Genomic DNA, 57671 nt, shown 5'->3' with positions numbered 1-57671 from the left:
TGGCTAACTGCAAACCAATTGGGTAACCATTTTGATTAATGTGGCCCAAAAAGCTATCGTAGTGGTTACTTGTTAATGAATCAACAGAGTTGTATTTACCATCAAATGATTTTAGGGTAAACACGTATTTCACCGTATCTGAATAGGCGAAAGGCGCGCCTGCGGTAGAACCTTGCGAAAGGATCTGGTAATAAATGCCGCTTGTATCACCACCGGTGGTATCACGCACCATTCCGGTAAGGTTATTGGCTTTAATATAGGCCTGGATGTTGTTATTATCGTATTGGGTGATGTTTGGATCGTTTGCCGTTTTGCGACATGATAGTAAACCTACCGAAATAAGAACTAAGAGCGTAAAAGTAATTTGTTTCATTTAAGTTATTTGCTTTTTCAACTGTCAAATGGAGCTCGCCCTTAGGCTCGGTTCATTTATATTATTCATTACCGGCATCTGCGCATAAAATTGCTTTGCCACTTTTTATCGTTAGTTAGTTACATTATATAACTGTATATTAAAATCAAGCACCGAATTTGCCGGCAAATGTATTGAATCCTGCGCATATGGCCCATATGCATATCGCGATGGCATCAACAGCCTTATTTTGCCACCTTTTTTAATCTGCGGTATCCCTATCTGCCATCCCCTGATAACACTTCCTAATGTATAGGAAGGATGAAAATTATTAGTTTGCGCAAACGTATAACCAGTGGTGAGTATTTGTCCGGTAAACCCTACCGTTATAGTTGTTGAACTGGTAAATAAATCGTTACCAGATCCCTCCTCGCCATTTTTCACAATGTAATAAACACCGGTAGTATCAATTCGCTTGGCACTATCTTCCGGGTGGGCGGCTACGTAATCACTGATGATCTTATCATCAATACCAGCCTGTATATTGTACTGCAACTGCGCGTCGGCCGATTTTTTACATGCGCCGCAGCAAACCAACATTAGCAATAACAAAACCGGTAACCTGTTCATTTTTTCAAAAGGCAAATTTATTCTTTTATAATAGAAAAACGGCAGCTTAACATTTTTTAACACATTGATATTAAAAAAGCGGGGCTAAAACGTATTTTCAACGATAATTCTCTTAAGCAAAACGCATTATCTCCATAAAAATTACTCCGGATTGGCCTCGCTTTTTTGTCATTGGTCATTTCGCTTTGCTGTCATTAGTCATTGGGTGATTTGCATATTCAATTACGTAAAACAATGACTCAATGACGCGCAGCAAAATGACTGCGCAGCCAATGACCTAATGGCCAATTAAGGTTTGTAGTTGATGGTGAGTTTGTTGATCTTCTTCAGCATTTCGGTGAGGTATTGTTTATCGGCTTCGCTGATGTGGGAATCGAGGTAGTTGTTGAATTGCTTAACCACAGCGCGGGCCTGGTGGCGTTTTTCTTTTCCAAGATCTGTTAAGTAGATCTTTACCGAGCGCTTATCACCGGCGTTTGATTCGCGGTAAATCAACCCTGTTTTCTCCAACTGACTAAGCATCCTGGATAAACTGGTAGATTTTAAGCCCAGCAAAGCAGCAGCCTGCGACACCGTAGTCCCCTCTTTTTCGTCGATATTAATCAACAGGTAACCTATAGATTGTGTAATACCAAACTCGGTAACCAACTGATTATACCTGTTAGCTACGGTTTGCCATACAATCTTTAAAAAATAATCAATGGTTTCCTGGTGTTTTACGCTGTTATGCATGCATACCAAACGTAAGAAATGCTGATTGATTACGCAAATCTAAATGTTCATGAACGTTCATTGGTTCACTGGTTCATTAGTTCATTGGTCTTGTCAAATATCAAACCTTCATCATTCTTGTCCGTCGGCAATAAAAACTCACTTCCGCGTTTTTGCTAAAGAACTTTTTACCAATGAACTAATGAACCAGTGAACAAATGAACTAATAACCCAACTTCGTATCATCCCCCCGCGGGTCGGCACCGCCTTCGTAGTAGCCCCATTGGGTTTTAAGGATGGCATCTACGCGGCCTATGGCATTTCTATCACTTATTTTATAGCCTTTACCTTGTAATTTCATAATGGTTGCAGTATCAACACCATCTTTTTCGATAGAGATCACGTCTGGCAGCCACTGCGAGTGGAAACGTTTGGAGGCTACAGCCTGCTGCATGTTCTGGTTAAATTCAATAACGTTCAATATTGTTTGAAAAACCGATGTGATAATAGTCGACCCTCCCGGAGTGCCTACTACCATAAATAATTTGCCATCTTTTTCAACAATAGTCGGTGTCATTGACGATAGCATGCGCTTACCCGGCTGGATGCTGTTGGCTTTGCCACCCACCAGTCCGTACATGTTAGGTACGCCGGGTTTTGAGCTAAAATCATCCATCTCGTTATTAAGCAAAAAGCCAGCCCCTTTTACAAATATTTTGGAACCGTAGCTATCGTTCAACGTAGTGGTAATAGATACCGCGTTGCCCTCCCTATCTACAATAGAATAATGGGTGGTTTGGTCGCTTTCATAACCAACAAAAGTACCCGGCTGGATGCTGGTACTTGGAGTAGCCGCATCCCAGCTAAAACTGCCCATACGAGCTGCGATATAGGCCGGTTTAAGCAGGCTATCAACAGGCACCTTAAAAAAATCAGGATCGCCAAGGTATTTTGATCTATCGGCATAAACACGGCGCTCGGCCTCCACAATCAGCCTGATAGTTGAATCCTGGTTATAGCCAAATCTTTTCAAAGGATATTTTTCTACCGACTGCAGCAATTGCAACAGCGCTATACCACCGCTTGATGGCGGCGGCATGGTAATAATTTTATAGCCTTTATAATTCCCGGTAATCGCGTTACGCCAAACGGAATGGTAATTTTTCAGATCTTCTTTAGTGATCAAACCATCGCCGGCCTTCATTTCGGCAACTACTTCATCGGCAACCACACCATCATAAAAACCATCGCGCCCTTTATCCCGGATTTGCTCAAACGTTTTTGCCAGATCTTCCTGTACCATTAGGTCGCCTTCTTTCCAGCCTCCGTCTTTTAACAGGTAAGTTTTACCGGGATTGAGTTTGGTAAACTGGGCAGCAGTATGGTTTAAATCGCTTGCAGCGCGTTTAGTTAGCTTAAACCCGTTGCGGGCAAGGTTAACAGCCGGTTGTACCAGGTCGGCCCATTTAAGTTTGCCATATTTTTTGTGGGCTTCAAACATCCCATCAACGGAGCCGGGTACGCCGGACGCCTTATGGGTGTATAAACTCATATCAGGGATCACATTCCCGGCGGAATCGAGGTACATATTAGCACTTGCGCCACCGGGCCCCTTCTCCCTAAAATCCAATGTATTGGTTTTACCATCTTTCGACCTGAAAACCATAAAGCCGCCGCCGCCAATATTACCAGCCTCGGGATAAACCACGGCCAGTGCAAATTGTACAGCAACCGCGGCATCAACAGCGTTGCCACCTTTCTTTAAAATATCAATACCAACCTGTGCCGCATCGGGGTAAGCGCATACCACCATGCCGTTGCGGTATTGGCCACTATTGTTAATACCCAACTGGCCATGCACACATCCAGCCTGTACAAGAAAAACAGACGTTAAAAACAGTGTTAAGTATCTCCTATTCCTTATTTTAAAGCTATATCCGGCCATCTAAAAAAATTTTATTTTCACTAAAGTAATCTATTTACAAGCATAAATCCAGTAAAACTGCTTCAATATTTTCGACTGAAAATCAGCTAAATGAGCGTTTATCAACGTAGTTTTTTCTTTACAAAGCCATAAAACGTTAATTCCGGCGTTTATTTATAGGAACATTTATGTCCAAACGGCGTTAATTCAGCGTTAAGCTGATATGCTTTTACATTACCTGTTTATTTGTTTACTTAAAACTACTACATGAAAAAATTAACTTACCTGCTATTATTTTCGGCCTCATTATTATTGCTCAGCACACGTTCACAGGCCCAGGATTATAAGTTTGCCGCTGGCCTTAAATTCGGAGCTTATGAAATTGGCCCATCCGGAAAATTCTTTCTTGATAAAACTACCGCCATTGAAGGCATCTTAGGCATTCGCGATCATGGCCTGGTGATAACCGGTTTATACGAGATCCACACACAGGCTTTTAATGTTGATAAGCTGAATTTCTTTTATGGCTTTGGCGGCCATGCCGGTTCAATGGGCAGCGGCTATTACAAACGTTTTGGCAGCGACGCCCAGTATTATAAAGACCGCCACCTATTGTTAGGTGCCGATGGTGTTTTAGGCCTGGAGTGGGTGATCCCCAACAGCCCTATAGCCGTAAGCCTTGATCTTAACCCGCGCCTTGAGGTAGCAACCGGACCATTTTTTGATATAGCGCCGGGTGTTGGGGTGAAGTATACTTTTCAGTAGGGGCCTCACCCTGCCCTCTCCAAAGGAGAGGACTTTAAGAGAAACGTTTCAGAATAAAATAGATCTCAAATAAACAAATCAGGAACCCTCTCCTTTGGAGTGCTACCGTGTACCCATATCTTTTTGGAGTCATATCATTAACAAAAAACGTTATCATTTCGAACGAGCCGGTAGGGATTGCGCGCCGGAGGTGAGGAGAAACTCTCTCTTGAGCGTAGCGAAAAATCTTGTAAAAGCGGACATTCGGCCATGCAAGGCGTACAAGATTTCTCCTCGCAGCCCCGCTTCTTCCCGCGCTTGCTCGTTCGAAATGACATTTTTCTTTTAACAAAAAAGATGTGGGTACACGGTAGCTTTGGAGAGGGCAGGCTGCGGCTAATGCGCCACTATCACCTTCTTCCCATAAACCTTACTGCCCAACACCACCTTTACCACATAAACACCGGGTGGCACATCGCTTACGTTTAGTACGGTGCTAAAATCGCCCTGGGGCAGGTTTTGTTTATTGCTTACCACCGTTTGTCCTACTGAATTTACCAGCGATAGGTTAAGATCCGTTGCTGTTTTAGCGGTAAACACCACATATATATTGGTACTTGCCGGCACCGGGAATACGGTTAAACCAATATCTGTCGATTTATCTACATTGGTTGCGGTACGGGCATAGGCAAATACATCAGAAATGGCTACGCATCCGCTGGCCAGGGTATCGGCTACCTGGTAGTTCCCACTTTGCAATGGGTCAAACGTGGCACCTGTAGCGCCTTTGATTGGGTTGCCACCCAACAGCCACTGATTACCTGTTGCTATACTGGAGTTTAAGGTATTATTACTTTGCACAATTACCGGCTTGGTTAAGATAACCGCCTTCCTCGCCGCCGATGCGCAGCCCAGACTTTGCACCTTCATATCATAAAAATAATAGTAAAAACCTTTGTAATAGGTGGTATCAGATGGATTATCGCCCGTAGCATCATTGCCGGTGATGCTGAAAATGTTACCAATAGAATAAGGGTAGCTTTTTACACCTGCATTGTTGCGGTAAATGGTGGCATTGGCATCATAATCAATAGCTATGGAATAATTACCCGCAGCAGGTAATTCCAGGTTAAGGTCGTACACTTTCCCCTGGTCGGCAGGATCATCAGCCTGCGCACCTGTCAATGGGGTTGTTCGGGTGGCCTGCGCGTTTATGGTGGTTGAGGCTACAATTTGCCCGCTGCTATTACTTACATTGAAGGTTATTTTACCTGAATTGCCGATATACAGCCGCGCGCTTTGGATCACTACAGGCACTTTGGTATTTATTAATACCGATGGCGTAAACTGGTTATACCCACCGCCTGTAAACACGTTTTTAGTAGCCGGACCTACCGTACCTTTAAAATCATTTACCCCGGCATAATAGGTATTGTTTACCGGAGGTGCCGACGTACTTGTGGGCCTCCCTGCCGCAACCGGGATGGTATCGTTAAGGTTTTGATACCAAAGTAAGGTACCATCGCCCTCCCCGGATAACAGGTATTGTTTGCTATCGATACAATAATAAGCGCTCAGGTTGCCAATGGCCGATGGCGAATTGATCACGATAGTGGTACTTAAGGTATCGTTTGTTTTCACCGGGTCGCCGGTTAAGCTGCTGATGGCGGTTATGGTATAGGTAGCACCCGCAACCGCGTTAAAGTTTTGATTAAAGGTAAAATCATCTTCATCGCCAGATGCAAGCGTGCCGGTATAAGTTCCGGTAAAGGTGCTTACGGTGTTATCAGCGGCAGCTACTATTTTAACGGTTAAAGGTATATTGCTGATAGCCGCGCTGCCAAAATTTTTAACCTTAACAGTAACCGGCGTACTTGCCGAACATGCCCCACTTGAGCCGGGGTTAACAATGGCCGAAATGCCCGCATCAATACTGGTTTGTAAAAACTGTACCCGATAATCCTGGGTTTCACCTTTGGCGTAGCTGCCGCAGGCTTTTATGGTTGATGCATCGTTGGTTTCATTTAATACCACCCGCATCAGGCTATAAGTTCCCGCAGCCACGCTTGCCGGTATTTTGATATTTGTGGCGTAAGTACCCGTGGCATTGATCACACCGGTTGTTGCTACCAGTTCACTATCATCAAATGCACCATTTTCATTATAATCGATAAACACTTTGGCTACTTTATTGAAATTGTTGGCACAGGTGCCCAGGGTAATGCTTAAAGGGTAGGTTTTATCCTGCTCCAGCTGAACGGTTAAATTGGTGTAATCCGAATAACTTGTACAGCCCGCCGCCGGTGTGTTATTAATATTGGCCAGTTTAACGTTGTTTATCCGCGAGTCTGCATTGCTCAGTGGTGCCGATGAACAATAGGCTGTTCCTCCCATCCCCGTAACTATCAGCGAATATGCTTGCGACCCTGATGATAAAGTGCCTTTATGTGATACCGTAATGGTATAAGCCTTACCCGGTACCGTATTGGCGATATAAACCTGCTCCACGTTATCCCTGATGTTATTGCCTGTTGTGGCCGCTACAGATGGATGATCGGGATCTAACACCCAGGCATTGTAGGTATTTGTACCGTCGCTTACTTTAATATCAAGATCGTTAACCAGTTTGGGTGTGCGGTTGTTAATGGTACCATCGGGCAATACCGTTCCCTGCGGATCTGTCCAGGCAATGGTGGCTATCAAAGCATCGGAACCTGAAGCCAGTACATTAAATGTTTGACTTTGCCCCTGGCTAAGGGTATTCTCTTTAATCAAGCTTTTGGTACCGTTATCTGTAATGGCTTGCGCGGCTTTAGTCATATTAAGCAATCCCCAGCCATAAACGTAATCCGGACCAACATTACCGGCATCAAACGCTGTATGGCAAACCAGGCCCTTCAACGTAGCCGACCGCATGAAGGTGCTGTTGTTTTGTTTATAATAATACTCCTGTAACAGGTATAACGATCCCGTAATGTTTGGCGCGGCCATGGAGGTTCCCGAAAGGGTAAGGTAAGCCGTACTGTTTGCCACCCCTACCGATGTCACATTTACCCCATCGCCTACAATATCCGGTTTAACCCGGCCGTCATCTGTTGGCCCCCAACTACTGAAATAAGCGATGGTTACATCCGCCCGTTTTGACGGGCCAGATGGTAATGGATTTACTGCACCAACTGTAAGTATATTTTTGGCATTACCAGTGGTGCTGATGATGTCATAGCCGCTGTTATCGCTGATGTTTGACGGCCTTGCCCCTTTGTTTACCAGGGTTTGATCTGTACGACTCTTGTAGCCATAGTAAGTTGCACCTACGGCCGGCCCGTTACTGGCCCGGGCATTACCGGCCGATTCAACAATGAGGTAATTAGGCGCTGTATAAGCTATTTTATCCCATGATTGCGCCCGGGTATCGTAAAAGCCAAAAGTATAATCAACCGTATCACCGGGCAGACCGTACCATTCCCAGCGATTATCGGTATCGTTATAGTCCCATCCGGCCACATCGCCATAAGAGTGATTGGAAAGCAGTAAGCCAGATGCGGCACTGCTCATTTCAGATACATCGTTATCAAAATCCCAGGAAAGTAACGAGCTTGCATTAAAGGCCATCCCCTTCGCCGGCGCGTAAACACCTTTGGCTATCATGGTGCCTGCCACGTGGGTAGTATGATCCAATATCGACGCACCATCTTTTATGGTGATAGTTTTACCGGCAAATTCCTGGTGTGCGGCATAAACGGAGCCCCCATCCCAAATAGCCAGCTTACCAACCAAACTGGTGCTCGATCCTGATAAATTTAACCCTAATGAGCCTCCAGGTTGCACAGTATTGGTGCCTGTAGTAGCCGCGGCTGTAGTATTATTATGGGTAATTAAATATATAGGAAACCCTAAACTGTTTACCCCTTGCAACGAAAGCAGGTTACCGTTCCTTGACCGGCGTTTTAACGGCCAGCCACGTTGGCTTGCTAATGAAAGTGCTTTTTGTTTCCCAACGGTGTAGGTATTATGTAACTGGGTAGAAAAGTTATCCAACTCGGCCTTTTTTGATTCACTTACCAAAGACTGCTGGGCGGTTATTTTACCTGCTGTACACAGCAAAAAAAAAGAAATTAAAATTGCCGCGTATTGCTTATTCATAGGCTTGAAATATAGGTATTTTCGGGAAAATATAAACCTACAAATAAAGTCCTTTTCTTTAACAGCAATCCGTTGTGCCGACCAATGAGGTATTTTTGTCTACGAAAGATATTTGCCTACAATCGGCATCCTGCGGCCCATACCAAAAGCCTTGGGCGATACCCTTAATATTGGTGGCGTTTGGTAGCGTTTGTGCTCGGCCGAATTGGTGAGTTTGATCACCCTGCGTACAGTAGCTTCATCATATCCCATCTTAATGATCTCGGCAGACGAACGGCGGTATTCAATATATTCTTCCAATATCTTATCCAGGATATCATACTCGGGAAGCGAGTCGGTATCTTTTTGATCAGGCCTTAATTCTGCAGATGGTGGTTTTACGATAGAATTGATCGGGATGATCTCTTTATCTTTATTGATATGGCGCGCTAAAGCGAAAACCTGGGTTTTATAAACATCGCCAATAACAGAAATACCGCCGCACATATCGCCATATAAAGTACCATACCCTACAGCGGCCTCGCTCTTATTACTGGTATTTAATAATATATAGCCAAATTTATTACACATGGCCATCAGCAGGATAGCCCTGCTACGCGATTGAATATTTTCTTCGGCGATATTAAATGGCAGGTTTTTAAACTGCGGGTGCAACGAGGTTTCAATGGCTTCGGTAATATCTTTAATAGCGATGGTTTCGCTCTTGCAACCTAAATTGGCTACCAGGTCTTCGGCATCTTTAAGGGAATGATCTGTTGAGAAGCGCGATGGCAGCAATACGGCCATCACATTTTCGGCACCAAGGGCCTCTGCCGCTAAAGCACAAACCACGGCGGAGTCGATGCCGCCCGATAAACCTAAGATGGCCTGTTTAAAGCCCGATTTATAAAAATAATCGCGGATACCAAGAATGATGCCCTGGTGAATTTGTTCAATATCGCCCGGGCGGTCGGTTTTTAAGGTAGATGGATGATCAAACGTAATCGTGTTATCATCCTCCAAAGTATAATAAGCCAGGCTTTCTTCAAAGTAGGGCATTTCGTCAACCAGGTTACCGGTATTGTCAAACACCAGCGATCCGCCGTCAAAAATCAATTCGGTTTGCGCGCCAATATTGTTTACGTATAATAAAGGCAGTTTGTACCGGCTGGCATTATCGCTCAAAATAGCAATCCGCTCCTCATCATGGTTATAAGCAAATGGCGATGCCGCTATATTGATCATTACATCGGGCTGCTGGTGAATCAGGATATCCATCGGCCTGGTGATATACAACGGATTTTCGATCGTATTCCACAAATCCTCGCAAATAGTAAGCGCTATCTTTTTGCCCTTAAATTCAATACAATCAAATTCAGTTGATGGTTCAAAATAACGGTACTCATCAAACACATCGTAATTAGGCAACAGCGCTTTATTTACAATCGCCTTTACCTTACCTTCTTCAATAAAATAAGCGGAGTTGTTAAGATCCTTACCCTCTGTTCTGTTATTAACCGTAGGTAAGCCAATAATGCAGGCAACATCTTTGCAGGCCGCAGCAATTTTTTGTGCCGATTCTTCGCACAGACCAATAAACTCATCAAACTCTAAAAAATCTCTGGAGGGGTAACCGCAAACACACAACTCGGCAAATACAACCAGGTCGGCACCTTGCTGTTTGGCCTTGTTGATATGATCAATAATTTTGACAGTGTTTGATTCAAAGTTACCTATATGATAGTTAAGCTGGGCTAATGCAATTTTCATGGATGGTATAGTAACGTATTAATGCAAATAAAAATTATTTTTGCTCAAAGGATAAAAATGATAACTAACCGGTATAAAGCAAAGCAAATTTACTTAATTTTTTTTATCGCCTTTATATTAGTGTCGTGCGGGCGCAATAAAAAGGTTGATGTAAGTAACATTAACCTGGAAGTGAAGATAGAACGGTTCGATCGTGATTTTGACCAGATGCGCACAAAACCGATGGCTGCCGAGGCTATTGTACTTCATAATAAATATGGTGCATTTTACCAGGATTTTATTGAACGCATTTTACCGGCCGGCAGTATGCGCGATACAGGCTATTTTAAAACCCTACACACCATTTTTAACAATAAAGACTATAAAGACCTTTACCACGATGTAGAAGCCGCCTACCCTAATATGGATAAGCAAAACGCCGAGCTTACCCAGGCCTTCAAATACATCAAATATTATTATCCACAAAAACGTATCCCTAAGGTTTACGCTTACTTTTCGGGCTTCCAGGCGCAGACCTCTATTGGCGATGGCTATTTTGGGATCGGGCTCGATCTGTTTTTGGGTAACTCCAGGTTTTATCTGGCTATAACCAATGCTTTCCCGCATTACCTGTCAAGGCATTTCACTGCCGAAAATATTACGCCACGTGTAGTAGAGGGTATTGTGCGCGAGGATATGTTCCCCGAGGATGATAACGATAAAACACTGCTATCAAAAATGATATACAACGGCAAGATCATGTATTTTATGGATAGCATACTGCCCGACGTTGGCGATACCACCAAGATCATGTACACTACCGAGCAGATGAAATGGTGTAATGATTTTAAATCAAAAATATGGGGGTACTTTTTAGAAGAGAACCTGCTTTACGAAACCGACTACAACAAGATCCAGAAATTCCTGACCGAGGCACCATTTACCCCTGGCCTTGGCGAAAGAAATGAATCGGCCCCAAAACTGGCGGTATGGACCGGCTGGCAAATAGTACGCGAATACATGGATAAACATACCGATGTTACCCTACAACAGCTGATGGCCGATAAAGATGCGCAGAAAATCTTAAACGAATCGAAGTATAGGCCGAAGTAGGAGGCGAAGCCCCCGGCCCCCTGAAGGCTACCGTGTACCCATATCTTGTTAAACCTAGTATCTCAATAAAAACGTTGTCATTTCGAACGAACCTGTGGGGAATTACGCGCAGGAGGTGAGGAGAAATCTTGTAAAAGCAGACATTCGGACATGCAAGGCGTACAAGATTTCTCTTTCGCACCCCGCTCATCCCCCCTTCGCTCTATCGAAATGACATTTTCCTTAACAAACAAGATGTGGGTACACGGTAGCCCTGAAGGGGGAGCTTTTTGATTTGCAAGGTTGCATTTTATTATTCATAATAAACAGAAAAGCCCTGACTATTGCCAGGGCTTTTCTATTATTATTATATGCGTTTCCAACACTCCCCCTTTAGGGGGCCGGGGGGCTCTTATTTCATTATATCAAATACGGCTTTTAAAGCTATAACAGTACCAATTAATAAGGCGATGTTGGCGATCACTGAAAAATAGGTAGAGTTTTCGTCGCCCGCAAAGCGTATAAATACACCAAAGATGCCTATAACAATTGCTACAACTAATAATTTGTAATGTTTCTCTGCGTTAGCGTTTTCCATTGACTGCATGATACCGATATTTTTTGTACCGCAAAAATAGAAATGTTTAGCGAAAATGCTACTAAAAATTTTATGATTTTATCGTACCGAAAAATGATGGGTGTTTTCTTTTATAATATCTGAATAGTATTATCAAGCCAATAGTCGCTAAAACAAATACCCATAGGTTGGCAAGTGCTAAAACCAGCTCGGTAAACATGAACCATCCATAGGCAAGCGAATTGAATAAACGTTTACCAAAAGGCAATTGATAAGCCGATGGATCGTCATTGGCTATGGTTTCCTGGATGATGGTATTACTCTCATAAAAATTTAGCGTAATTACGCTAAATTTAACAGCGGCATCAATTTTGAGATTGTCTATCTGCCCATCTACCATATCGTCCTTTAACAACAATACGTTCAAAGGATTTTTAATGGTGATTTTTCCTTTCTTCTGCTGATCTACCAACTCTTTGCGACTGTTGAGTTTTAGTTTGGCTGATAAAAAATCGAGCGATTTATCTTCAATATCCATTTTACTGAATGTAACATGTGTACCCATGTGAGCTACCTGGTACATAAAGTCTTCTAATTTATCTGAGGGTACTTTGATGGTCATATTCTCAGAAGTATTAAACGCCGATACCCGCCGTACCGAGTCATCGCTGATTCGGTAATCCCGACTTCCCTGAGTTGACGATTCCATTTGATGGTGCATCACCATCCCGGCGTTTTTAACTGCAAGCGCCGTTATTTTTTCCGCCGTTTGCTGCACATTTTTTACCTTAAAACGCATGTCGGCAGATTTTACAAGTTTGGGTTGTACCGACAAGGAGGTATCAACCATTGTTTCGCGGCCTACAGAGGCAGAATCAGCGCTGCTATTATTGTTAATTGCCTCATATTTTGAGCCAGATCCTTTACAAGCACCCAGCAGCAATACCCCCACCGCAAGGGCAGGTAAAATTTTGATTTTCATGATGTTAATTTGTTTTTTTGGTTACTATTTATACCGAAAAGGGTGGTTAGGTAACCCTTGTTTTTAAAAAGAATCGGGAGATTAGAGTTAAGAATCAAGACGGGAGAACAGCACAATGACGAGGAAGAGAATATAAGTACAAAACAAAAAAGCCCAGCTTACGCCGGGCTTTTCAAATATGGTATAGAAGGAGTAATTATACGCCCAAAAGTAATCTTGCAGGATCTTCCAGCAATTGTTTTACACGTACCAGGAAGCTTACAGATTCGCGGCCGTCAATGATACGGTGATCATATGATAAGGCGAGGTACATCATCGGGCGGATAACCACCTGTCCGTTTACGGCAACAGGGCGCTCAATAATGTTGTGCATGCCCAAAATAGCCGATTGGGGCGAATTTAAGATCGGGGTTGACATCATGGATCCAAACACACCGCCGTTAGTAATGGTGAAAGTACCACCGGTCATTTCAGGTATAGTCAGTTTGTTTTCGCGGGCTTTGCCTGCTAAAACCACAATGGCTTTTTCAATTTCGGCAAGGCTCATGCTATCCGCGTTACGGATCACCGGAACAACCAGGCCTTTAGGAGCCGACACCGCTATCGATACATCAGCATAGTTGCTGTAAATGATCTCTTCGCCTTCTATACGGGCGTTAACAGCAGGCCAGTCTTTCAATGCCTCGGTAACTGCCTTAGTAAAAAACGACATAAAGCCTAAGCCAACACCGTGTTTTTCTTTAAACTTATCTTTGTATTTGCTGCGTAGCTCCATGATAGGCTGCATATCTACCTCATTAAAAGTAGTTAGCATAGCTGTTTCATTTTTAACGGCTACCAAACGTTTGGCAACAGTTTTACGCAACGAGGTCATTTTCTCACGTTTTTCGTTACGTGAGTTCTGAGTTGCGGGTTCTGAGTTCTGAGTTGGAGCTGCAACAGCCGGCTTAGCGGCAGGGATAGCAGGTTGTGCAGGAACTGACTGCGCACCAAGAGCATCGCCTTTGGTAATACGGCCATCAACACCTGTACCATTTACACCTTTAGGGTCAACACCCTTTTCGGCTAATATTTTGGCAGCTGCAGGCGATGGGGTACCGGATGCATAAGTTACACCTCCGTTTGCTATAGAAGCACCACCACGTGGCGACTCGTCTGCGGCACTAACAACAGCCGGTGTAACCGGGATTGATGCAGCAGTAGCGCCTGCACCTTCAATGGTACAAACAATTGCGCCTATGGGCAATACATCGCCTTCTTTAGCTATCGTTTTTAATACGCCGGCTTTTTCGGCAGTGAGTTCAAAAGTTGCTTTGTCTGATTCCAGCTCGGCAATGGCTTCGTCCATTGCAACAGCGTCACCATCTTTTTTAATCCAGCGGGATAAAGTAACCTCGGTGATTGATTCGCCTACCGTCGGCACTTTAATTTCTAAAGAACCACCACCTGTAGCAGGTACAGCAACCGGCGCGGCAGCGGCAACAGGGGTCGGGGCAGGCGCGTTGGCCACAACTTCGGGCTGTGGCTGGGCAGCAGATGCAGCGGTACCGCCATCTTCAATATTGGCAACTACAGCGCCAATAGCCAAAGTATCGCCTTCTTTGGCAACAGTTTGCAAAACACCTGCTTTTTCGGCAGTTAATTCAAAAGTGGCCTTGTCCGATTCTAATTCGGCAATAACCTCATCCATTTCCACGTGATCGCCATCCTTTTTTTTCCAGCTCGATAGGGTTACTTCAGTAATTGATTCGCCTACCGGCGGAACTTTGATCGCTAAACTCATATTATAGTAAGTTGTAAGTTTTGAGTATTGAGTTGTGAGTAATGTGTTAAGTTTAATTGTTTTTAATAATGAGTTGTGAGCTTAAAAACTCAAAACTCATTACTTATAACTCAAAACTTAACTCAATCCGCTCCGGCATCAGCCATTTTTTTGGTTGTCTTTTTTATCGCTTCTTTTACTACTTTACCGGCAGGTGCTTCAAATGCTTTTGAAACAATGTAGGCCTGCTGTGCAGCATGCTGTTTAGCAAAACCAGTCGCAGTACTGCTACCTTCGTTACGTGATATCACATTTAAGTTTATTACGGTATCGTTGTGGAATTTACGGCAAATGTAAGGCCATGCGCCCATGTTTTCGGGCTCTTCCTGTACCCAGATAAATTCGGTAGCTTTTTCGTATTTGGCTTTTACCTTCAGAATCTGTGTAACCGGGGTTGGGTATAGTTGCTCAACACGAACAATGGCCACATCCTTACGTTTATCGGTTTGTTGTTTATCTAACAGATCATAATAAACCTTACCGGTACATAACAACACACGTTTTACTTTTTTAGGATCGGCATAGGTATCGTCAATCAGTTCATGGAATTTACCGTTGGTAAAGTCTTCTATCGGCGATACGCATTTAGGGCTGCGTAATAAACTCTTTGGTGTAAAGATGATGAGCGGCTTGCGGAAATCGCGGTGCATCTGCCTCCTTAATATATGGAAGAAGTTAGCCGGCGTAGTACAATTAGCTACCTGGATATTATCATCGGCACAAAGCTCCATAAAGCGTTCTACACGTGCTGATGAATGCTCGGGGCCCTGACCTTCATAACCGTGCGGCAACAGCATTACTAAGCCGTTACCACGCTGCCATTTAGTTTCGGCGCTGGCTATGTATTGGTCAACAATAATCTGTGCACCATTAAAGAAATCACCAAACTGTGCTTCCCAAATGGTTAAGGCGTTAGGGTTGGCCAAAGCGTAACCGTATTCAAAACCTAAAACACCATACTCAGATAATAAAGAGTTATAAATGCTCAGTTTTGCTTCTGTTTCTATAGTAGCTAAGGGAGTGTACTCATCTTCTGAATCGGCAAGGGTTAATACCGCGTGACGGTGCGAGAAAGTACCACGTTTAACATCTTCGCCGCTCAGCCTGATGGGGTAACCGTCTTTTAACAAGGTACCATAAGCCAATAATTCGCCCATGGCCCAGTCAAACACTTTGGTTTGGTTTACCATCACCTTGCGGTCTTCGAATAATTTCTCTATCTTTTTAAAGAACTCCTTATTTGGCGGTAATACCGTGATGCTGTTACCAATGGCTAATAACTCTTCTTCGGGAACTGATGTATCAATCGCTTTAACAAACTCTTTATGGCTGGCCAAATGCAAACCGCTCCAGGCACCTTCAAACATGGCAATGGTATCGGTAAACCTGTCTTCAGATTTTGATTCATCCAGTTTCTGCTGCAATTCATCCTTAAAGGCTTTCTCTAACCCTTTCAGGTATTCGGCATCAATACTACCTTCATCAATCAGTTTTTGATTGTAAATTTTAAGCGGGTTTGGATGCGCCTCAATAGCTTTGTACAATAACGGCTGGGTGAATTTTGGCTCATCAGCCTCATTGTGCCCGTAACGACGGTAGCACAGGATATCAATAAACACATCCTCGTTAAATACCTGCCTGTATTCCATAGCCAGGTTAACAACGTAAGCCAAAGCTTCAACGTCATCCCCGTTTACGTGGAATACCGGTGATAATACTGTTTTGGCCACATCGGTACAATAAGTACTTGAACGGGCATCTTTATAGTTGGTGGTAAAACCTATCTGGTTATTGATAACCAGGTGAATGGTGCCGCCAGTGCGGTAGCCATCCAGTTTTTCCATTTGTAAAACTTCATAAACAATACCCTGGCCTGCAACAGATGCATCACCATGGATCAATATAGGGGCGATCTTTGAATGATCGCCATTGTATTTAAAGTCGATTTTTGAACGGGTAATGCCTTCTACAACCGGGTCAACCGCCTCTAAGTGTGATGGGTTAGGGCAAAGGCTTAAGTGTACTTTTTTACCGTTTGATGTAGTAACATCGGTAGAAAAACCTAAGTGGTATTTAACATCTCCCCCAAATGGTGATTCAGAATCAAAGTTTTTACCTTCAAACTCAGAGAACACCTCTTTATAGGTTTTCTCCATAATGTTGGTGAGCACGTTTAAACGACCGCGATGGGCCATACCGATGATGAACTCCTCGATACCCAAATCGGCACCTTTTTTGATAACTGAGTCCATTGATGGAATCAGCGCTTCGGCACCTTCTAACGAGAAACGTTTCTGACCGAGAAACTTGGTGCCTAAAAAGTTTTCGAAAGTAACCGCTTCGTTAAGCTTGTTGAGCATTAACTTCTTTTCTTCTACAGTGAAAACAGGCGTATTGCGGTGTTTTTCCATCCTATCCTCAAACCATTTGATTTTGATAGGGTTGCGAATGTACCTGTACTCGGCACCAATAGCCTGGCAATAGGTATCCTCCAGCAACTGGCGGATATCGCGCAATTTGGCGGCGCCTAAACCAACTTCAATACCTGCGTTAAACACAGTATCCAGGTCAGCGTCGCTCAAGCCAAAAGTATCCAGGTCTTTACCAGGAAAATAATGACGGCGCTCGCGCACCGGGTTGGTTTTGGCAAACAGGTGACCGCGTGAACGGTACCCATCTATCATGTTTAACACCTTGATCTCTTTTAAAAAGTGATCCTGTGTTTTATCATCTACAGCTGTAGTGGCTGTTGCCGCGGGGGCCGATGCGTTGGTGGTTATGTTAAATTCAAAGCCTTCAAAAAACTTTTGCCATCCAAAATCAACCGATTCGGGGTCCTGTTTATAGCTTTCGTATAAGGAATTGATGTAGTCTGCGTTGCCGCTATTGATATAATTAAGACGATCCATGTGAAAATGATCTTTAAAACAGTGCAAAAGTAAACATATAGCCTTATATACCGCACAATTAATTGTAAAGAAATTAAGTTAAAAAAGGAGATTGAATATATTGGATTATGTCATTGCGAGTTTTAAAATCCGGAGAACTCTGAAGGTGGGGATGACAAAGCGAATTAAAACCCAATGTCATGCTGAACTTGTTTCCGCACCCCACTCGCTAAGTGTACTTCATGCGGAAAACCTGTCCTGTGGGGTCCTGAAACAAGGATTACTTCCTTTTTTAATAGCTTGTCATGGGTAGGTACAAAGCAATCGCGAACTATGCAAATCCGCCTTGTATAGCATGCGATTCCTTCGTACCTACCCATGACGTTTTGTAAAAAACGTTTGTCATCCTGAACGTAGTGAAGGATCTTCTTCGTTAGAAAAGTCTGCAATTAGCAAGGCGAAGAAGATCCTTCGTTCCTGCCATTGACGAATTTGTAACTTACTGATTATTAGAGCTATTTTTAGTGTCATTTGCAATGCTATTATATTTGTGCGCAAATAAAACTTACTCAGGATGACAAACTCTTACGTCATTTCCACCTTCAGGTTCCCCGGATTTTATAACTCGCAATGACATGAATTTTGATTATTTAACTACACCCCTACCAAATCGCCTGCAGCGTCTTTGGATGATTGCCAGGTGCTCACAAAATCGCTTTTGGCTTCCTGTTCTTTTGTGGGGATGGCGGCTATCGCGTATTTGCTTTCTTTGGCATCGTTTACACCGGCTATAAAGGCCCAGTTGCCCCAGTTACTGGCAGGCGAGTAGTCTATCAGTTTTTCCTCAAAATAGGCCGCCCCTTTTGTCCAATCGGCCTTAAGGTCGTGTACCAGGTAGGTAGCCAATATCTGGCGACATTGATTACAGATGTAGCCGGTGGCATTTAGCTCATGCATGCAGGCATCTACAAATGGCACACCTGTTTTACCGGCAGCCCATGTATTAAACCCTTGGGTATCATCAATTCCTCCTTCTTCTACCCCGTTTTTTGCTTTAATGAATTTCTGCCCATGTTTTTTAAACATAAACCTGAAGTAATCGCGCCATAACAATTCCAGTTTAAGCATGCCGCTTTGGGCATTACCATCCTGGTGTTTAACAATTTCCCAGTAAACCTGCCTTGGCGAAATGCAGCCAACCGCAAGCCATGGCGATAATTTAGAGGTGTTATTATTGATACCCCCGTTACGAGCTTTGCCTTTTACAGCTAAGTCGCCTTTGGAAAAGAAGTTGTGCAGTTGCACCAGGGCCGCGGTTTCGCCACCTTGAAAATAGGTTGTTGCCCGTGCATCATCTATAGGTTGAGTTAAACCCAATTGTTCAAGTGTTGGCAGTTCGCCGGCATCGGTAATGGTTGGAGTAATGATTTGCTCTGGTGTGGGTACGCATGGCCTTACATTGCTATCACGCTCTACCTTTTTTTTAAACACCGCGAAACTATCCGGGATATCCTTGATGGGAAAAGGCAAATCCTCCTTATGGTAAAGGGTATGGCCGATAAAGTGCTTCAGGTTAAGCCGCATTTTCCAAAGAGCGGCCTCTACATGTTCAGATATTTCGGTTTCCTCGTAGGCTACTTCACGATGGTGGTAAACTTCGTTTACCTGGTATTGCTCGGCAAGTTGCGGGATAATTTCAGCAGGATTACCAATACGAATGATGAGGTCGGCACCGTAGCCTTGCAGGTTCTTACGTAAATCGGCAACTGCCTCCAATAAAAAGCGCGCCCTGAAACTTCCTGTTTTGTTTGCGCCCGATATGGTTTGCTGAAAATAATATGGATCAAAACAGTATACCGGCAGTACTTTATCTGCTTTGCGAACAGCTTCTAACAATATCTCGTTATCATGTATTCGCAAATCATTTCTAAACCAAACCAGGATCGTTCTATCACTCATAGTTAAACAGGGAGTTAACTTTATTAATGCAGAGCACAAATTTGCAATTTATTTGCTTCTTCTGCATCGTTCACTGCAATATTTGACATCATCCCAACACTTTTCCCATTTTTTGCGCCAGCTAAAAGGCCTTTGGCAAACCGGGCATATTTTGTGGGGCAAGTTTTATGCAGGCATAAATAAGGGCTAAAGATAGGCTATAAGTGTCGAAAAAACACAATGAAGTGCATTAAATGCTCAACATGCACAGTAAAAACTTACTTATCCATCTTTATTTTAGCTTTAATGATGGAGTCTTTTTGCGCGTTGGTAAGCTTATAATTAAACCGGAACAGCGCTCCCTCAAAGTCGCCATATGACGGGTTGGGGATCACAATATATTTGCTGCCAAATTCTTTTTCCAGCTTTTGTGTAGTAGCAATGCGGCTTTCTTCTGATGGATGGTTATCATACAGCACGTCAAAATCGGGCAGGTTATCGCCACAAAGCATGATAATGTTATGCGTTTTTAAAACATTCAAGCGGCGGGACTCTTTACTTGATGTAGTAGTTTTCAACTGTAGGTGTGCATTATCGGCAAAAGGTAAACCATATAGCTGCAGATTTTTTAAGGTAGCTGCACGCTCGTTTTCATTACGATTGGTGATGTAAAACACAGTAACCCCTTTTGATGCCGCGTATTTGAAAAAGGCCGGCGCCCCAGGTACGGTATCGGCAATAGCCTTATCGGTCCACTCCTTCCAGGTGGCATCAGAGTATTCCAGGTTTTTCATAGCCCGGCTTGCATCGTACGGACTGTTATCCAGCAAGGTTTCGTCAATATCGGTTACAATAGCCAATGGTTTATCGCCAGGATTTTTAACCGCTTCATCAACCCTCAGTTTGGCAATATTATAAGCCTGGAAACATAAAGCCTTATACTCGGCGGCACGTTGCTGCCAGATAGAAGCCCAGGCTTTACCATTATTTGCAATAGAAGTGGCATTGCTTACCGTTGTATTTTTTTGTGACGCGCAGGCGCTGATTAGCAAAACAGGGATTAGGTAAATAAGGCTTTTTTTCATGAGAGCGATGATGTGTATTAATAAACGAACGGACAATGCCCGCGGTCCGACTCACCCGGCCGACGCTTCGCTGGGCCACCCTCTCTCCGGCAAGCCGTAAAGAGGGTTAAAAAAATATCCACCCCCTCTATGCGCGAAGCGGAGAGAGGGGTGACAAGCGTAGCGATGTCGGGGTGAGTCGTCACGGCGCAAGAGCTTTACTATAACTCCCGCTTATCCTTAAACTCCTTCGCCAAATCTATTCAGTTTTAACCGGATAACAAATATCCATAATATTGATTCATGTTATCGTTACAATAAATTATACCATTTCCCGCTCAAAAATTTCCTGGATCATAGCAATCTCTTTAGCGTAGATCGACTTTTTGCGGGTGCCGAAGTACAGCGTATTTTCAATAAGGTTAAACCCTTCCCACAGCAGTTGGATATTACCTGTGTCCCGTTCTTTTTTGGATAGAAAATCGGGAATCACCGCTATACCCGTGCCACCGCTAAGGCAACGGATGATAGAACCCATGTTTGGTACGATAAAATTGGGTTTAAAATCTGGGCGTTTACCAAAGTTGATATGCCAGAAACGCCGCAGATGCTCCATATCGCCTGATGAGCCGTACCAGGTTTGGGCTTTTAGCCACGATTGTATCCGGGATAGATCTTTGGTTTTTAGTAGATCGTTAAATTCCGCCACGGGTGTTTGTGCGCCAGCCAGTACTACAATGCGCTCTTTAAAAAAAGGTTTATAATCCAACCCCTTGTAGTCTCCTTTTTGCGGGGTGATGATCATATCCAGGATGCCGCTATCCAGGTCGGCCAGCATTTCGGGGTATTCACCAAATTTAATGATCACGTTAAAGGGCAGCGTAGGCAGGTATGATTCCAGCGTAAACTGAAAGGTTTCAAAACACATCCCTATGCTGATGGTGGGCACATCCTTTTCGGTGCTTTTATGAAAATGTCTTTCGGCTTCTTCCAATTTACAGATGGCCTCCTGCACATAGTTGTACAGGATCTTTCCCCTTTCTGTCGATACCATTTTGCGGGATGTACGATCAAACAGTTTGTAACCCACATAACTTTCCAGCGAGCTTAAATGCAGGCTAACCCCCGGTTGCGAAATAAACAGCGATTCGGCGGCACCCGTTAAAGAGCCGGTTTCATAAATCGCTTTAAACGTACGGAACCATTCTAAATTCACCATAGCTATCTATCATAATTATGATACAAATATATAATTTATGTTATTTTAATAATACACTATAGCACCGTAATTTTGGATCGACATAAAAAAAGAAATTAAATGAAGAACATATTTGTTATAAACGGCGGACAGATCTTCGCCCACTCCGGCGGACTTTTCAATAAAACACTGTTGGATACCACCGTTAATTATTTTACCGAAAAAGAAGGGTTCAAGGTTCGCTCAACCGATATTAACCATGATTACGACCCCAACCAGGAGGCCGAAAACTACAAATGGGCCGATGTAATTATTTACCACACCCCTATCTGGTGGTTTCAGCTGCCTAATGGTTTCAAAAAGTATATCGATGAGGTATTTACCGCCGGCTACAACAACGGCATTTACCGCAGCGATGGCCGCAACGCCGAAAACCCAGCTATCAATTACGGCACCGGCGGTTTAATGCATGGCAAAGAATACATGCTTACCACCTCATGGAACGCGCCGGCAACCGCTTTTACCCTACCTGGTGAGTTTTTTAACCAGCGTAGTGTTGATGAAGGTCCGCTGTTTGGTTTTCACCGCATGAACGCTTTTACCGGCATGCAGCCCTTAGAGAGCTTCCACTTTTACGATATAATGAAAAACGCTAATATTGCAGCCAACCTGCAACACTACCAGCAGCATTTAAACAAACTATTTATCCAAAACATCCCAAGCCATGAAAATTTACTTAACAGCCTTAGTGAAGTGTAAACCGGGCAACACGGCCGAATTGAAAGGTTATTTACAACAACTGGTAGCCGGCTCAACCAAGGAAGAAGCCTGCCTGCAATATGAGCTTTACCAATCAGCAGACGATGATACCCAATTCATTTTTCATGAAACCTGGGCCAGCCAGGAGGGATTGGACCTGCATAACCAGCAACCACATATTAAAACATTTATAGCACAGGCGTCGCCAATTTTAGACGGAGGGCTTACTATTTATAAAACGGATAGGGTAGTTTAGAAATGACAAAAAAGCCCCGACTTTCACCGGGGCTTTTTTGTTAACAGACCATCGGTTTGTCGGTATTCGAAAGTCTTATCACTAATATTTTAATCCATCCAAAAACTGTTGTGTTGCGCAACAAGTAAAACAGCGGAAAATGACACTTATCTAATAACCAGGTAATTATGAATTGTCATAAATTACAAAGCGCAACAAAACCGCAACAGTAGCCTTGGGCAGGGTTGTCTATGACGAAATATGAGCGTCTGATTTCTCCCTACCCGACGAAAGAATCGAACAGTCATTTTCTTTATCCACAGCGGGGCGACCGGCAGGCCCCGGGTTTAGCAAGTTATTGCAGTTTAGTCTCCATAATTATTTCTTACTCCACCTTCATCAATCTATCATTTAAACAGTATATTACAACCACAAACTATTGCCGGTACGGTACCGGCAATGTTTCAAATTAACACACCAATATTTGCAGCTTTAGGCGTAATAAAGATTTCGACACTTATTTGTATCGGCATTGAATTTCAGACAACTGTTAATATATGATAACCCCCAGTTGTTTTTATGCCCGTAGAAAAGTTTAAGGAACCATGCGCCCGTACTAAAGCAATAGCAGAAGCAACTAATCATCGTTTCGAGCGGGAAGTATACCATTTTTTGCATACATGGGTCCAAAACCACCAGGGTGAAACGCTATTACAGTTTGATCAGCCACTGGATGAGTATTTGGCAAATGACGCCCTGCGCGATTTCTTTTTGAATACGCATCATCCCATTCAACAATTATTAAAAAATCGTTTCATCGCCTGCCATTTAGGGCGACGGGTGCGGGCTGTTTATTTCGATCCCATCAGCGGCGATCCTTTATTAGCTCCCACCGAACAGCGCATTTATAACCTGGCCCGCCGGATGGATAGCGAACGCATGCATGTGCCCTTCCGCTCGGTTCATCCTAACAAGCAGACCGAAGCCGGCGATACCGCGGACATCAGCACCTACCCCGCCGACTCGGAAGAGATCCGCTATAACAGCGGCAACCATTTCATCAGTCGCCCGGCCAACGACAACGTATTTGCTGAAAACAGTAGGCACTGCAGGGCAAAATCAGAGGGCAATTTACACGTGCTTTTTAAGAAAGGATTTTTGGAAGACCGCCTGCACGATATAAAACTACTCACGGCCGAAATGCATGAGGCCGGCGAAACCCAGCTGCAGTTCTTTGTGGTCTACAGCCGACACTCAATAATAGAGGGCCATTTTGGAACATCCCTGGTAATCATGGACCCGGCAAATCCCGACTTCCCGCAACGCGTGATGGTTTGCGATACCTTACTGAAAGAGTTACCGCATCACCCGCGCTGGTGGAATCATTTCATTGCCGAATATTCAAATGTATTTGGTGATGCCATAGCCGAAATAGTGGAAGATCTGTCGCACCCGCTGCAAAAGGTAAATATCAAAGGCGATGCACCCTATCGCCACGACTGGGACTGCCCCTACTACGCCACCAGCATGGCAGATGCCCTGGCCGACCTGGTAAAAAACAACCCCGAACTCCTGCTAAATGGCACGTCATCTGATGTACATGATGCCATGAAAAGTATTATGCAAGACTATTATCAACCGAGTTATGAAATTAAAGACCGACTGGCTATTCAACAAACTAATAGGTTAAAGCGCTGGAAAAGCGGCAGGGAATTGATTAAGGACTTGGTTGTTGAGGTGAGTAGGAGGACTTCTTATGAGTTGTAGGGGGGAATTAAACACTTGCAAACTTAATCTTAAATCAATAGCGTAACTCATCCCAGCGCGTTGTTGGTGTTGTAAGGTAACTATATACGTGTTAGACCATGAGTAAAAGGTTAATCAAGGTTTATATAATTGTAAAGGACAATAAATCCAATTAAAATCAATAATGACACGATTAATGCCAATTTTGGATGGCCTCTTTTGTTTATCAATCTATAGGATAATCGACAAAAAAATATAGGTGCGTCGATAACCAAGAACCAAAGGACTGTTGTGAAAATTATATACTGCCACATTATTTCTTAGGCTTTTGCTTAACCTCTTTTTTAGGCTTTTTTTCAGTAGCAGTTTTGCCAACAGACGCTTTCATAATGCTATGAAATAGTTAGATGCTTCTTTAGGGTTTTTAGTTGGCTCATCAATTATTTTAAACCCCAGCTTAATTTCTAAGGCGATGTTTTCGGGTGGTGAATTTACAATATCAACCGTCAGCCAGCCATTGACTTCTTTTATCTCTACAAAATTTAATATACTCTTATTTATAGACCTGAAATAAGCATCGTACTTACCCTCGATGTCTCTTAAGATTGATTGTGCTATTTGTATAGTTTTATACCATAATACTAAGTTACGGATTTATGCTAAAATGAGAGTTCGCTAACTCCGTTTTTTGTAACTTCAAATAGAAATGGGTGGTCTATTGTATGGGCTTTGTCGAGCATTACATCCCATTGGGTAACCATTGTTCAGCGCGTTGTTGGGTGTTGTTTGTTTTCCTGCGCTTTTTTAGCTTTAAAACATTGCCCTTTGTCTTATACTGCTTGCCGAGTTGGCTAACGTTTAAAAAGCAATATTGGGGATCACGAACCTGTTGTTTGGTAACAACACCAAAAACGGGCGGAACTTAAAATAGGTTATGATATCGATACAGCAGAAATTGTGTATAACGAAACAATGGGGTATGAATTAGAAAGAACGGTTAGGTATATCGAAAAAATGATAGAGGATATTAATGCGGAAGGGAGTCTGGTAGATTATAGTAGTAAGCAATAAAAAATTTATAGATTAGTGGTCTAAACCAATAATCACATGAGCGAATCAATTTTCAAAGAAGGTGACGTAGTAAGACTACAGTCTGGAGGTCCAAAAATGACAATAGATGGCTTTGCATGGGATAAATTACGTGATAAGCCATATAACGATAGAGTGGAATGTACTTGGTTTGATGAAAAGAATGCTATTCAAAAGGGAACATTCAAAACCATCTTGTTAGAACTTGATTAATTATCTTTCAACAGCACAAAATCTATATACTCTAATACCAAAAAGATAAATTTCGGTACTCGTTACTTTGTTACCATTTGTACTACATGAAGTTAGTTTGGTAATAATTCCTTTTGATTTTAAATCTTTGATGTTCATAATAAGTATTTTCTTATAAATACCTAACTTTTTAAATTATTAAACAATTATGTGTTTATCCAATATTGAATTCAAGGATATTGTTACTCCAATAATTCTTATTGCCACCATTTTTTCATCTCATTGGCTCGCATCTAAACAAGCAAGAAAAACGAAGAAAGCTAAATGGATTGAAGATTTTAGATTTGAGGTAGCTAAATTCTTGTCCCTTTCAAACTTAATTAGTTCCAGTGATATTAAAGCGTTACATGACCTCTCGACAAGTGGATATGTCATCCTCATGCTATTAAGTGATAGGAATAAAAAGCATCAAGCATTGATTAACGAAGTGGCATCATTCGGTATCTTTAGTACTCAATTTAATTCAACTAAACTAACTGAATATGAAAAGAGAATTGCGGTCATTAAAGATTCGGCTAAAGAAATAATAAATGCAGAAGAAAGAAAATTATAGTTTTTTAAAATCCATATGCAACAAATTTCACCTATAATAAAACTTGACGTTGTTTTAGGATACATGGCTAATAAACAACCTCCAACTCATGAAACAAGTCATAAAATATCAAAGACTGTAAATATTGAGTTGAATGAGCTGCAATTAATTTTGAACAAACTTATAAAAGATGGGTACGTTGATTTTGAAGATGAGGTTCTTCATGATACGGCAATAATAAGTCCAAGTGGCAAGCCTGCAATTAGAAGAAGCTATATCATCTCGTTCGAAGGTCTTTTTTTCTTTCAAAATCATGGTGGATATAAAAGTCACGCGGAAAATAACTTATCCCAACAATCAAGGTTGGAAAAACTTGAAAGACAACAACGTAAAAATAATGAAAGGCTAACGAAACTCACTTTTTGGATTGCCCTTGCCAGTGGAGTTGCTGCTGTGTATTATATAATTGAAATACTTATTGAAATACACACTGTTTTTAACAATCATGGTCTATACCTAATTTGGGATAAAATACCAGTCGGAAAACATTAAATTTTTAATCTCTTGTATTTTTTGAATCCTGACCTATATTTAAATTTATAGGATTATACAATTTGTAGATTTAAAAAAGTTAAATCCGCCAACAGGTAGTAATATATATTATTCGGCAATCCAGAATTTTAATAATTAGTATATAATAATAAAGCCCCCAATGATGAGTTGGGGGCTTTGCTATTATTGTCCGCCTTTCCTGGCATCCTGCATCGGGTTACTACCCGATGTGGCGCCTCGCGGTAAAACCTGTTGTTTAAACAGTTCAAACCGCGATGGGGTGTATTCCCTTGGCCAGCTGTTGTTGGCCTCGTCAATATCGGCGGTTTGGCGGTATGGGTCAAGCTTGATGGATTTTACCTCTTTGCTTTTGGCAAATACCTTGCTTACCTTAAATTCGTTTTTACGCCAGATGTAGGCCGGGATATTATCTATCTCTTTGGTGCCGTCGGCATAGGTCCACTCAATAATTAGCGGGGTTACCAGGCCGCCTTTGTTGCTAAAGGTTAGCTCATAAAAATAGCTTTTACTATCGTAAAATTTCTTTTCGTCCGGGCTTAAGCCGGCGTACATATCCTGGTAGCCTTTGGTGGTCATTGGCGTTGCCGCAAAACGGTCCCACTTGCTGTAAAAATCCTGTAAGGAGGTATCGGCCTCTACGGCAAACTGCATGCCCGCGGCTTTGTTGCGGGTGGTGCTGATGTTCTCTAAATTATGGTCAAAGGCTGCACGGTCGCCGTTGGCTTCCAATGCCGGATTTTTAGTGTTTAAGCGGTAGTATTTAACGCTATCTAATGATACGTCAACAGCTTCGGTTCCGTAAAACCATCCCCGCCAAAACCAATCCAGGTCAACAGCCGATGCATCTTCCATAGTGCGGAACAAGTCCTCTGGTGTTGGGTGTTTAAAGGCCCAGCGTTTGGCGTAGGTTTTAAAGGCATAATCAAACAGCTCGCGGCCCATTACGGTTTCGCGCAATACGTTCAGCGCGGTTGCGGGTTTAGCGTAAGCGTTTGGACCAAACATGATAATGTTTTCTGAATTGGTCATGATAGGCTCCAGCTGGTTCTTAGGCATTTTCATGTAATCCACAATCTTGTATGCCGGTCCGCGCGATGAAGGGAATTTAGGGTCCCACTCCTGTTCGGTCAGGTATTGCACAAAAGTGTTCAGACCTTCGTCCATCCAGGTCCACTGGCGCTCGTCGGAGTTTACGATCATCGGAAAAAAATTGTGACCAACCTCGTGGATGATCACGCCGATCATACCGTTTTTGGTGGCCTCGCTATACGTACCATCTTTTTCGGCACGACCAAAGTTAAAGCAGATCATCGGGTACTCCATACCGTTTGCCGCCTCTACAGAAATAGCAACCGGGTAAGGGTAAGGGATGGTATGTTTTGAATACGTTTTGATGGTATGCGCTACAACCTTGGTAGAGTACTTGCGGTAAAGCGGGTAAGCTTCGGGGCCGTAGTATGACATCGCCATCGCTTTGCGGCCGCCTTCAATCTGGGCGCTCATGGCATCCCACACAATCCGGCGGGAAGACACCCATGCAAAATCGCGTACGTTTTCGGCGTGGAAAGTCCAGGTTTTGCGGGCAGTGGCGTGGCTTTTCATGGTGTTCTTTACCTCGTCAAGCGTCACAATCTCTACCGGCGTGGTTGATGTTTGCGCTTTGTTCCAACGGCCTAACTGTGCCGCTGTTAAGGTTTGGGCATAGTTTGAGCATTGGCCCGTGCCGCCTACCAGGTGATCGGCAGGTACGTTCATGCTTACTTTAAAATCGCCAAAGGTTAGGGCAAACTCACCGCTGCCGATGAACTGCTTGTTTTGCCAGCCCTGGAAATCGCTATAAACAGCCATGCGTGGGTACCATTGGGTCATGGTGTACAGGTAGTTGTTATCCTCGGGAAAATACTCATAGCCGCCGCGGCCGCCAATGGTCATCCTATCGCTGATGTTGTACCACCAGTTTACTTTAAATTTAAATTTTTGACCATGCAGCAAAGGAGCAGGCAGCTCAATACGCATCATGGTTTCGTTGATGGTGAAAGGTAACGCGCCGCCGTTAGCATCCTTTACGCTTTCAATATGGTTACCCAAATCAAGATCGGTACCCATAATGCCCTGCAGCTGGCGGATGCTCATTTTACTTTGCATCTTGCTTTCGTTCATCTTAGCTGCCTCGCCATCTTTTTTATGCTGATTTTCATCCAGCTGTACCCATAAATAGGTAAGTGCATCGGGCGAGTTGTTGGTGTAGGTAATGGTTTCGCTGCCATCTAAACGCTGCTTATCATCATCTAATTTGGCATAAATGTCATAATCGGCCTTTTGCTGCCAGTACTGCGGCCCGGGAGCCCCCGATGCCGACCTGTAGCCGTTTGGCGTGTTTAACATGGTACCCAATTGCTCAAAACGGTTACCGTGGTTTGAGCCGGGGTTGTTGTCGTGCTGTGCCCATGATGCCGAAGCCGCAAGCAGGCAGGAAAGTAGAGCAGGGTAAAATTTATTCATCTGAATTTAATTAGGAAAAAACGTTCAATACACATGATAAAAGCAATACCAAATATAGCCGAGGACAGGAACATGGTCCAGTCGCGCTGTGGTGTTCTGGCAAATTTGATGAGCAGCCAGGAGATAAGTAACGCAGATATTACAATTAATACCTGCCCAAACTCCAGCCCAAGGTTAAAAGCAAACAATTGCGCGGTGATATTGCTGCTGGTGCCCAGTAAACTTTTAAGGTAGTTGCTAAAGCCCATCCCGTGAATAAGGCCAAAGAACAAGGCCAGCGTATAGTTAAGCCGCATGGTGCCGGTTGTGCGCTTTTTATTGAGCACATTAACCAAACTGGTAAACACAATAGTAACCGGGATTAGGAATTCAATAAGCGAAGTGTTGATATGAATTACATTTAAAACACTTAAAGCCAGCGTGATAGAATGACCGATGGTGAAGGCTGTAACCAGTACCAGTACCTTGCGCCAGTCGGCCAGCAGATAGGTACCGCAAAGCACGGTAACAAATAAAATATGGTCGTACCCTTCCCAGTTACAGATGTGTTGCCATCCTAACTGGAAGTACAAATAAAAGTCAGTCATTTACTTAATTCGCTATTGCCAATAAAAATAGCGTTTTTTGTGATAATAACAATTACATAACGCAATTATGTTGCAATTACTTTTAATCAGCTGGTTTAGCATCTTCCACCCTTTTTATGTTAGCGTTACCGAAATTAACCACAATGCCAAAACCCAAAGCGTTGAGGTAAGCTGCCGTATTTTTTACGACGACCTGGAGCGCACCATCGAAAAGCAAAACCATACCCCGGTTGATATTGTAAAACCAAAAGATAAAGCCAAACTGAACCAGATGCTGAACGATTACATCAAAAAGCATTTGACCATTAAAGCCGACGGCAAGGCGCTTAACCTAAGCTATGTTGGTTACGAAGTACAGGAAGATGCCGCCTGGATCTATTTTGAAATAAAAGCCATTAACAAAGTAAAAAAGTTTGAAGTGCATGACGATATCCTTTTCGACGAGCACAAAGAACAGATCAATATGCTGCACGTAACCGTAGCCGGCCAACGTAAAAGCACCAAACTGGATAACCCGGATGCGGATGCCGGGTTTGAGTTTTAGGACGGATATGTAGATTTTAAATGTGCAGATGAAAATATAAAGCTATGTCATTGCGAGTAGTAAAATCTGCGGACTGTGAAGGTGGAAATGACAACATCGCCCCCTTGTCATTGCGAGGAACGAAGCAATCTCGTAGCCATGCATATTCGCTCTGTATGGCTACGAGATTGCCACGCTGCGCTCGCAATGACATATTTTATATTTGTCATGGGTAGGTACGAAGCAATCGCGAACTATGCAGATCCGCTCTGTATAGCATGAGATTGCTTCGTTCCTCGCAATGACATGGTGGGTTTGTCATGCTGAGGCACGAAGCATCTATTCGCGAACTTTACAGGGCGAACAGGCATGGCGCAGAATAGATCCTATATTAAAGGCATATTATCATAGGCATCAAACAATTAACTTGTATATTCCTTTGATTGGATATACTTTATTACCTGCTTTTATGCCTGCAAAAGACTACCCTTTTTACCTCAAGAGCACCGTTATCATGTTCGGGCTTGTACTATTGGTTTACATATTCTCGCAGCTTGCGGATGTTTTTGTGCCGATAGCCTATTCACTGTTCATCGCCATTCTGCTTAATCCGCTTTGTAATAAATTTGAAGGCTGGAAAATCCCCAAGGTATTGTCCATAGCGCTAACGCTGCTAATAGCTTCTATAGCTATAGCCGGACTATTTTATTTCCTATCCACCCAAATCATTCAATTTGGCGATTCATTACCCATGTTGCAGAAAAAGCTGGCTGCCATATCAGTTACCACCCAGCAGTGGGTAGCCACAACCTTTGGGTACACCGTTCAAAAGCAAAATATACTTATTAAGGAAGCTATGGATAACAGCCACGCTTTGCTGGGTAGTACTTTAGGTTCGGTAGTAGGCGTGCTTGGCCTGGTGTTTATTATTCCTGTATATGTTTTCCTGGTACTTTATTATAAAACCCTGCTGCTTAACTTTTTTTACGAAGTGTTTTCTGAAGAGAACTCCAAACGGGTAGCCGAAGTACTAAAAGAAACCAAGGTGGCTATCCAAAGCTATATCATAGGTTTACTTATCGAAATGATGATTGTGGCTGCCATGAACTCCGTAGCCCTGGTATTGCTTGGGGTAAAATATGGTATTTTGATTGGCGTGATAGGTGCCATTTTAAACCTTGTCCCTTACCTGGGTGGTATTATCGCTATCGCCTTGCCGGTACTAATGGCTACGGTAACCAAAGATGGTTATGGCACACAATTAGGTGTGATCATAGCTTATATGGTGATCCAGTTTATTGATAACAATGTACTGGTGCCACGCATTGTATCATCTAAAGTACAGATCAACGCGCTGATGTCAATCATCGTAGTACTGTTGGGTAACATGCTTTGGGGTTTATCGGGCATGTTCCTTTCTATACCCTTTGTGGCAGTCCTCAAAATTATTTTCGACCGGATAGACGGACTCAAGCCCTGGGGCAAACTTTTAGGCGATACCATTCCCGTTCACCACAAAGGTGATATTTGGGGACGGAGGAAGAAGGTAGTTCATTAGTTCACTGGTTCATTAGTCTGGTCTGATGGGGGGCCGATGCGGATTATATATGCCAACATTATACCATAAAAAATCGTCATTGCGAGGCACGAAGCAATCCCGAACTGTACAGAGTTGCTCTGCAAATCGGGGATTGCTTCGTCGTTCCTCCTCGCAATGACGATTTTAGTTGTTTTAGGTGGCTTTAACGCCCTTCTATCTTGAACTTTTCACCAATGAACTAATGAACCAGTGAACAAATGAACGTTTAATGGTTCACACCATTCTCGCCTTTGTTTAAAGTTCCGTTGATGTATAACACCTGGTTTACTTTTTTAGGATCGCCCTGGTAAACCCATACAATGTTGTTGATATAGGTTTTAAAGGCATTGTTAACCTGCTCGGTAGTTAATTTCTTCACATCATCAACCAAGGTTAATGAGCGTTTCCAGTTATCAAACAACACCTCGTTTGATGCTATTGATGATGCCTGGGCGCTGTTGGTTTCGTTTTTATAATAAAAACCGGTAAGATAGGTGATCTTCATATTGGCTACTTCCTCGGGTTTAAAACCTTCGGTTTTTACCTTGTCAACCAATTTGTCAAATACAGCAATATATTTATCGGGCTGCGTGGTTGATACCGAAAAACGGGCTGTTGAAGTTTGACCTACGCTAAACCAGGCCTGCGGCGCGTATGATAACCCATTGTTGGTACGCACATCTAAAAAGTGGCGGTTAGCAAAAATGCGCATCGCTACGTTAAAGGCGTCAAAGTCCTCGTTACCCGGAATTGGGCCACTGGTTACCCCTTCTACATAGTTGGTAGCCAGGTCGCGCTGCTCTACATTGATGCTGTTTTTATACACCTTGAAAGATGATTTTTTAAACTCAAATGGATTGCCTTTTTTAACACCGGCAAGCAGCGCTTTTACTTTGGCTTCAATAACCGACTGATCCAAATCGGCAACTACCACAATTACCAGGCGCGATTTAGTGAAAATGCTGGTATAAAACGCCTTGGTTTCTTCGGGCGTTAGCTTGGTAATAATATCTACCGTTCCTTCGGGCTCTTTAGCGTAATCGCGGTTCACAAAGGCCACTTTATTGGCCAGTTTATCAATAGCCGCATCGGGCTGCGAGTCTTCGGCTTTCAAATTATTGATCGCATCCTGTTTAATACGGGTAAATTCTTTGGCATCAAAACGGGGTTGGGTCATGGCTTCGGCGTATAATGGCCAAACCACGTCAAAGTCGCTTTTAATACAATTCATCCGTATTACCGAATAATTTTTGTTTGTAGAGCCGTAAACCGTAGCGCTTACTTTATCCAATATGTCCTTAAACGCGTTTTTATCGTGGGCAACTGTTCCGCACTCAGTAAGCGCATTCATCGCCATCGATTCAATACCCATTTTATCGGCTTTGTAATTTTGCACACCGCCTTTAATAATGGTTTGGATTTCTACAATATCGTTTCCGCTTGGCTGCACAATTACTTTAACGCCATCAACCATGGTTTCGTAAGCTGCTTTTTGCGCCTGTGCCGTTTTTATATTTCCTATCGCCGCTGCAATCAGCAGGGTGAACACATATTTCTTCATCATGATAAGATCTTTTAAATTACTTAGCTACAAAAAATGAAGCTACATTAGTTTGTTTACTCAAATCGGGTGCAATGATTATACCTGCCGCGTATGGCTTACCCGTTACATAGGTGTCCACAAATTTCTTGATATCGTCACGACTAACTTTCTGGTAGTTGTTATCCAGATCGGTATAAAAATCAAGCGATGTACTGCACCATTGGTAGCTTAGCTGACTGGCCAGTGTAGATGGCTTCTCTTTACGGTGCACGCTGTTCCTTAACAGGATAGCCTTCGCATCTTTCAACTGCTCATCGGTATAATAATCGGATTTACCCCATTGGTTAATCTGGTTAATCACCTCGTCATAACACTCCTTTAATTTGGTAGGGTTAGGGATAATGGTCAAGTCGATAGGGCCAACATATTTGCTGGTGGTATAGCTTATATAAGCACCACTTGCCAGGCCTTTATCAACTAAAGCCTGTTGTAACTTTGAAGAGTTTAAGCCCAGGATAGTACTAAACACATCGGCAGAAACGGTAGAAGCCGAGTCTGTCAAATAAGATGGCCCCTGCCATGAAATTTGCATATAAGGGGTTTGCGCTATGGTGGTTTCCTTTATAAAATACTCGCTTTTGGTTAAGGGTTTAAAAGGAGGAATAGGATATTTTTCGTGCGGATTGAAGTCGCTGCTGGCCCAGTCGCCAAATATTTTTTCGGCCATGGCAAAGGCTGCTTCATGTTTTACGTCGCCGCAAATGGTAAGCAAGCTATTGTTTGGGAAATAATATTTGTCTTTGATGATCATCATTTTCTCGGGCGTAGCGGTGTTGATCACTTCGTGGATCCCGATTGGGTTTTTACGGGTGATGAGATCGCCCCATAGTTTTTGCTGGATGCCGTACCATAACTGGAAACCCGGATCGCTTTCGGCACGCTGAAATTCGCCGTCGACAACGGGGCGTTCCTTTTTCATGTCCTCCTCGCGGTAAATGGGGAAACGGATGGCGGCGTTCATAAATTTTAAACCGGCGCTAAGGCTATCCCTGTCAAAAGTGAAAAAGTAATTTACACGCTCCACATCGGTGGTGCCATTCCAAATGGCACCTAATTCCTGGGTACGTTTTAAAAATGCTTCCTGGTTAGGGTAATCCTTATTGGCCTTAAAAAACATGTGCTCAAAAAGGTGACTAAGGCCGCTAAATTCCGGGCCTTCTGTATAGGCGCCGTTTTTTACAGCAATTTCAATGGTGGCCAGGGGCACCTTGCTGTTTTCAATCACAACAACTTCCAAGCCGTTTGGAAGCTTTTTCCAGAAGTAACCTTCCGGTAGCCGGGGCTGTGCTATTGCGAGGCAAAAGCTAAATACCCCGATAACACTAAGTGTTAAGGTTTTGATAAAATTTCGGGTCATAAGTATTTAAATAATGTTTTAAACACTATAAATATATCGGTATAAAATATGAAACCGAAAAGTTTTGACCTTTTTAACTTAAATATTAGTTATGAAGCGCGTTTAGCTATTTACAATCCCGATTTGATGCTGTTGTAAGGCAGCCCCAGGTCTTCAATAGAGTATTGACTTAAAACACTGTCTTTCAAAATAATGTAATCACCCCTATCGGTAACCATCCAGCGTTCTTCCCCGTCTTTTTTCACCACCGTTGGGATAGTGGCCGACACTACTTTGCCTGTGGTATCTAATTCAAGAATATACAGCTCTTTTTTAGGGTCGGTAAAATCACGAAAAGGAATAATAACGGTTTGGTTGTTATCATCTATAAAATGGCCGAAGAAATTTTGATCTTTTAATTCTTTAGGATGCAGTGCCAGTAGTTTTTTAGCCGTTTGTGCCGATACACCGGTAATCTTTAACCTTACAATGTTTCCGTCTGCATCTTTCAATGTATCCTGCATATTAGCCATCTGTGCATTTGGATATTTGGCAACGGCGTAATAGTTATTAGCCCCCGTATTTTTATCGCTGTGCCCTGGCAGCAAATAACAAAGCTGCAGGTTTGGCAATGCCGAACTATCGGATTTTATTTTGCCGGCGATGCTCAGCAACTGATCTTTGGTAAGCCTGCTGCTGATATGAACCAACACCTTGCTTGCGGTATCAGATTTGGTTACTTTAGATATGGTATAATGAGGTACTTCTTTTTTTGTACAGCTAAAAGCCGAAAGGATAATTAAACAAAGCAGGATGTATGGTGTATTTTTCATAGCGTACAAAGATAGTTTTTTGAGTTGATTGGGTGAGTAGTTGATTGGGTATGCTTTTTCATGTAGAGACGCAATATTTTGCGTCTCCCGCTGTACAGGGCGAATTTACCGAGACGATTTGCTTAACCAATTCGAATGGCGGATTTGCACGCGGGAGACGCAAAATATTGCGTCTCTACGTAAAAACTCAGCATCACAAGGATAAATACTCCTGAAATCTCGCCCCCCGATCACGCACCTCAAATAATTCCATGCAAAGCTCCACCCGGCTTGCCCATTTTATCAACCATAGCTTCCACCTCGGGTACGCATTCCAATATAGGAGCGTGGTGCGGTTTTACGCGGGCGTCAATAATAAGCGGACCGGTACAGCCCCAGTGTTTGTGCTCGGTAAAGCTGCCTATGCCGTAAATATCGTGCGATGGATTGCTGCGGGTAAACGTTACCCATACAAAGTTATTGATGTTTGCTGCGGCAAAGGCGGCATCGTCACATAATACCATCAGCGCAAGTCCGCCCAGTTCGTCCTCTTCTTCTTTAAGGCGGTATTCAATAATGCTGATGATGTTATCGATATCCTTATGGTTAACGTGTTTGGGTACTTCAATCATCAATACGCCCGGCATAGCCATTTTAATCTTGCTGATGGGCTTTGGCAAGTTAAACCACGATGGCAGCTCTGTCCATAGTTCCCGTTTAATGTCGCCGGCTACGGTGATGGCTACTTTGCTCCCGGTGTTTAAACCGTCACCACTGTAGTCAAGCGTATCTATGGTGGTACGCGTGTAAAAATGAAGGTCGCGGGTAAAGTCAACACGTTGCAGCATGTGCAGCAGGAATGATTCTATGTTATTGACATCCAATGAAGGATCATCTTCTTTGGCGGCTATCAACAAATATTTGGCTAAACTCAACTGGCTTTTGCCTAAAATGTGGTTAGCTATAGTCAGAATTTCCTGCGGACGGCGCTCCTTGATATAAGGCGTATAACGCTCGCTGCCGATGGCAAATAGTAAAGGGTGTACACCCGCCGCGTCAACCGCGTTAACAGCGTGCAGGCCGGGGATTTCCTTGGGGATAGCGGCCCCGCTAATTTCATGGATCAACGCCCCAAAGCTGGTATCCTCCTGCGGCGGGCGACCCACTACGGTAAACGACCAGATGGCATCTTTACGATGATACACATTGTGCACTTTCATTAATGGGAATGGGTGCGTTAAGCTATAATAGCCTAAGTGATCCCCAAACGGACCTTCTGGTTTATTTTCGTGCGGCATCACTGTGCCGGTGATCACAAAATCGGCATCCGAAGAAATACAAAAACCCTCATCATCATAAAAATAACGGAAACGACGATTGCCTAAGGCACCAGCAAAGGTCATTTCAGATAAACCCTCGGGCAATGGCATCACGGCAGCTACCGGGTGACTTGGCGGACCACCTATAAATATACTCACCTTCAAAGGCTGCCCCTTGGCATTTGCTTTGGTTTGATGAACGCCTATACCGCGGTGCAACTGGTAATGCAAGCCGATCTCCTCGTTCAAAATATAATCGTTACCCGCCATCTGGATACGGTACATACCCAGGTTGGCATTCATGATACCTGGTTTATCGGCGTCTTCGGTATATACCTGCGGCATGGTCACAAATGGACCACCATCCATAGGCCAGTTTACAATCTGTGGAATATCGCTGATCTTGCATTTACCAAAGTTTACCGGCGCGTTGCTACTGCCTTTCATGGGCAAAGCCGATAAAGCTGTTAACGCGACATTGGTATATTTAAAAGGAGATTTTATAGCTTTTAGCGGATCGTTTTTAAGCTCAACCAGGGTTTTGATCTTATCCAGCGTATCCCTGAAAATAAATTCAGACCGCTCCAGTGTGCCGAACAAATTAGACACCGCCGGGAACCTACTACCTTTTACATTTTCAAATAAAATGGCAGGTCCCTGGTTTTCAAAAACCCGCAGGTGAATGGCGGCCATTTGCAGGTATGGATCAACCTCGTCCTTAATGCGCACCAAATGACCATGTTTTTCCAGGTCGGCAATACAAGCCTGTAAACTTTTATAACCCATGGGGCGAAATTAGTCATTAGTCATTGGTCATTAGTCATTGGTGGCTATTTTTTTGCCGGTAGACTTGATGTAGGTCATCAGTCATTGGTAGTTATTTTTTTACCAATGAACTTGATGTAGGCATTGAGCTTTAAGTGGATAGTTTCAAGTTGAGTCATCAATGAATTGTGTTCATCTTGGTCTATTAGGTCCCTGACTTTTGCTTTTGTGAGCCACGCTTTAGTTTCTAAAATAGATCCCCGGCTGAAATAACAAAAGTTCTTGTTTTCCTTATAATGAAATCTTCCAAATCCTTCGGCAATATTAGCAGTGATGGAATCTGCTGATCGCACTATTTGTTTACCAATAGTATCCTTTGCGAAATAATCCCACTTAATAACGATGGCCCATACTTTCTCGCCTAAATCCTGCGATAAGTTATAAATTTCCAGATCCTCCAAACGATTACTCATCTTATCAAATTTAACCTAATGACCAATGACTAATGACTAATGACCGATTAATCGTTACGTATAACCTTTTTAAACGCGTCGGCCGTTTCTGCTGCTTTCTGCGGATCGCCGAGGTAGCTCCACCTTAGGCCTACCACGTATTTGTATAGTGCCTGGTTAATTTGTTCGGTGGTTACTTTTTCAATCTCTTTTGGCAGGTCTTCCGCAATTTGCCATCCGCCTAAAATTTCTGATAAGCCCAGGCTGCCGGTTATTGACGCGGTGCTTTGCTGTTTAATATAGTTGCTGGTAATAAAACTGCTTTTAATGTGCTGTAAACCTTCGGGGCTTAAACCATAACCTAATACTTTTTTCACTTCCCTGTTCATGGCCAAAACCGCCTCTTTGGGGTTGGTAGTGCTCACATACATAATACCATACGGCATTTGCTGCATTACCGAGTAAGTACCCGGATCATAGGACAGGTTTAACCTGGTACGGATCTCGCTGAACAATGAACCACCCAACGCCGAAATACCAACCCGGTAAGGAATATAATCGGGGCTGTTATAGGCAGGCGCGTTCATAATGGCGTTGATGTAATTGGTTTGCAGGCTGCGGTCTTCTTTAACCACTTTATAGTCGTTCCAGATGGGTTCCTGCAGGGTTACCGGCGTATATGGCTTTGATGGCAGGCCCGCAAAGGATGCTTTAATCTTGGCTATCAACTCTTCTTTGCTGATCTTGCCGGCAACCACAATGAACATCCTGTTTTTGTTTAGTAACGAGGTATAGTAAGTTTTAAGGTCGGCAGCGGTAAGCTTGCTCATAATCTCTTCAGTACCGTTAGGGTCTGTAGCGTATGGAGTGCCTTCAAACGCGCTTTGCAACAATAGCTGCTCAACCCGTTTATCGGGGTTTGATTGCTGTTCTTTTATTTTGGCTATAATCTTGCTCCGCAGAAGCTCCACCTCGCCGGCATCAAAAACAGGATTTACAATAGCTTCGGTAAAAAGGTCCCAGCCCTGGCTAAAGTATTTGGATACACATTCCATCTGGATGTTGCCATAATCATATTCCGCTTCGGAGCCTACGTTTACACCATATTTATCAGAAAGGTCGCGGTATACATTGCCGCTGTATTTTTTGGTGCCGCACTCGTTGGTGGCTTCCAATGCAAAGGTTTCAATGCCGGCCTGGCTTGCCGGGTAGTTGTTTACCCCGCCACGGTAATACATGCGCACGTTAATGATCTCTTTTACGGTAGGCTTAAAGATCACCTTAATGCCATCAACATCAAAAGAAGTAGTTTCTGTTTGGGCCAGGGTAACAGACAGGCTTGCACAGGTTAAAAGTATAGTGGTTAAAATCTTTTTCATGGGTGATAATTAGTTTGAGGCAGTAAAAAAGCTTTTGGCACTTACCTGGGTGGCCAGGTCGGGGTTAATCAACATCCCGGCGCAATAGGGCTTGTTTTTGATATATTTACGCACATAGCTTTGCAAATCGGCACGGGTCATTTTATTAAGCTTTGCATTGTAGGAGGTAAAATAATCTAAGGACGCGGACGACCACCAGAACGACAACACCTGCACAAAATCAGATGCTACTTCCTCCTCCTGGATTTTAAGGATGCCCAGTTTTTGTTTCGATGTGGCAATCTGCTCATCGGTAACGTAATCGTCCCTGTCCATAATCTCTAACTGGTGTTTTACCTCGGCCATACACTCTTTGATCTTGTTGGGGTTGGGTACCACAAACAGCGTTATCGGCCCAACATGACTCAGGGTTAAATAGCTGATGTTTACATCCAAGGCCAGGCCCGATTGTACCAACGCCTTTTTTAAAGTTGATGAGTTTTGGTTAAGGATATAACTAAACACGTCGGCAGCGTAGGTTGATGGGATATCGGTACGGGTATCCGGTCCCTGCCAGTCAATCATAATAAAGGGCACATTGCTCAGGCTGCTCTCTACCACAAAATAGTCGTTTTTCAATAGCGGCTTAAACTCGGGGATAGGCCATTTTTTAAACGGATCAAAACCGGATGGTTTCCAGCTGCCATAAATGGCTTCCACTTTTTTAAATACATCCTCGTGCTGCACATCGCCGGCAACGGTTAACAAAGCATTGTTGGGATAGTAATATTTGTTTTTGATGGAGTCCATTAAATCAGGCGTGGCATTGCGGATCACATCATGATCGCCAATGGCATTTTTGCGGCTGTACAAATCGCCCCACATATGGTGGTCCATGGCGTTGCTCAATGCAAACGTAGGGCTCGATTCCTGCTGCTGAAACTCGCCATCAACAACTACGTTTTCTTTAGCCATTTCTTTAGCATCAAAAGATGGATAGCGGATAGCCGAGTTCATGAAATCCAATCCCTGGTTTAAATTGAATTTTGGCAGGGTAAAATAGTAGTTAACGTTTTCGTATGTGGTCGATCCATTGAATTGCATGCCCAATTCGCTCACTTTATCTAAAAAATCTTCCTGATTTTTATAATCCTTATTGGCCTTAAAAAACATGTGCTCATACAGGTGGCTAAGCCCGTTAAACTTTGGTGTTTCGGTATATGACCCGTTTTTACAGGTGATCATAATGGTGGCCAGCGGCACGCTGTTATCCTCAACAACCAATACATCGAGGCCATTGGGCAGTTTGCGTAAAAATATGTTGGCGGGTAATTTAGCCGGTAATTTGGCTTGCCCCAAAAGAAGCGTAGGTAGTAAAGCGCTGAAAAATATAAACAGGCATAGTTTCTTATTCATGTACTTAAGTTTAGTGGGCTTAAAATAGTAAAACTAATTTAGCTGAAATGTATTATTGGCGTTATATATTAAAATACTTAGGGTTGAGGAAATGGAGGACAAACAGCAAAGGAAAATCGCTCCTAAAAAAATGTATTCCCTAAAAGAAGATATATCCAAACTGTAGATAGGTAGCCGCTACGCGGCATCTCGTGGGGAGGGCTTTTTTCTACAAATAGGTAGCCGCTATGCGGCAGAAAAGGCGTATTGTAAAAAAATCGACTATTAGTTGCGGCTGGATTACCTATATATAAAACCGCCGATACCACCCCGCAAACATGCTTGCCGCATAGCGGCTACCTATTTGTAGAAAAAAACATAAAAGATTTTTATGCACCATAGGTGCTACCTATTATGCATAAAAGTGGGGACTTCTGATACGCTTTTAATTTCAAAAATTGATTCCTCTGACAACCACCCCATCAACCAATCTTCAATGTAAACCTCACCTTATCGGCAGCCAGCGCTTTATTTTTAATATAAAAGTTAATGGCCGGAGTATTAAAGGCGGGTGTTTGCCATTGAATATTGATGCAGTTACGTTCGGCTGCAACTGTAGTTAGCCGTTTGATGATCTCGCTGCCTATGCCCTTGCCGCGGGTCCGTTCGCGCAAAAACAGGCAGTCCATATACATAAATTCGGCGGCATCCCAGGTGGAGTAATCAAAAGTGTAGGATACAAAGCCAACAAGTTTCTCATCTATAGCTACCACCCAGCAATGGAGCCTTTGCGGTTCATTAAATAAAGCTGCCTTCAGTTTGTCTTTTTTGCCCCCGGGATTAAAAGCTGCCCTTTCAAAATCGGCATGTTCCTGCATCATGATCAAAAGTTCATCCAGGTCGGCCGGTTCAACCGGGCGGATGTTGTGATGGGTGCTATTTTTCAAGTTCTTCTTTTAAGTTTTGTATAAAATCCTGCAGGTATTTTTTACCGGCATCTTCGTGCCTGATGGCGGCGTAGTTGGCACGGATCAGTCCTTTTGGTCCTATCCTTACAATGGCCAGTTCCGGCGATGAAACAAACGCTTTTAATACCCACTTAGGCAAAGTCATGATCCCCATACCTGCTTTTACCATAGCCATTGCTCCCTCGGTTATGGGCATAGCGATGATGTTTTTGGGCGATACCTTTTTATGCCGCAAAAAATGCTGGTGAACGGTAACGGTTTCCATTGGGTAAGAATGGATGATGAGCGTTTCACCTGTAAAATCCTCTTCGGTTATAAATTTTCTGGTTGCCAAATGATGGTTGGCCGGTAGCACGGCCACTACTTCATCTTTAAATAACTCCACATATTTAATGCTTTTATCATCCCAGGGGTCGGTGGTTATGCCCAGGTCAAGCTCATTATCAAGCAGTTTTTGTAATGGCTTATGTGTGCCTTCCATCATGATCTTTACTTCCAGGTTAGGATACAGGATTTTCATGCGCACCATAAACGCGGGTAGCCAATGGTATGTGGTTAAACATTCTGTACTCAACCGGATAGTGCCTGCATGCCCCTCCCGCATGCTGTTGATGAGTAAGGTGGCCTTGTCAATTTCGGCCAGTACCTTTTCGGCTGTATCGTACAATATCCTGCCCTCGGCGGTTAACTCCCATTGTTTTTTAGTGCGATAAAAGATCTTGGCACCTAAGCGCTCTTCAATATCACGCAACTGGTGACTTACGGCAGATTGCGTTAAAAAAAGTTTATCTAAGGATTTGGTGATCCCTTTTTCGTCGGCAATAGTTTTAATTAAGCGCAGGTGCCTTGTTTCCATCAGGTAAATATAAGCAACGGCACGTACATGCAACGATGAGCTTTATGCATAAGCACATGCTGTGTTTCTCATATAAAAACGGTTGATGCTCCCCCTACATTTGGCATCAACATAAAATTATAAATATGAACACAGCAGCAATTAATCACTATCAAAACAAATTAGCCTTTGAAATGGACCCTTCCGATTTATTCGCGGCCCTGGAAGCCAAAGAAAACATTATCCCGATAGATGCCCGTAAAGATTTTGCTTTTGTTAAAGAACACATCCCGGGTGCCATTAACCTAAACCACCGGGATATGAACGAGCAAACAACAGCCCATTTTGACAGGGCTGCCATTTATGTAACCTATTGCGATGGCATAGGCTGCAACGCATCAACCAAAGGAGCGTTAAACATGGCCAGATTGGGCTTCAACGTACGCGAACTGATGGGCGGCATTGAATGGTGGAAATTTGATGGTTATGAAACCGAGGGAACGCATCAAACAGCGGGGTTACAAATTCAATGCGCTTGTTGATGGGAATAGTTCTCAAATAGACAAAAGCGCTGGGCGTGTGCGATTCCTTCCTTGGGGAAGGGGGAGGTAGGGGTTTAGGGAGCTATTAGTTAATACGGTTTATAGTCGCTTTTAGAAACCCCTCCCTGCATTTGCGCGCATCGCCCACCCACCCCTCCCGTTGGGCTACTGTGTGTACACATCTTTCTTGATAAAGAAAAATGTCATTTCGAACGAGCAAGGGTAGGGAAAAGTGGGGCGCAAGGAGAAATCTTGTACGATTTGCATGGCCGAAGTTAGCTTTTAGAAGATTTCTCCTCACCTCCGGCGCACAATCCCACCTCGGTTCGTTCGAAATGACAACGTTTTTTATTTATGTGTTAAAAAACAAAAGATGTGTACACACAGTAGCCCGTTGGGAGGGAATAAAAAAAGCTTCGATATAGCTATATGAATCTATCGGAAACAACATACCCTCCTCACCATTTTGTTACCGGCTTCTAAAAAAGTTATTGCTACTTTCGCAGTTCAATATCGCTGCGAATTATGTCGGTACTTGTACTTACGCTTATTATATTGGTGGGCTCCTATTTTGCCGGCTTATTAGGTTCGCTAACCGGCCTGGGCGGCGGGGTGGTCATCATTCCCCTGCTTACTTTATTGTTAAATGTAGATATTCATTACGCTATCGGCGCGTCGCTGGTATCGGTTATAGCCACCTCATCAGGTTCGGCAGCGGCCTATGTTAAAGAAGGCATCACCAACATCAGGCTGGGCATGTTTTTGGAGATAGCCACCACGGCCGGCGCTATGGTTGGCGCACTTATAGCCGTTTATATCCCTACTCATTATATTGCCATTTTATTTGGAGTGATTCTCATTTTATCGGCTATCATGTCTTTAAAAAAGAAAGCTGAAGTTATCAACCAGGAACATAGCGCCCTTGCCGACAAACTAAAACTCAACAGTACTTTCCCTACCAATAATGGCTCGGTTGATTACAAAGTTAAAAATGTAGGCGGCGGTTTTTTTATGATGATGTTTGCCGGTACTATTTCTGGTTTGCTTGGTATTGGGTCGGGCGCTTTAAAAGTGCTGGCTATGGATACTATTATGCGTATCCCCTTTAAAGTATCAACCACCACCAGTAATTTTATGATAGGTGTTACCGCTGCCGCCAGTGCCGTGGTTTACCTGCAACGTGGTTATATTGATCCGGGGCTTTCCATGCCGGTTGCCATCGGGGTTTTATTGGGGGCCTTAAGCGGATCAAAAATATTGGTGCATACCAGTTCATCAGGCTGGCTGCGTTGGGTGTTTGCTGTAGTGGTAACTTTTTTAGCTTCGCAGATGATCTATAACGGGTTTACGGGGAAGATATAGTTCGGCATTGTTCATTGGTTCATTAGTTCAGTTGTTCATTGGTCTTTTATGGTGAATATCTAATTATAAAACAGGATAAAATGAGTAAAAGATATTTGGTTTTAATGGTTGTTTTGTTGGGGTTGATGAACGCTTCCCTTGCGCAGCAATTAAAGTCGCCAAAGCGTGAGTTCAGAGGGGTGTGGGTAGCATCTGTTGAAAATATCGACTGGCCAACCAAACCCGGAGAAAGCACTGATCAACAGAAAAAAGAACTAACCGACCTGCTGGATGCCCACCACGCGGCAGGTATCAACGCCATTATGCTGCAAATTCGCCCCGCAGCCGACGCATTTTATGCAAAAAGCAGGGAGCCGTGGTCAAAGTGGCTTACCGGTAAGCAGGGTATAGCGCCCTATCCTTTATATGATCCTTTGGAATTTGCCATACAGGAAGCACATAAACGCGGGATGGAACTGCATGCCTGGTTTAACCCGTATCGTGCTACCAAGGACGCTGATTATGCCAATTTAAGTCCACACCACATTACTAATATTCACCCGGAATGGTTTTTTGAATATGGCGGCCAAAAACTGTTTAATCCGGGTTTGCCCGAAGTGCAGGAATATATCATCCGCGTTGTATTAGATGTGGTCGATAATTATGATGTGGATGGCATCCACATGGACGATTATTTTTATCCATACCATGTGGCAGGTCAGCAACTGAATGATCAGCTTACTTACGCCAAATACGGATCGGGATTTAGTAATATTAAAGACTGGCGACGGGATAATGTTAATAGGCTTGTTAAAGCATTGGGAGATAGTATCCACGCGCATAATCCCCGTTTAAAGTTTGGAATGAGCCCCTTTTCTATCTGGGCCAACAAGTATCAAAATCCCGAAGGATCTGATACCCACGGAGGCGATTCTTATTATGAGCTTTTTGCCGACTCGCGTAAATGGGTACAGGAAGGCTGGGTAGATTATATTAACCCGCAGCTTTACCGGCCACTAAATGACAAACTGGTGGCCTTTAACGTGATGATTGATTGGTGGGCCAACCAGGTTAACAACCGGCATTTATATATTGGCCAGGCCCCTTACCGTATTATTGAAAACAAACTGCCTGCGTTTAGACAGCCTGCCGAATTACCAAACGAGATCAAATATCTGCGTAATAACCCAAGGGTTCAAGGCAGCGTATATTTCAGTTCCAAATCGCTTACCGCAAACCCACTTGGCTTTACAGATTCATTAAAAAATAATTATTACCACTACCCCGCCCTGCCGCCGGTAATGCTATGGCTTGATTCTGTCGCCCCTATGCCCCCGGTTGGGCTAACGGCCAGCGCAGAACCCAGTGGCATCAACTTAAAATGGCAGCAGCCGGCTATGGCCAGGGATAGCGAAGCCGTTTACGGCTATGTGATCTATCGATTTGATGAAAACGCCCGGATCAATACCGATGATCCTCAATACATTTTAAGCATCCAATACGATGCAGCTATTGAATATAAAGATAAAACCGTGCAAAAAGGAAAATCTTATATCTACGTGGTTACCGCTATTGACAGGCTAAAAAATGAAAGTGACCGCTCAAACCCGGTGTTGGTAAAAGCGACTGGAATAGACAAGCCCAATGAACTAATGAACCAAGCCCAATGAACCATAAATTTAAAGATACCGATATGCAGGCCGTAATAGGCTGGATACTACGCGCGGGGGTTTTAATATCTATGAGCGTAGTATTTATTGGCGGCGTACTTTATCTGTACAGGCACGGTCAAAGCCATGTTGATTACAGCACATTTAAAGGTGTGCCCGATTTTGTGCACAGCGCAGGCGGCATTCTCAATGGTATTTTTACCGGCCGGGGCAGGGCAATTATACAAGCCGGTATTATATTGCTGATAGCTACGCCCATTATCAGGGTGGTGTTTTCGGCCATAGGCTTTGTACTGGAGAAAGATTATATGTACCTGGGCATAACCCTGTTGGTTTTGCTCATCATTATGGCAAGTATGCTTAGCGGGCACGCCGGCTAAATATAATTAAAACCTTTTTAGGGATTCTGATATTATAATATTATGACCGCCATAATATTATGCAAAGGCAAACCGTAACCTCATCGGCATTAAGTAGCGCAGGCTATGATGCACTTAATAAGATTCTTGAACTGGAGTTCAGGGAAAGCGGGGGGATATGGCAATATTTTGGCTTTTCGCGCTCAACCTTCAAAAAATTCATGAACGCCGAATCCCTGGGTAACTTTTTTGTAACCCGGATAAAGGGGAGATATCCAGAATTGAGGATAAAATAGTTCGAAGCTGCTTGAAGTCGGTTAATCAAAAACAGTATAGCATAAAAAAGATCGCCAGTATATCATTACTCCTTTGCCAGCGAAGTGTTTAGTTTTACAAGAACATTTGCTGAACACTGGTTGCGGCTCACCCTGTCTACGCTTCGCTGGACCACCCTCTCTCCGGCAAGCCGCAAAGAGGGTTAAAAACCTTTTTAGCCCCTCTATGCGACGCAGTCGGAGAGAAGGGCAGACGGGGCGGAGCCTCGTCGGGGTGAGTTGTCTGCGCTATACCTAAATCAGATTCCCCTGAATGATCACGTTTCACAACATCAATTACTATTAGTACGGCGCTGCTCATCCGCGCTGCCCGTATCATGTTTTGCTGCCGATTTTACGGTTGATTTACCAAAGCGGTAGCTAAAGCCAAGCCTGATAACCCTGGTTTCCTTTTTATCAACCCCATAAAGGTTTATGTTTTGATAAAGCGCGCTATAGCGGTCGCGTTGAGTGTTAAAAATATCGTTAACATTCAATTTGATGCTGCCCCGTTTATTGAATACCTGTTTGCTGATGCCCGCATTAATCCAATGGGTTTGCTTTAACTGACTAACACCATACACCGTTGGTGATTCGTACTGACCAGATAACTCGGCAGCAATGGTGCTGCTTATGGCAAAATTTTGTGTACTGTTAAAAGTGATGTATTGCGAAGCTTTATCGTAATTGCCATTAACCGGGTAAGCTTTATACCTGAGGTGCGCCACATCTAAATTGAAATTGGCCGACCACCACCGGGTAATCTGCACAGGCACGTAAAAGGAAATTCCTACTATATAAATTTGGCCAAAGTTCTTACGCTCGGTAATGTTAACCTTGGTGGTATCATTTTGCCTGTAAATAGGAAAATCGTAAGCGTCGTTGGTTTGGTTATAGTATACCGTTGTTATGTAAGTTTCATTATAAGTGTGCGATAACTGCAGGGCGTTGGTGTATTCAGGCTTTAAATCTTTATTGCCCGACCGGTAATCATAAGGATCTGTATAATACAAAAACGGATTAATGTCCTGGTAGGTTGGCCGGTTAATACCCCGGTTATAACTTAGGGTAAATAAGTTTTTTTCGGTATAGCTATAACTTAACTGCGCCTGCGGAAAAAGGTTAAAATAATTTTTGGTGCTCGGGTCGCCAGCGGCATCCTCCTGTGATATGGTAGTACCTGTCGATTTGGTATTTTCGGCACGTAAGCCGGCGGTGATATCCCATTTGCCGGTTTTGTTATAATAATTAACATACCCCGAGCTTACAATCTCCTTATATAAGAAACGATTGCTAAAGTTAGGGTCAACCACATAAGTATTATTCACCTTTGGGCCAAATATCAGGTTGTTATCGCTTTGGGCATGGTTATATTTAACCCCCGTTTCAAAGCGTGAATCTTTACCAAGCGGATTAATGTAATCTATTTTAGATGTCCACACGTGAATATTTGATGGCGACAGGTTTTCCAATTGCTGTGCATCCCGGTAGGTATTGCCCTGGGGCGTGTAAAAGTTGTTGGTAATATACTCGTTTGAATGGCGATTATAGGTAGAGTAGTTTACATCGGCAGCAATACTTTTGCCGCTTTTATCAAGTGTAGCGTTGTAGTTGATATTGTAATTCAAAAAACTGCTGCTCCTGCCAAGCGCCGATCTCGCGATGATCACAGAATCCAACTTGTTTTGGTTGGATATATTTAAGGTATTATCCTTTATAAAATCGTCATGGCGTATAATACCGCTTACCAAAAAGCCAATAGTTTGTTTTGATGACAGGGAATAGTCGGCACCAAATTTTAAATTATGATTTTGCGTTTTCTGGGTATTATTATATACAACATCATAATTACTTAAGGTATCGTTATATTTTATGGTTCTGTTATTTACAATATTGCGATAGGTTTTGTTATCATCAAAAGTATAATTGCCAAAAATATTAAGCTTGGCTGTACGGTTATTGAAAATTATGCCTGCCCTGCCTTTAGCATATTTACCAACACCCGCGCCTGCGGTAACGGTTCCGTTAGTGCCTATGTTTTTACCTTTTTTTAGCACAATGTTAATGATGCCGCCACCAGATGCATCATACTTTGCCGATCCGCTGCTGATGATCTCGATCTGATCGATGGTACTGCTTTGCATACTGCGCAACATGCTGTTCAGGTCGTCGCCGGTAAGGTTGGTTGCCTTACCATCAATGGTGATCAAAGCAGGCTGCCGGCCGGTAATAACCAGGGTTTCCCTATCGCCGCCAACATGTACCCCCGGCGATTGGCGCAGCACCTCGTATGCCGAATTACCATCAGCCAGGATGCTGTTTTGTACATTCAAAATTACTTTGCCCGGTTTTACCTGTATATAAGGTTTGCGCCCTACAACGGTAACATCTTTTAGCTGGGTGCTGATTTGTTTAAGAATAACGTTAGGCGCTGTAAAAGTTTGCCCTGCAACCAAACTGAAGGGCCCCGCATAGGTTTTGCTGCTGCCAATCTGTGTTATTAAAAGTAAATAGCTGCCTGGTTTAATATTGGCAAGGAGGTAGCTGCCTGTTTTATCTACGAGGCTTGATTTGATAATGGCGGAATCGACAGTTTGCATGAGTACAACGGTGGCAGCATCCGCCGGGCCACCCGCATCCATCAAAACTTTGCCCTGTACAGCCGAAGGTTTTGTTTGAGCAAAAGAAATAGAACACACGCCGGTTAGGAGTGCAAAAAAAATGCTTCCGAATAAAACCTTCATTAATTGGCTGATGTAGAAATTTCCTATAACCCTGATCTTAAAATGTAACGCAATTTAACATAAAATATTAAACTGATAATATACTTATAATTTATTTTTTGCGATATATTAATAATAAAGCCGTCGTAACGCACGTATTAACATTTGTACATACATCGCGCTTTTAAGCCCCGTTTCTTTTGCCGCAAAATATATCTAAATCAATTAAAACGAAACACCTATGAATTTTATTAATTTCGCATCAAACAGGCATTACCCTTTTTGGATATCATAGCATGAAGAAATTTAGTTTTTTAGTACTGATCATATGTTTGGCAACTAACGTTTTTGCACAAACCGAACCTGCTAATTATAAAACCGCGCTAAACAGGTTTATACGTTTTTATAACACCAACAAGCCCGATAGTATATCTACTCATTTCAGTCCCGAAATGAAAGCGGCCCTGCCTGCCGACCAGTTTAAAAGTACTACCACGCAGCTAAGAACACAGTTGGGCGATATTGTAACCACCGATTTTGTAAAACTTGAAGGCACAGTAGCTTTATATAAAGCCACATTTAAAAACGCGGTATTTTTATTGAATATCGGCTTAAATGCAAAAGATCAGTATACCGGCCTGCTATTAAAGCCATACGATGCAGCGGCCACAACTGCCCCTGCGGCGCCTGTAGAAACTGCATTTGCAATGGATCCTTCTATTACTGAATCACCTATAACTGTAAAAAATCTGGCGGGTTCTATATCGGGCACATTGGCTATCCCTAAAGGTTCAACCGGCAAAATACCCGTAGTGTTGATCATTGCCGGCTCGGGCCCTACAGATAGGGATGGCAACAGCGCTAAAAATGGCCTGAATGGCAATACCTATAAAATGATTGCTAATGAGTTAGGCAAAAACGGCATTGCCTCCCTGCGTTACGATAAACGCCTTGTTGGCCAAAGCGTAAGCTCAACCACCGAAACCCAGTTGCGTTTTGAAGATTATGTAGAAGACGCCGTTAACCTTATTAACTTTTTGAACGACGATGAGCGTTTTTCACGTATCATCATATTTGGCCATAGCGAAGGTTCGTTGGTAGGTATCCTGTCGTCAATAGATGAGCCGGTGAAAGGGTTTATTTCTGCCGAGGGCGCCGGTGATTCTGCCGATAACATCCTTACCGAGCAAATGAAATCCCAGCCTACCCATATCTCTGAGGGTTTTAAAAGAATGCTGGATAGTTTGAAAAAAGGTAAAACCACCGATAATATCGATCCATCGCTTTATTTTATAGCAAGACCAGGGATTCAAAAATACCTGATGTCATGGTTCAGGTATAACCCTGCAAGATCTATCAGGCAGTTAAAGATCCCGATACTCATTGTACAGGGCACTACAGATTTACAGGTAAAAGTTACCGATGCCGAAAAACTAAAGAAAGGCAAATCCGACGCTACATTAGATATCATAGCCGAAATGAACCACATTTTGAAGGAAGCCCCAGCCGATAAAGATAAAAACCTGGCCACCTACACCGATCCCAACCTGCCCCTCAAACCGGAGTTTGTGAAAGCACTCATCACGTTTGTGAAGCATGTGAGGTAAGAGCCAGGCCCCACCCAACCCTCCCCTGAAGGGGAGGGCTAAAAAAATAAATATATACATCAACCTTCTGTTCCCCCTTTAGGGGGTTAGGGGGCTACTCCTATCAATCTCCTGATCACAATGATTTCGGCAACGTGATAAGCCATATGATCTGCCGCTTGCAGGGCTTCCCGTAACAAGGTTTGTCCATTGCCATGAGCAATCTTGCTGTACAGGTCGCCGGTTTTAACAAGGCTTATAAATTCATTCAGATCCTTGCTGATTTGCTTAATCGATCCATCCCAGGCTTCGTCACTTTCGGGTTCGGTTTCTTTCGGCCAGTAATCATCGGGCCATTTGGGCGATTCATGGTTGCCATCTTTACTAAACTCCAGCATATCCCATTGCGCAATCCTGATATGTTCAACCAGTTGCCAGATACTGTAGGGCAGTTTATCGGGCCTGGCTCCGCGCAGGTTTTTAGGCAAACCGGCCAAAGCTTTATCTATATCGGCATGTGCATTACCGCCTTGCAGCAAATGCACTACCTCCTCTGTTAATATTTTATGTTCGTTAGTCATGGTACCTAAAGTAACAAATTAGGTTAGGGTTTGATTTATTCAACTTAAATGTTTTAAGTTTATGCGGCATTTTAATTCAATTATACCGTGGTGAAAAATATATACGTCAAAATAACCTTAGCTAATATCCTGTTCATCATAGCTTTAATTGGCTGCAAAAAAGACAGCGTTGGCCGGTATCCCAATTTTGGTAAAGACGATGCGGCTTTTACAACCTATGAGAACTCGTTTTTAGATGGCTTATGGAAATTAAACCCCGATTGGGCAACTTCTGTTGGTTATCATAAATATGATAGTTTGCTATCTATCGCTAACGACCAAAGCCGCAGTAAAATGCTTGATTTTGCCAAGGTACAATTGGATTCTTTAAATAGGTTTGATGCCAATACTTTAAACGAAAACAATAGAATAGATTACAAAATGATGCAAAACCAGCTTGATTACGCCCAATGGCAAATTAAGCAGTTGAGGTCATACGAATGGGATCCGTCATCGTACAATGTGATAAGCACATTTGCCTACATTTTGAACGAGCATTATGAGCCCCTTGCCAAACGCCTCCACAGTTTTTATGAGCGCATGATAAATGTACCTATGTACTATAAAGATGCCGAAAAGCAGATCAAAAACCCGGTTGCTGAACTAACCAGCCTGGCTATTGAGCAAAACCTGGGCGGCATTGATGTAATTGATAAAGATTTTGCCGACTCATTAAAGAAAACAAATATCCCCAAAGCCGAGCAAAAATTAATGACCGATAGGGCGGCTATCACCGTTAAGGCAATTAAAGATTACGCCGAATGGCTAAAGAATTTAAAGAACGATCATCCCCGTAGTTTCAGATTGGGGCGTGATCTGTACGAGGATAAGTTTAAATATGAAGTAGTATCAGCCAGTACGGCCCAGCAGGTTTTCAACGCGGCTATGCAGCGCAAAAAATATGTACATCAGCAAATGGCAAAGATCAGCAGGCAATTATGGTCAAAATATTTTGGCACCAAAGCCATTCCTGCCGATTCATTGGTGATGATAAGCCAGATGATAGATACCCTATCATCAAACCATGTAAAACCGGATGAATTTCAGTCGGCCATTGTACAGCTGATCCCTAAGTTAAATAACTTTGTTAAGGCTAAAGACCTTTTAACGCTTGACCCTACCAAGCCGCTTATTATCCGTAAAGAGCCCGGTTATATGGCAGGTGTAGCAGGGGCTTCCATGAGCGGCCCTGGCCCGTATGATAAGGATGGCAACTCCTATTACAACGTCGGCAGCCTATCGGGCTGGTCTAAAGAAAAAGCCGAAAGCTACCTGCGCGAATACAATCAATACATTATCCAGATATTGAGCATCCACGAAGCTGTTCCCGGGCATTATGTACAGGGCGTTTACGCTAATAAAGCACCAAGCATGATCAAATCTGTATTTGGCAATGGTGCCATGGCAGAAGGTTGGGCGGTTTATAGTGAACAGATGATGTTGGATGCTGGTTACGGCAACAACGAACCCGAGATGATGCTGATGTGGTACAAATGGAATTTACGTTCGGTATGCAATACCATTTTAGATTATAGCGTACATAGCGGCAGCATGACCAAAGATCAGGCTATCAAAATGCTTACCACCGAGGCCTTCCAGCAACAGGCCGAGGCTGATGGCAAATGGAAAAGGGTTAGCGTAAGCAGCGTGCAACTCACCAGCTACTATACCGGCTATAAGGAAATTATGGACCTGCGCGACGCCTACAAAGAAAAACTGGTTGATAAATACAGGTTAAAGGAGTTTAACGAGAAGTTTTTAAGCTACGGCAGCGCCCCTGTTAAATTTATTAAAGAAGCCATGCTGGCTAAGCCGCCTACCAAGAAAGAGTAAAGTGCTTTTAAAAGTCTCCCCTTTAGGGGCTACCGTGTACCCACATCTTGTTTGTTAAGGAAATGTCATTTCGATAGAGCGAAGGAGGGAAATGAGCGGGGTGCGAAAGAGAAATCTTGTACGCCTTGCATGGCCGAATGCCTGCTTTTACAAGATTTCTCCTCACCTACGGCGCGCAATCCCACCCCTTGTTCGTCGAAATGACAACGTTTTTATTAGAAGAGTAGGTTTAACAAAATGTGGGTACACGGTAGCTTCAGGGGTAATTATTCGCATATAATTTCAGGAGTGCTCATGAGGGCTACGCCGTTTAGAGGGGCTTTATCCAAACAGATAGCCCATGAGCAACAGAACTCCATGGACTATGAAACCATGTGCCGTTACCCATGAACTATCAATATCCTTTTATTGCTTAAACTTATTTTTAAGATCTGTAATGATTTTTAATCTGGCTTTCAAGTTGGGCCTTCACACCGGGGGCAAGCCTACCCTGGCAACAAGTAACACTGCTGTTTTTATCAAAATTAACTTCTGCAATAATTTTACCCTGGTCAACCACGCGGAACCTTCCTGCTTCATTGGGTAAAACAGCTACAGCGCGCTCATCATTTTTAAAATTGATCAACACGTGAAACTGATGCTGTGGTATAAATGCTATTTGCTGTAACATAAAACCCTCCTTTCGGTTATTAAAATGCCTTGGTTTATAAAGAGCCGTTGATTACTATAAAGTTAACGAAATTAGTTTTAAATAATTGTTATGTTTCGGCGCATTTTTTAGCCGAAATATTATAATATATTAGCTAATCCCACACCAAAGCTTATGAAACACGCATCTGTACTTTTTTTACTGTTTATGGCAACAATTACTTGCCAGGCACAGAAGTTAAAATTGGCATTGCATTTAACCAGGGGCAATACTTACAACATGGTTTCTACTACCACATCGGCCATAAAACAAACGATAAACGGACAGGTGAATAATATTAATGTTACGTTATCGGCCATCACTTCTTTTAAGGTGCTTAGTGCCGATGATTCGTTGTATTATATGGAGGTAACCTATAAAGGCGTAAACATGAAAATGGATTTACCTACCGGGCAGGTAAGTTTTGATTCACAGAAAAAAGACTCAACAGATGTTATGTCATCTATTTTAGGTGGCATAGTAGATAAGCCATTTACAGCTACCTTTACCAAAAGCGGCAGGGTCCATTCGGTCGAAAATCTTGAAAATATGATTTCCTCTGTACTGGATGGATTTCGGCAGGTGCAGGGTACTCAAAAAGAGCAGATCAAGGCGCGGTTTATGCAATCATTTGGCAGCCGGTCTGTTAAAGGAAACCTGGAAATGTCGACAGCTGTTTTACCAGAAACCCCTGTTGCTAAAAATGATAAGTGGAGTAAACATACCATTTTACAAAGTACCATGAACGCCAATGTTGAAACTGTTTATCAGTTGATAAACGTAACACCAACAAGCTACCTTATCCATGGCGAAGGTACTATTGTAACTATCCCCGGCGAACCCGGCACCTCGCCCATGAAGTACGATATGAAGGGTACCATGGTATCAGATATTAAGGTAGATAAAGCAACCGGCTGGATCACCGAATCAAAAACCAGGCAAAATATCAATGGCACCATGACCATTAAAGATAATCCCGATACACCCGGCGGCATCACCTTCCCGGTAAGCATGACGGGAGAAACGATTATTACCGACAGGTAGTTCATTGGCTGCGCCGTCATTGGTCATTTCGCTGCGCTGTCATTAGTCATTGGGATGGTGGGCGAGAGCGTGACGATAAATCAAAGGCTTACTGTTCAGCCGCTGAAAAAAAATGACCTAATGATCAATGACTAAATGACCTAATTACTACCTTCGTATCATGTCAGCCGCCGAAGCCAAACAACAGATACAAGAGTTAACCGCCGAGTTAAAACAGCACAACTATAACTATTATGTGCTGGCCATGCCTACCATTGCCGATTTTGATTTTGATCAGAAACTGGAGCAATTGAACCAGCTTGAAAAGGAATTTCCGGAACTTGCCGAACCCGATTCGCCCACACAACGGGTAGGTGGTTTTATTACCAAGGAGTTTGTTACGGTAAAACACCGCTGGCCAATGCTATCGTTAGGGAACACCTATAACGAGCAGGAATTGGTAGAGTTTGATCAGCGTATTCGTAAAGCCATAGGCGATAATTTTGAATACGTTTGTGAGCTTAAGTTTGATGGCTTAAGCATGAGTCTTACCTATGAGCATGGCAAGCTGGTACGTGCCGTAACCCGTGGCGACGGTACGCAGGGCGACGAAGTAACCACCAACGTACGCACCATCCACAGCATCCCCAAAAAACTGGATAAAGGTGACTATCCCGATCTCTTCGAGATTCGTGGTGAGGTTTTTATGCACCTCAAGGCATTTGAAAGATTGAACAAAGAACGTACAGATAACGGCGAAGTTGCTTACGCCAATCCGCGCAATTTTGCATCGGGCACTATGAAGCTACAGGATTCGGCAGAAGTAGCCAGGCGGCCGCTTGATTGCTTCCTGTACGGTTTATATACCGAAAAAACATTGTTTAAAACCCACTGGGAAAGCCTGGAGGCCGTAAAAAGCTGGGGCTTTCATATAGACGACCATAGCCGTTTGTGCGGCGATATTAATGGTGTGCTTGAATTTATCAACCATTGGGATAAAGAGCGCTTTAACCTCAGTTACGATATTGATGGTATCGTAATTAAAGTAAACAACTATTCGCAGCAGCAGGAATTAGGTTTTACTTCCAAATCGCCGCGCTGGGCCATATCCTATAAATTTAAAGCCGAGCGCGTTGAAACCGAGCTGCTACAAGTAAGCTACCAGGTTGGGCGTACAGGCGCTGTTACACCGGTAGCTAATTTAAAACCAGTTTTATTGGCCGGTACTACCGTAAAGCGCGCCACACTGCACAATGCCGATGAAATTACCGAACGCTTAAAACTGCATGAACATGATACAGTTTATGTTGAAAAGGGCGGCGAGATCATCCCTAAAATTATCAGCGTAAATTTAGATAAGCGTGTACCCGGCGCAAAGGCTATTGAATATATAACCCATTGCCCGGCCTGTGATACGCCCCTGCTACGTACCGAGGGCGAAGCTGCCTGGTATTGCCCTAATGACGAAGGCTGCCCACCTCAAATTATGGGCAAAATGCAGCATTTTATCGGCCGCAAGGCTATGAATATTGATGGCCTGGGCGATGAAACTATCGATACTTTGTACACCCGTGGCTTTATTAAACACATCAGCGATCTGTATAAACTGCATGAGCACAGTGCCGAGCTCAAACAAATGGGCCGTTTTGGCGAAAAATCGATCAACAACATGTTAGATGGTATCGAAAAATCAAAGCAGATGCCTTTTGAAAAAGTACTGTTTGGGATGGGCATTCGCTACATAGGCGAAACTGTAGCCAAAAAACTCGTGGCGCATTTTAAAACCATTGATAACCTGGTGGCCGCGTCACTTGAAGAACTCACCGCTGCCGATGAAATAGGCGGGCGCATTGCGCAAAGCATTATAGATTACTTTGCTGATGATAGTCACAAAGAAGAGATTGAAAAACTTAAAAGCGCGGGCCTGCAATTTGTCGCCGAAGAAAAAGAGGTGACCCT

47 protein-coding genes (2 of these 47 cut by a window edge) are annotated in these 57671 nt (G+C 43.3%); 19 read left to right on the top strand and 28 right to left on the bottom strand.

What is annotated here, in order from left to right:
- The 4 genes from FHS10_RS18275 to ggt all read right to left on the bottom strand — a co-directional run.
- Window positions 1-373, bottom strand: partial view of an FKBP-type peptidyl-prolyl cis-trans isomerase gene (locus tag FHS10_RS18275; protein ID WP_259093211.1) — the start only. The gene continues 569 nt to the left of window position 1, outside the view; the window shows 373 of its 942 coding nt (coding positions 1-373); it begins with the start codon at window positions 371-373; the stop codon falls past the left edge of the window.
- A gap of 111 nt (window positions 374-484) precedes the next feature.
- The gene (locus tag FHS10_RS18270) at window positions 485-982 is read right to left on the bottom strand and encodes an FKBP-type peptidyl-prolyl cis-trans isomerase (RefSeq protein ID WP_259093209.1); all 498 of its coding nucleotides are present in this window, start codon (window positions 980-982) and stop codon (window positions 485-487) included.
- A gap of 288 nt (window positions 983-1270) precedes the next feature.
- Entirely contained in the window at window positions 1271-1714 is a 444-nt protein-coding gene (locus FHS10_RS18265; protein ID WP_259093207.1) for a MarR family winged helix-turn-helix transcriptional regulator, read from the bottom strand.
- A 202-nt stretch (window positions 1715-1916) separates the two neighbouring features.
- On the bottom strand, window positions 1917-3638 hold the full coding sequence (ggt, locus tag FHS10_RS18260) for a gamma-glutamyltransferase (RefSeq protein ID WP_259093204.1): 1722 nt from the start codon (window positions 3636-3638) through the stop codon (window positions 1917-1919).
- Window positions 3639-3884: 246 nt separating this feature from the next.
- On the opposite strand from ggt, the gene FHS10_RS18255 reads away from it, so the two are divergent.
- Window positions 3885-4382, top strand: a complete 498-nt coding sequence (locus FHS10_RS18255) for a hypothetical protein (protein ID WP_259093201.1) — start codon at window positions 3885-3887, stop codon at window positions 4380-4382.
- Window positions 4383-4757: 375 nt separating this feature from the next.
- Here FHS10_RS18255 and FHS10_RS18250 read toward each other — a convergent pair whose 3' ends face one another.
- Both FHS10_RS18250 and FHS10_RS18245 read right to left on the bottom strand, forming a co-directional pair.
- Window positions 4758-8504 carry a S8/S53 family peptidase gene (locus tag FHS10_RS18250; RefSeq protein WP_259093200.1) on the bottom strand — a complete coding sequence of 1249 codons (3747 nt, stop codon included), beginning with the start codon at window positions 8502-8504 and terminating at the stop codon, window positions 4758-4760.
- A 99-nt stretch (window positions 8505-8603) separates the two neighbouring features.
- On the bottom strand, window positions 8604-10253 hold the full coding sequence (locus tag FHS10_RS18245) for an NAD+ synthase (protein WP_259093199.1): 1650 nt from the start codon (window positions 10251-10253) through the stop codon (window positions 8604-8606).
- Window positions 10254-10310: 57 nt separating this feature from the next.
- Here FHS10_RS18245 and gldB point away from each other — a divergent pair, with 57 nt between their 5' ends.
- Window positions 10311-11345, top strand: a complete 1035-nt coding sequence (gene gldB / locus FHS10_RS18240) for a gliding motility lipoprotein GldB (RefSeq protein WP_259093198.1) — start codon at window positions 10311-10313, stop codon at window positions 11343-11345.
- A 391-nt stretch (window positions 11346-11736) separates the two neighbouring features.
- Here gldB and FHS10_RS18235 read toward each other — a convergent pair whose 3' ends face one another.
- The 8 genes from FHS10_RS18235 to FHS10_RS18200 all read right to left on the bottom strand — a co-directional run bounded on the left by FHS10_RS18235 (window position 11737) and on the right by FHS10_RS18200 (window position 21814).
- Window positions 11737-11931: a hypothetical protein gene (locus FHS10_RS18235; protein WP_259093197.1), complete on the bottom strand. Its 195-nt coding sequence runs from the start codon at window positions 11929-11931 to the stop codon at window positions 11737-11739.
- Between the two features lie 61 nt (window positions 11932-11992).
- Window positions 11993-12883 (bottom strand): DUF4349 domain-containing protein, encoded by an 891-nt coding sequence (locus FHS10_RS18230; RefSeq protein ID WP_259093196.1) that lies wholly within the window; start codon window positions 12881-12883, stop codon window positions 11993-11995.
- Window positions 12884-13079: 196 nt separating this feature from the next.
- Window positions 13080-14666, bottom strand: a complete 1587-nt coding sequence (gene odhB / locus FHS10_RS18225) for a 2-oxoglutarate dehydrogenase complex dihydrolipoyllysine-residue succinyltransferase (RefSeq protein ID WP_259093195.1) — start codon at window positions 14664-14666, stop codon at window positions 13080-13082.
- A 122-nt stretch (window positions 14667-14788) separates the two neighbouring features.
- Complete coding sequence (locus FHS10_RS18220; protein ID WP_259093194.1) at window positions 14789-17614, bottom strand: 2-oxoglutarate dehydrogenase E1 component; 2826 nt, start codon at window positions 17612-17614, stop codon at window positions 14789-14791.
- Window positions 17615-18247: 633 nt separating this feature from the next.
- Window positions 18248-19552 (bottom strand): DASH family cryptochrome, encoded by a 1305-nt coding sequence (locus FHS10_RS18215; protein ID WP_259093192.1) that lies wholly within the window; start codon window positions 19550-19552, stop codon window positions 18248-18250.
- A 48-nt stretch (window positions 19553-19600) separates the two neighbouring features.
- The gene (locus tag FHS10_RS18210; RefSeq protein ID WP_259093190.1) at window positions 19601-19714 is read right to left on the bottom strand and encodes a DUF2256 domain-containing protein; all 114 of its coding nucleotides are present in this window, start codon (window positions 19712-19714) and stop codon (window positions 19601-19603) included.
- A gap of 95 nt (window positions 19715-19809) precedes the next feature.
- Entirely contained in the window at window positions 19810-20616 is an 807-nt protein-coding gene (locus FHS10_RS18205; RefSeq protein ID WP_259093187.1) for a 5'-nucleotidase, lipoprotein e(P4) family, read from the bottom strand.
- Between the two features lie 301 nt (window positions 20617-20917).
- Window positions 20918-21814, bottom strand: coding sequence for a LysR family transcriptional regulator (locus tag FHS10_RS18200; RefSeq protein ID WP_259093185.1), 897 nt, complete (start codon window positions 21812-21814; stop codon window positions 20918-20920).
- A gap of 99 nt (window positions 21815-21913) precedes the next feature.
- Between FHS10_RS18200 and FHS10_RS18195 the strand changes: the two genes are divergently transcribed.
- The 6 genes from FHS10_RS18195 to FHS10_RS18170 all read left to right on the top strand — a co-directional run bounded on the left by FHS10_RS18195 (window position 21914) and on the right by FHS10_RS18170 (window position 26958).
- Window positions 21914-22552 (top strand): NAD(P)H-dependent oxidoreductase, encoded by a 639-nt coding sequence (locus FHS10_RS18195; protein WP_259093184.1) that lies wholly within the window; start codon window positions 21914-21916, stop codon window positions 22550-22552.
- A complete protein-coding gene (locus FHS10_RS18190; protein ID WP_259093183.1) occupies window positions 22518-22808 on the top strand; it encodes a putative quinol monooxygenase in 291 nt (96 codons plus the stop codon). Before FHS10_RS18195 ends, FHS10_RS18190 begins: the two co-directional genes overlap by 35 nt.
- A gap of 558 nt (window positions 22809-23366) precedes the next feature.
- On the top strand, window positions 23367-24554 hold the full coding sequence (locus tag FHS10_RS18185; RefSeq protein ID WP_259093180.1) for a hypothetical protein: 1188 nt from the start codon (window positions 23367-23369) through the stop codon (window positions 24552-24554).
- 1086 nt (window positions 24555-25640) lie between these two features.
- A complete protein-coding gene (locus FHS10_RS18180) occupies window positions 25641-25835 on the top strand; it encodes a YodC family protein (RefSeq protein ID WP_259093177.1) in 195 nt (64 codons plus the stop codon).
- Between the two features lie 187 nt (window positions 25836-26022).
- Window positions 26023-26427: a hypothetical protein gene (locus FHS10_RS18175; RefSeq protein WP_259093175.1), complete on the top strand. Its 405-nt coding sequence runs from the start codon at window positions 26023-26025 to the stop codon at window positions 26425-26427.
- Window positions 26428-26442: 15 nt separating this feature from the next.
- The gene (locus tag FHS10_RS18170) at window positions 26443-26958 is read left to right on the top strand and encodes a hypothetical protein (RefSeq protein WP_259093174.1); all 516 of its coding nucleotides are present in this window, start codon (window positions 26443-26445) and stop codon (window positions 26956-26958) included.
- Window positions 26959-27141: 183 nt separating this feature from the next.
- On the opposite strand, the gene FHS10_RS18165 is transcribed toward FHS10_RS18170, so the two are convergent.
- Both FHS10_RS18165 and FHS10_RS18160 read right to left on the bottom strand, forming a co-directional pair.
- Entirely contained in the window at window positions 27142-29481 is a 2340-nt protein-coding gene (locus FHS10_RS18165) for a M1 family metallopeptidase (protein WP_259093172.1), read from the bottom strand.
- Window positions 29478-30068: a HupE/UreJ family protein gene (locus FHS10_RS18160; protein ID WP_259093171.1), complete on the bottom strand. Its 591-nt coding sequence runs from the start codon at window positions 30066-30068 to the stop codon at window positions 29478-29480. Before FHS10_RS18160 ends, FHS10_RS18165 begins: the two co-directional genes overlap by 4 nt.
- 67 nt (window positions 30069-30135) lie before the next feature.
- Here FHS10_RS18160 and FHS10_RS18155 point away from each other — a divergent pair, with 67 nt between their 5' ends.
- Window positions 30136-30612 carry a DUF6702 family protein gene (locus tag FHS10_RS18155; protein ID WP_259093169.1) on the top strand — a complete coding sequence of 159 codons (477 nt, stop codon included), beginning with the start codon at window positions 30136-30138 and terminating at the stop codon, window positions 30610-30612.
- Window positions 30613-31060: 448 nt separating this feature from the next.
- Window positions 31061-32149 (top strand): AI-2E family transporter, encoded by a 1089-nt coding sequence (locus tag FHS10_RS18150; protein ID WP_259093167.1) that lies wholly within the window; start codon window positions 31061-31063, stop codon window positions 32147-32149.
- Between the two features lie 247 nt (window positions 32150-32396).
- Here the strand turns inward: FHS10_RS18150 and FHS10_RS18145 are convergent, their stop codons facing one another.
- From FHS10_RS18145 to FHS10_RS18105, 9 genes are all read right to left on the bottom strand, one after another.
- The gene (locus FHS10_RS18145) at window positions 32397-33734 is read right to left on the bottom strand and encodes a M16 family metallopeptidase (protein WP_259093165.1); all 1338 of its coding nucleotides are present in this window, start codon (window positions 33732-33734) and stop codon (window positions 32397-32399) included.
- A 16-nt stretch (window positions 33735-33750) separates the two neighbouring features.
- Window positions 33751-35130, bottom strand: a complete 1380-nt coding sequence (locus FHS10_RS18140; protein WP_259093162.1) for a M16 family metallopeptidase — start codon at window positions 35128-35130, stop codon at window positions 33751-33753.
- 110 nt (window positions 35131-35240) lie between these two features.
- Entirely contained in the window at window positions 35241-35942 is a 702-nt protein-coding gene (locus tag FHS10_RS18135) for a hypothetical protein (RefSeq protein WP_259093159.1), read from the bottom strand.
- Between the two features lie 239 nt (window positions 35943-36181).
- Window positions 36182-38026 carry a UbiD family decarboxylase gene (locus tag FHS10_RS18130; RefSeq protein WP_259093156.1) on the bottom strand — a complete coding sequence of 615 codons (1845 nt, stop codon included), beginning with the start codon at window positions 38024-38026 and terminating at the stop codon, window positions 36182-36184.
- Between the two features lie 77 nt (window positions 38027-38103).
- Complete coding sequence (locus FHS10_RS18125) at window positions 38104-38478, bottom strand: four helix bundle protein (protein ID WP_259093152.1); 375 nt, start codon at window positions 38476-38478, stop codon at window positions 38104-38106.
- A gap of 47 nt (window positions 38479-38525) precedes the next feature.
- Window positions 38526-39836 (bottom strand): M16 family metallopeptidase, encoded by a 1311-nt coding sequence (locus FHS10_RS18120; protein ID WP_259093149.1) that lies wholly within the window; start codon window positions 39834-39836, stop codon window positions 38526-38528.
- A 9-nt stretch (window positions 39837-39845) separates the two neighbouring features.
- Window positions 39846-41231, bottom strand: coding sequence for a M16 family metallopeptidase (locus FHS10_RS18115; protein ID WP_259093148.1), 1386 nt, complete (start codon window positions 41229-41231; stop codon window positions 39846-39848).
- A gap of 461 nt (window positions 41232-41692) precedes the next feature.
- Complete coding sequence (locus FHS10_RS18110) at window positions 41693-42157, bottom strand: GNAT family N-acetyltransferase (protein WP_259093145.1); 465 nt, start codon at window positions 42155-42157, stop codon at window positions 41693-41695.
- Window positions 42147-43034: a LysR family transcriptional regulator gene (locus tag FHS10_RS18105; RefSeq protein WP_259093142.1), complete on the bottom strand. Its 888-nt coding sequence runs from the start codon at window positions 43032-43034 to the stop codon at window positions 42147-42149. The genes FHS10_RS18110 and FHS10_RS18105 overlap by 11 nt, the downstream gene beginning before the upstream one ends.
- A gap of 125 nt (window positions 43035-43159) precedes the next feature.
- Between FHS10_RS18105 and FHS10_RS18100 the strand changes: the two genes are divergently transcribed.
- The 5 genes from FHS10_RS18100 to FHS10_RS18080 all read left to right on the top strand — a co-directional run bounded on the left by FHS10_RS18100 (window position 43160) and on the right by FHS10_RS18080 (window position 47221).
- The gene (locus FHS10_RS18100; RefSeq protein WP_259093140.1) at window positions 43160-43555 is read left to right on the top strand and encodes a rhodanese-like domain-containing protein; all 396 of its coding nucleotides are present in this window, start codon (window positions 43160-43162) and stop codon (window positions 43553-43555) included.
- Between the two features lie 525 nt (window positions 43556-44080).
- Complete coding sequence (locus tag FHS10_RS18095) at window positions 44081-44917, top strand: sulfite exporter TauE/SafE family protein (RefSeq protein WP_259093139.1); 837 nt, start codon at window positions 44081-44083, stop codon at window positions 44915-44917.
- Window positions 44918-44997: 80 nt separating this feature from the next.
- Entirely contained in the window at window positions 44998-46566 is a 1569-nt protein-coding gene (locus FHS10_RS18090) for a glycoside hydrolase family 10-like protein (RefSeq protein ID WP_259093136.1), read from the top strand.
- On the top strand, window positions 46563-46946 hold the full coding sequence (locus FHS10_RS18085; RefSeq protein WP_259093133.1) for a DUF1634 domain-containing protein: 384 nt from the start codon (window positions 46563-46565) through the stop codon (window positions 46944-46946). Before FHS10_RS18090 ends, FHS10_RS18085 begins: the two co-directional genes overlap by 4 nt.
- A gap of 59 nt (window positions 46947-47005) precedes the next feature.
- Entirely contained in the window at window positions 47006-47221 is a 216-nt protein-coding gene (locus tag FHS10_RS18080) for a KTSC domain-containing protein (RefSeq protein WP_259093130.1), read from the top strand.
- A 311-nt stretch (window positions 47222-47532) separates the two neighbouring features.
- On the opposite strand, the gene FHS10_RS18075 is transcribed toward FHS10_RS18080, so the two are convergent.
- Window positions 47533-49983, bottom strand: a complete 2451-nt coding sequence (locus FHS10_RS18075) for a TonB-dependent receptor (RefSeq protein ID WP_259093127.1) — start codon at window positions 49981-49983, stop codon at window positions 47533-47535.
- 275 nt (window positions 49984-50258) lie between these two features.
- Between FHS10_RS18075 and FHS10_RS18070 the strand changes: the two genes are divergently transcribed.
- Window positions 50259-51569: a serine aminopeptidase domain-containing protein gene (locus FHS10_RS18070; RefSeq protein ID WP_259093125.1), complete on the top strand. Its 1311-nt coding sequence runs from the start codon at window positions 50259-50261 to the stop codon at window positions 51567-51569.
- A gap of 86 nt (window positions 51570-51655) precedes the next feature.
- Here the strand turns inward: FHS10_RS18070 and FHS10_RS18065 are convergent, their stop codons facing one another.
- Window positions 51656-52129: a DinB family protein gene (locus FHS10_RS18065; protein WP_259093122.1), complete on the bottom strand. Its 474-nt coding sequence runs from the start codon at window positions 52127-52129 to the stop codon at window positions 51656-51658.
- A 90-nt stretch (window positions 52130-52219) separates the two neighbouring features.
- Here FHS10_RS18065 and FHS10_RS18060 point away from each other — a divergent pair, with 90 nt between their 5' ends.
- Window positions 52220-54001 carry a DUF885 domain-containing protein gene (locus FHS10_RS18060; protein ID WP_259093120.1) on the top strand — a complete coding sequence of 594 codons (1782 nt, stop codon included), beginning with the start codon at window positions 52220-52222 and terminating at the stop codon, window positions 53999-54001.
- A gap of 424 nt (window positions 54002-54425) precedes the next feature.
- Here FHS10_RS18060 and FHS10_RS18055 read toward each other — a convergent pair whose 3' ends face one another.
- Window positions 54426-54671 (bottom strand): hypothetical protein, encoded by a 246-nt coding sequence (locus FHS10_RS18055; RefSeq protein ID WP_259093117.1) that lies wholly within the window; start codon window positions 54669-54671, stop codon window positions 54426-54428.
- A 153-nt stretch (window positions 54672-54824) separates the two neighbouring features.
- Here FHS10_RS18055 and FHS10_RS18050 point away from each other — a divergent pair, with 153 nt between their 5' ends.
- On the top strand, window positions 54825-55733 hold the full coding sequence (locus FHS10_RS18050; protein WP_259093115.1) for a DUF6263 family protein: 909 nt from the start codon (window positions 54825-54827) through the stop codon (window positions 55731-55733).
- Window positions 55734-55893: 160 nt separating this feature from the next.
- On the top strand, window positions 55894-57671 hold the 5' portion of the coding sequence (gene ligA / locus FHS10_RS18045; RefSeq protein ID WP_259093112.1) for an NAD-dependent DNA ligase LigA. 238 nt of this gene lie beyond the right edge of the window; 1778 of the gene's 2016 nt are visible here — the first part of the coding sequence; it begins with the start codon at window positions 55894-55896; its stop codon lies beyond the right edge, outside the window.

Origin of the sequence: Mucilaginibacter dorajii, from assembly GCF_024808255.1 — a bacterium.
GTDB lineage: Bacteria > Bacteroidota > Bacteroidia > Sphingobacteriales > Sphingobacteriaceae > Mucilaginibacter > Mucilaginibacter dorajii.
The sequence above is the reverse complement of the archived record's forward strand: the minus strand, read 5'-3'. Positions and strand labels throughout refer to the sequence as shown.

Excerpts from the sequence above, each read along its gene's own strand:
- FHS10_RS18235 (WP_259093197.1), bottom strand. The coding sequence starts at position 11,931 with ATGCAGTCAATGGAAAACGCTAACGCAGAGAAACATTACAAATTATTA.
- FHS10_RS18135 (WP_259093159.1), bottom strand. The coding sequence starts at position 35,942 with ATGAAAAATACACCATACATCCTGCTTTGTTTAATTATCCTTTCGGCT.
- odhB (WP_259093195.1), bottom strand. The coding sequence starts at position 14,666 with ATGAGTTTAGCGATCAAAGTTCCGCCGGTAGGCGAATCAATTACTGAA.
- FHS10_RS18055 (WP_259093117.1), bottom strand. The coding sequence starts at position 54,671 with ATGTTACAGCAAATAGCATTTATACCACAGCATCAGTTTCACGTGTTG.
- FHS10_RS18160 (WP_259093171.1), bottom strand. The coding sequence starts at position 30,068 with ATGACTGACTTTTATTTGTACTTCCAGTTAGGATGGCAACACATCTGT.
- FHS10_RS18075 (WP_259093127.1), bottom strand. The coding sequence starts at position 49,983 with ATGAAGGTTTTATTCGGAAGCATTTTTTTTGCACTCCTAACCGGCGTG.
- FHS10_RS18115 (WP_259093148.1), bottom strand. The coding sequence starts at position 41,231 with ATGAATAAGAAACTATGCCTGTTTATATTTTTCAGCGCTTTACTACCT.
- FHS10_RS18185 (WP_259093180.1), top strand. The coding sequence starts at position 23,367 with ATGCCCGTAGAAAAGTTTAAGGAACCATGCGCCCGTACTAAAGCAATA.
- FHS10_RS18065 (WP_259093122.1), bottom strand. The coding sequence starts at position 52,129 with ATGACTAACGAACATAAAATATTAACAGAGGAGGTAGTGCATTTGCTG.
- FHS10_RS18100 (WP_259093140.1), top strand. The coding sequence starts at position 43,160 with ATGAACACAGCAGCAATTAATCACTATCAAAACAAATTAGCCTTTGAA.
- ggt (WP_259093204.1), bottom strand. The coding sequence starts at position 3,638 with ATGGCCGGATATAGCTTTAAAATAAGGAATAGGAGATACTTAACACTG.
- FHS10_RS18155 (WP_259093169.1), top strand. The coding sequence starts at position 30,136 with ATGTTGCAATTACTTTTAATCAGCTGGTTTAGCATCTTCCACCCTTTT.
- FHS10_RS18170 (WP_259093174.1), top strand. The coding sequence starts at position 26,443 with ATGCAACAAATTTCACCTATAATAAAACTTGACGTTGTTTTAGGATAC.
- FHS10_RS18270 (WP_259093209.1), bottom strand. The coding sequence starts at position 982 with ATGAACAGGTTACCGGTTTTGTTATTGCTAATGTTGGTTTGCTGCGGC.
- FHS10_RS18220 (WP_259093194.1), bottom strand. The coding sequence starts at position 17,614 with ATGGATCGTCTTAATTATATCAATAGCGGCAACGCAGACTACATCAAT.
- FHS10_RS18180 (WP_259093177.1), top strand. The coding sequence starts at position 25,641 with ATGAGCGAATCAATTTTCAAAGAAGGTGACGTAGTAAGACTACAGTCT.
- FHS10_RS18070 (WP_259093125.1), top strand. The coding sequence starts at position 50,259 with ATGAAGAAATTTAGTTTTTTAGTACTGATCATATGTTTGGCAACTAAC.
- FHS10_RS18130 (WP_259093156.1), bottom strand. The coding sequence starts at position 38,026 with ATGGGTTATAAAAGTTTACAGGCTTGTATTGCCGACCTGGAAAAACAT.
- gldB (WP_259093198.1), top strand. The coding sequence starts at position 10,311 with ATGATAACTAACCGGTATAAAGCAAAGCAAATTTACTTAATTTTTTTT.
- FHS10_RS18200 (WP_259093185.1), bottom strand. The coding sequence starts at position 21,814 with ATGGTGAATTTAGAATGGTTCCGTACGTTTAAAGCGATTTATGAAACC.
- FHS10_RS18150 (WP_259093167.1), top strand. The coding sequence starts at position 31,061 with ATGCCTGCAAAAGACTACCCTTTTTACCTCAAGAGCACCGTTATCATG.
- FHS10_RS18080 (WP_259093130.1), top strand. The coding sequence starts at position 47,006 with ATGCAAAGGCAAACCGTAACCTCATCGGCATTAAGTAGCGCAGGCTAT.
- FHS10_RS18190 (WP_259093183.1), top strand. The coding sequence starts at position 22,518 with ATGAAAATTTACTTAACAGCCTTAGTGAAGTGTAAACCGGGCAACACG.
- FHS10_RS18140 (WP_259093162.1), bottom strand. The coding sequence starts at position 35,130 with ATGACCCGAAATTTTATCAAAACCTTAACACTTAGTGTTATCGGGGTA.
- FHS10_RS18245 (WP_259093199.1), bottom strand. The coding sequence starts at position 10,253 with ATGAAAATTGCATTAGCCCAGCTTAACTATCATATAGGTAACTTTGAA.
- FHS10_RS18125 (WP_259093152.1), bottom strand. The coding sequence starts at position 38,478 with ATGAGTAATCGTTTGGAGGATCTGGAAATTTATAACTTATCGCAGGAT.
- FHS10_RS18230 (WP_259093196.1), bottom strand. The coding sequence starts at position 12,883 with ATGAAAATCAAAATTTTACCTGCCCTTGCGGTGGGGGTATTGCTGCTG.
- FHS10_RS18095 (WP_259093139.1), top strand. The coding sequence starts at position 44,081 with ATGTCGGTACTTGTACTTACGCTTATTATATTGGTGGGCTCCTATTTT.
- FHS10_RS18195 (WP_259093184.1), top strand. The coding sequence starts at position 21,914 with ATGAAGAACATATTTGTTATAAACGGCGGACAGATCTTCGCCCACTCC.
- FHS10_RS18165 (WP_259093172.1), bottom strand. The coding sequence starts at position 29,481 with ATGAATAAATTTTACCCTGCTCTACTTTCCTGCCTGCTTGCGGCTTCG.
- FHS10_RS18175 (WP_259093175.1), top strand. The coding sequence starts at position 26,023 with ATGTGTTTATCCAATATTGAATTCAAGGATATTGTTACTCCAATAATT.
- FHS10_RS18050 (WP_259093115.1), top strand. The coding sequence starts at position 54,825 with ATGAAACACGCATCTGTACTTTTTTTACTGTTTATGGCAACAATTACT.
- FHS10_RS18250 (WP_259093200.1), bottom strand. The coding sequence starts at position 8,504 with ATGAATAAGCAATACGCGGCAATTTTAATTTCTTTTTTTTTGCTGTGT.
- FHS10_RS18255 (WP_259093201.1), top strand. The coding sequence starts at position 3,885 with ATGAAAAAATTAACTTACCTGCTATTATTTTCGGCCTCATTATTATTG.
- FHS10_RS18105 (WP_259093142.1), bottom strand. The coding sequence starts at position 43,034 with ATGGAAACAAGGCACCTGCGCTTAATTAAAACTATTGCCGACGAAAAA.
- FHS10_RS18265 (WP_259093207.1), bottom strand. The coding sequence starts at position 1,714 with ATGCATAACAGCGTAAAACACCAGGAAACCATTGATTATTTTTTAAAG.
- FHS10_RS18085 (WP_259093133.1), top strand. The coding sequence starts at position 46,563 with ATGAACCATAAATTTAAAGATACCGATATGCAGGCCGTAATAGGCTGG.
- FHS10_RS18215 (WP_259093192.1), bottom strand. The coding sequence starts at position 19,552 with ATGAGTGATAGAACGATCCTGGTTTGGTTTAGAAATGATTTGCGAATA.
- FHS10_RS18205 (WP_259093187.1), bottom strand. The coding sequence starts at position 20,616 with ATGAAAAAAAGCCTTATTTACCTAATCCCTGTTTTGCTAATCAGCGCC.
- FHS10_RS18090 (WP_259093136.1), top strand. The coding sequence starts at position 44,998 with ATGAGTAAAAGATATTTGGTTTTAATGGTTGTTTTGTTGGGGTTGATG.
- FHS10_RS18145 (WP_259093165.1), bottom strand. The coding sequence starts at position 33,734 with ATGATGAAGAAATATGTGTTCACCCTGCTGATTGCAGCGGCGATAGGA.
- FHS10_RS18120 (WP_259093149.1), bottom strand. The coding sequence starts at position 39,836 with ATGAAAAAGATTTTAACCACTATACTTTTAACCTGTGCAAGCCTGTCT.